Annotated in this window: 48 protein-coding genes and 1 tRNA gene; 18 read left to right on the forward strand and 31 right to left on the reverse strand. The window is 65.9% G+C overall.

What is annotated here, in order from left to right; translation table 11 throughout:
* Positions 1–806 (forward strand): zinc-binding dehydrogenase (locus tag ACFXN1_RS28685; protein WP_379463708.1); only part of this gene is annotated, 806 nt, incomplete at its 5' end.
* A gap of 6 nt (positions 807–812) precedes the next feature.
* Here ACFXN1_RS28685 and ACFXN1_RS28690 read toward each other — a convergent pair.
* Positions 813–1,559, reverse strand: a complete 747-nt coding sequence (locus ACFXN1_RS28690; RefSeq protein ID WP_379446053.1) for an SDR family NAD(P)-dependent oxidoreductase — start codon at positions 1,557–1,559, stop codon at positions 813–815.
* Between the two features lie 202 nt (positions 1,560–1,761).
* Between ACFXN1_RS28690 and ACFXN1_RS28695 the strand changes: the two genes are divergently transcribed.
* The 8 genes from ACFXN1_RS28695 to ACFXN1_RS28730 all read left to right on the forward strand — a co-directional run bounded on the left by ACFXN1_RS28695 (position 1,762) and on the right by ACFXN1_RS28730 (position 9,383).
* Positions 1,762–3,057 carry a beta-ketoacyl-[acyl-carrier-protein] synthase family protein gene (locus ACFXN1_RS28695; protein WP_379446054.1) on the forward strand — a complete coding sequence of 432 codons (1,296 nt, stop codon included), beginning with the start codon at positions 1,762–1,764 and terminating at the stop codon, positions 3,055–3,057.
* On the forward strand, positions 3,054–4,280 hold the full coding sequence (locus ACFXN1_RS28700) for a ketosynthase chain-length factor (RefSeq protein ID WP_379446055.1): 1,227 nt from the start codon (positions 3,054–3,056) through the stop codon (positions 4,278–4,280). The genes ACFXN1_RS28695 and ACFXN1_RS28700 overlap by 4 nt, the downstream gene beginning before the upstream one ends.
* A gap of 46 nt (positions 4,281–4,326) precedes the next feature.
* Positions 4,327–4,638, forward strand: coding sequence for an acyl carrier protein (locus ACFXN1_RS28705; RefSeq protein ID WP_364615415.1), 312 nt, complete (start codon positions 4,327–4,329; stop codon positions 4,636–4,638).
* Positions 4,635–5,408, forward strand: a complete 774-nt coding sequence (locus ACFXN1_RS28710; RefSeq protein ID WP_379446056.1) for an SDR family NAD(P)-dependent oxidoreductase — start codon at positions 4,635–4,637, stop codon at positions 5,406–5,408. Before ACFXN1_RS28705 ends, ACFXN1_RS28710 begins: the two co-directional genes overlap by 4 nt.
* Before the next feature lie 28 nt (positions 5,409–5,436).
* Positions 5,437–6,390 (forward strand): aromatase/cyclase, encoded by a 954-nt coding sequence (locus ACFXN1_RS28715; RefSeq protein WP_379446057.1) that lies wholly within the window; start codon positions 5,437–5,439, stop codon positions 6,388–6,390.
* Positions 6,377–6,823, forward strand: coding sequence for a nuclear transport factor 2 family protein (locus tag ACFXN1_RS28720; protein ID WP_379446059.1), 447 nt, complete (start codon positions 6,377–6,379; stop codon positions 6,821–6,823). Before ACFXN1_RS28715 ends, ACFXN1_RS28720 begins: the two co-directional genes overlap by 14 nt.
* Before the next feature lie 5 nt (positions 6,824–6,828).
* Positions 6,829–7,548 carry a hypothetical protein gene (locus ACFXN1_RS28725; RefSeq protein WP_379463714.1) on the forward strand — a complete coding sequence of 240 codons (720 nt, stop codon included), beginning with the start codon at positions 6,829–6,831 and terminating at the stop codon, positions 7,546–7,548.
* Between the two features lie 431 nt (positions 7,549–7,979).
* Positions 7,980–9,383 (forward strand): alpha/beta hydrolase domain-containing protein, encoded by a 1,404-nt coding sequence (locus tag ACFXN1_RS28730; RefSeq protein ID WP_379446652.1) that lies wholly within the window; start codon positions 7,980–7,982, stop codon positions 9,381–9,383.
* A gap of 374 nt (positions 9,384–9,757) precedes the next feature.
* Here the strand turns inward: ACFXN1_RS28730 and ACFXN1_RS28735 are convergent, their stop codons facing one another.
* The 7 genes from ACFXN1_RS28735 to ACFXN1_RS28765 all read right to left on the reverse strand — a co-directional run bounded on the left by ACFXN1_RS28735 (position 9,758) and on the right by ACFXN1_RS28765 (position 17,936).
* Positions 9,758–10,540 carry an SDR family NAD(P)-dependent oxidoreductase gene (locus ACFXN1_RS28735; RefSeq protein ID WP_379446653.1) on the reverse strand — a complete coding sequence of 261 codons (783 nt, stop codon included), beginning with the start codon at positions 10,538–10,540 and terminating at the stop codon, positions 9,758–9,760.
* 288 nt (positions 10,541–10,828) lie between these two features.
* On the reverse strand, positions 10,829–12,202 hold the full coding sequence (locus ACFXN1_RS28740) for a cytochrome P450 (RefSeq protein ID WP_379443027.1): 1,374 nt from the start codon (positions 12,200–12,202) through the stop codon (positions 10,829–10,831).
* 63 nt (positions 12,203–12,265) lie between these two features.
* Positions 12,266–13,741: an MFS transporter gene (locus tag ACFXN1_RS28745; protein WP_379443025.1), complete on the reverse strand. Its 1,476-nt coding sequence runs from the start codon at positions 13,739–13,741 to the stop codon at positions 12,266–12,268.
* A gap of 62 nt (positions 13,742–13,803) precedes the next feature.
* A complete protein-coding gene (locus ACFXN1_RS28750) occupies positions 13,804–14,889 on the reverse strand; it encodes a cytochrome P450 (RefSeq protein ID WP_379443024.1) in 1,086 nt (361 codons plus the stop codon).
* 2 nt (positions 14,890–14,891) lie between these two features.
* Positions 14,892–15,368 carry a nitroreductase/quinone reductase family protein gene (locus ACFXN1_RS28755; RefSeq protein WP_379443023.1) on the reverse strand — a complete coding sequence of 159 codons (477 nt, stop codon included), beginning with the start codon at positions 15,366–15,368 and terminating at the stop codon, positions 14,892–14,894.
* 11 nt (positions 15,369–15,379) lie between these two features.
* The gene (locus tag ACFXN1_RS28760; RefSeq protein WP_379443021.1) at positions 15,380–16,507 is read right to left on the reverse strand and encodes a cytochrome P450; all 1,128 of its coding nucleotides are present in this window, start codon (positions 16,505–16,507) and stop codon (positions 15,380–15,382) included.
* Between the two features lie 100 nt (positions 16,508–16,607).
* Complete coding sequence (locus tag ACFXN1_RS28765; protein WP_379443020.1) at positions 16,608–17,936, reverse strand: MBL fold metallo-hydrolase; 1,329 nt, start codon at positions 17,934–17,936, stop codon at positions 16,608–16,610.
* A 224-nt stretch (positions 17,937–18,160) separates the two neighbouring features.
* Between ACFXN1_RS28765 and ACFXN1_RS28770 the strand changes: the two genes are divergently transcribed.
* The 3 genes from ACFXN1_RS28770 to ACFXN1_RS28780 are packed head-to-tail and all read left to right on the forward strand — an operon-like array spanning position 18,161 to position 21,373.
* A complete protein-coding gene (locus ACFXN1_RS28770; RefSeq protein WP_379443019.1) occupies positions 18,161–19,069 on the forward strand; it encodes a hypothetical protein in 909 nt (302 codons plus the stop codon).
* Between the two features lie 6 nt (positions 19,070–19,075).
* Positions 19,076–20,260, forward strand: coding sequence for an acyl-CoA dehydrogenase family protein (locus ACFXN1_RS28775; protein ID WP_379443017.1), 1,185 nt, complete (start codon positions 19,076–19,078; stop codon positions 20,258–20,260).
* 9 nt (positions 20,261–20,269) lie between these two features.
* Positions 20,270–21,373 carry an acyl-CoA dehydrogenase family protein gene (locus ACFXN1_RS28780; protein WP_379443016.1) on the forward strand — a complete coding sequence of 368 codons (1,104 nt, stop codon included), beginning with the start codon at positions 20,270–20,272 and terminating at the stop codon, positions 21,371–21,373.
* A gap of 297 nt (positions 21,374–21,670) precedes the next feature.
* Here the strand turns inward: ACFXN1_RS28780 and mdlC are convergent, their stop codons facing one another.
* The 7 genes from mdlC to ACFXN1_RS28815 all read right to left on the reverse strand — a co-directional run bounded on the left by mdlC (position 21,671) and on the right by ACFXN1_RS28815 (position 27,921).
* Positions 21,671–23,281: a benzoylformate decarboxylase gene (gene mdlC / locus ACFXN1_RS28785; RefSeq protein ID WP_379443015.1), complete on the reverse strand. Its 1,611-nt coding sequence runs from the start codon at positions 23,279–23,281 to the stop codon at positions 21,671–21,673.
* Positions 23,282–23,683: 402 nt separating this feature from the next.
* Positions 23,684–24,133, reverse strand: a complete 450-nt coding sequence (locus ACFXN1_RS28790) for an ester cyclase (protein WP_379443013.1) — start codon at positions 24,131–24,133, stop codon at positions 23,684–23,686.
* Positions 24,134–24,394: 261 nt separating this feature from the next.
* Positions 24,395–24,979 (reverse strand): DJ-1/PfpI family protein, encoded by a 585-nt coding sequence (locus tag ACFXN1_RS28795; protein WP_379443012.1) that lies wholly within the window; start codon positions 24,977–24,979, stop codon positions 24,395–24,397.
* A gap of 182 nt (positions 24,980–25,161) precedes the next feature.
* The gene (locus ACFXN1_RS28800) at positions 25,162–25,401 is read right to left on the reverse strand and encodes a hypothetical protein (protein WP_379443011.1); all 240 of its coding nucleotides are present in this window, start codon (positions 25,399–25,401) and stop codon (positions 25,162–25,164) included.
* 205 nt (positions 25,402–25,606) lie between these two features.
* Entirely contained in the window at positions 25,607–26,461 is an 855-nt protein-coding gene (locus ACFXN1_RS28805; RefSeq protein WP_379443009.1) for an alpha/beta fold hydrolase, read from the reverse strand.
* A gap of 146 nt (positions 26,462–26,607) precedes the next feature.
* On the reverse strand, positions 26,608–27,519 hold the full coding sequence (locus ACFXN1_RS28810) for an NAD(P)H-binding protein (protein ID WP_379443008.1): 912 nt from the start codon (positions 27,517–27,519) through the stop codon (positions 26,608–26,610).
* Between the two features lie 9 nt (positions 27,520–27,528).
* Positions 27,529–27,921, reverse strand: coding sequence for a hypothetical protein (locus ACFXN1_RS28815; protein ID WP_379443007.1), 393 nt, complete (start codon positions 27,919–27,921; stop codon positions 27,529–27,531).
* Between the two features lie 380 nt (positions 27,922–28,301).
* Here ACFXN1_RS28815 and ACFXN1_RS28820 point away from each other — a divergent pair, with 380 nt between their 5' ends.
* Positions 28,302–28,511, forward strand: coding sequence for a hypothetical protein (locus ACFXN1_RS28820; RefSeq protein WP_379443005.1), 210 nt, complete (start codon positions 28,302–28,304; stop codon positions 28,509–28,511).
* A 974-nt stretch (positions 28,512–29,485) separates the two neighbouring features.
* On the opposite strand, the gene ACFXN1_RS28825 is transcribed toward ACFXN1_RS28820, so the two are convergent.
* The 3 genes from ACFXN1_RS28825 to ACFXN1_RS28835 form a co-directional block, all read right to left on the reverse strand.
* Positions 29,486–31,612 carry a serine/threonine-protein kinase gene (locus ACFXN1_RS28825; RefSeq protein ID WP_379443004.1) on the reverse strand — a complete coding sequence of 709 codons (2,127 nt, stop codon included), beginning with the start codon at positions 31,610–31,612 and terminating at the stop codon, positions 29,486–29,488.
* 844 nt (positions 31,613–32,456) lie between these two features.
* Positions 32,457–32,768, reverse strand: a complete 312-nt coding sequence (locus ACFXN1_RS28830) for a DNA adenine methylase (RefSeq protein ID WP_379443003.1) — start codon at positions 32,766–32,768, stop codon at positions 32,457–32,459.
* A gap of 1 nt (position 32,769) precedes the next feature.
* On the reverse strand, positions 32,770–33,441 hold the full coding sequence (locus tag ACFXN1_RS28835) for a hypothetical protein (protein ID WP_379443001.1): 672 nt from the start codon (positions 33,439–33,441) through the stop codon (positions 32,770–32,772).
* A 1,029-nt stretch (positions 33,442–34,470) separates the two neighbouring features.
* Between ACFXN1_RS28835 and ACFXN1_RS28840 the strand changes: the two genes are divergently transcribed.
* Positions 34,471–34,656, forward strand: a complete 186-nt coding sequence (locus tag ACFXN1_RS28840) for a helix-turn-helix domain-containing protein (RefSeq protein WP_379443000.1) — start codon at positions 34,471–34,473, stop codon at positions 34,654–34,656.
* Between the two features lie 271 nt (positions 34,657–34,927).
* Here ACFXN1_RS28840 and ACFXN1_RS28845 read toward each other — a convergent pair whose 3' ends face one another.
* From ACFXN1_RS28845 to ACFXN1_RS28855, 3 genes are all read right to left on the reverse strand, one after another.
* Complete coding sequence (locus tag ACFXN1_RS28845) at positions 34,928–35,113, reverse strand: hypothetical protein (protein WP_379400039.1); 186 nt, start codon at positions 35,111–35,113, stop codon at positions 34,928–34,930.
* Between the two features lie 113 nt (positions 35,114–35,226).
* Positions 35,227–35,300, reverse strand: a tRNA-Ile gene (locus ACFXN1_RS28850).
* Positions 35,301–35,372: 72 nt separating this feature from the next.
* Complete coding sequence (locus ACFXN1_RS28855) at positions 35,373–35,750, reverse strand: DUF4234 domain-containing protein (protein ID WP_379442999.1); 378 nt, start codon at positions 35,748–35,750, stop codon at positions 35,373–35,375.
* A 132-nt stretch (positions 35,751–35,882) separates the two neighbouring features.
* Between ACFXN1_RS28855 and ACFXN1_RS28860 the strand changes: the two genes are divergently transcribed.
* The 3 genes from ACFXN1_RS28860 (at position 35,883) to ACFXN1_RS28870 (ending at position 38,100) form a co-directional block, all read left to right on the forward strand.
* Complete coding sequence (locus ACFXN1_RS28860; RefSeq protein ID WP_354838026.1) at positions 35,883–36,311, forward strand: nitroreductase family deazaflavin-dependent oxidoreductase; 429 nt, start codon at positions 35,883–35,885, stop codon at positions 36,309–36,311.
* Between the two features lie 191 nt (positions 36,312–36,502).
* Positions 36,503–37,549, forward strand: a complete 1,047-nt coding sequence (locus ACFXN1_RS28865; protein WP_379442997.1) for a TerC/Alx family metal homeostasis membrane protein — start codon at positions 36,503–36,505, stop codon at positions 37,547–37,549.
* 65 nt (positions 37,550–37,614) lie between these two features.
* A complete protein-coding gene (locus ACFXN1_RS28870) occupies positions 37,615–38,100 on the forward strand; it encodes a hypothetical protein (RefSeq protein ID WP_379442996.1) in 486 nt (161 codons plus the stop codon).
* A gap of 405 nt (positions 38,101–38,505) precedes the next feature.
* Here the strand turns inward: ACFXN1_RS28870 and ACFXN1_RS28875 are convergent, their stop codons facing one another.
* The 8 genes from ACFXN1_RS28875 to ACFXN1_RS28910 form a co-directional block, all read right to left on the reverse strand.
* The gene (locus ACFXN1_RS28875) at positions 38,506–40,275 is read right to left on the reverse strand and encodes an SDR family oxidoreductase (RefSeq protein ID WP_379443028.1); all 1,770 of its coding nucleotides are present in this window, start codon (positions 40,273–40,275) and stop codon (positions 38,506–38,508) included.
* Between the two features lie 23 nt (positions 40,276–40,298).
* A complete protein-coding gene (locus tag ACFXN1_RS28880) occupies positions 40,299–41,408 on the reverse strand; it encodes a PDR/VanB family oxidoreductase (protein WP_379442995.1) in 1,110 nt (369 codons plus the stop codon).
* The gene (locus ACFXN1_RS28885; protein ID WP_379442993.1) at positions 41,405–42,310 is read right to left on the reverse strand and encodes a metal-dependent hydrolase; all 906 of its coding nucleotides are present in this window, start codon (positions 42,308–42,310) and stop codon (positions 41,405–41,407) included. The genes ACFXN1_RS28880 and ACFXN1_RS28885 overlap by 4 nt, the downstream gene beginning before the upstream one ends.
* A gap of 97 nt (positions 42,311–42,407) precedes the next feature.
* Positions 42,408–44,363 (reverse strand): amino acid transporter, encoded by a 1,956-nt coding sequence (locus ACFXN1_RS28890; RefSeq protein ID WP_379442992.1) that lies wholly within the window; start codon positions 44,361–44,363, stop codon positions 42,408–42,410.
* Between the two features lie 124 nt (positions 44,364–44,487).
* Positions 44,488–45,279: an N-acetylmuramoyl-L-alanine amidase gene (locus tag ACFXN1_RS28895; RefSeq protein WP_379442991.1), complete on the reverse strand. Its 792-nt coding sequence runs from the start codon at positions 45,277–45,279 to the stop codon at positions 44,488–44,490.
* A gap of 37 nt (positions 45,280–45,316) precedes the next feature.
* Positions 45,317–45,736: a MarR family transcriptional regulator gene (locus ACFXN1_RS28900; RefSeq protein ID WP_354838014.1), complete on the reverse strand. Its 420-nt coding sequence runs from the start codon at positions 45,734–45,736 to the stop codon at positions 45,317–45,319.
* Entirely contained in the window at positions 45,726–47,102 is a 1,377-nt protein-coding gene (locus ACFXN1_RS28905; RefSeq protein ID WP_379404148.1) for an MFS transporter, read from the reverse strand. The genes ACFXN1_RS28900 and ACFXN1_RS28905 overlap by 11 nt, the downstream gene beginning before the upstream one ends.
* A gap of 91 nt (positions 47,103–47,193) precedes the next feature.
* Entirely contained in the window at positions 47,194–48,192 is a 999-nt protein-coding gene (locus ACFXN1_RS28910) for a phosphotransferase family protein (protein ID WP_379442990.1), read from the reverse strand.
* 291 nt (positions 48,193–48,483) lie between these two features.
* On the opposite strand from ACFXN1_RS28910, the gene ACFXN1_RS28915 reads away from it, so the two are divergent.
* A complete protein-coding gene (locus tag ACFXN1_RS28915; protein ID WP_379442989.1) occupies positions 48,484–49,032 on the forward strand; it encodes a ferritin in 549 nt (182 codons plus the stop codon).
* 130 nt (positions 49,033–49,162) lie between these two features.
* Here ACFXN1_RS28915 and ACFXN1_RS28920 read toward each other — a convergent pair whose 3' ends face one another.
* Positions 49,163–50,182 (reverse strand): ABC transporter ATP-binding protein, encoded by a 1,020-nt coding sequence (locus tag ACFXN1_RS28920; RefSeq protein WP_379463709.1) that lies wholly within the window; start codon positions 50,180–50,182, stop codon positions 49,163–49,165.
* Positions 50,179–51,738 carry an ABC transporter permease gene (locus ACFXN1_RS28925; RefSeq protein ID WP_379463710.1) on the reverse strand — a complete coding sequence of 520 codons (1,560 nt, stop codon included), beginning with the start codon at positions 51,736–51,738 and terminating at the stop codon, positions 50,179–50,181. Before ACFXN1_RS28925 ends, ACFXN1_RS28920 begins: the two co-directional genes overlap by 4 nt.
* Between the last annotated feature and the right edge of the window lie 69 nt (positions 51,739–51,807).

Consider the following 51,807-nt stretch of genomic DNA (forward strand, 5'->3'; position numbering starts at 1 on the left):
GGGGTGAGCTGACCCGGGCGGAGCGACTTCCGGCGGGATCCCGGCTCGGCTGGGACATTCTCGGCACGATCGAGGACGCCGACGCGGACGGGACGGCGCACTCGCGGGCCGTCGTCGCGCTCGCGCGCGGCGACGGGTGGGCCGATCGGGTCGCCGTGCCGCGCCGCGACGTCGCGGTCATCGACGACCCCGGCGCGGCCGTCGATCTCGCCGCGCTGCCCGTGGCCGGGTTGACGGCGCTCGCGGCCATCCGGCGGGCCGGGCCGATCATCGGCAGGACCGTGCTGGTCACCGGAACGAGTGGCGGCGTCGGCGGGGTGCTGGCGCAACTCGCGCACGCTGCCGGGGCCGAGGTGCTGTCGGTCCGGCACCGGTTCACCGGCACTGGGCTCGAAATCACCGGCGCCGGGCTCGATGTCGTCTCATCGGAAGGCCAACCGACCGCACCGCGACCGGTCGACGTCGTGTTCGACAGTGTCGGCGGACCGACGCTGCAGGCGGCGTTCGAGCTGCTGAAACCGCGAGGCGTGCTGGTGAGTTTCGGCAATACCGTCCGCGCGCCGCTCGAGCTGCCGGTCGATTGGGGACATCGGCGGCCCGGGGTGAGTCTGAGCTACGTGAACCTGTTCGACGAGCTCGACGCCGGGACCGGGGCCGCCGACGATCTGCGCTGGCTCGGACAGCGCTGGGCCGCAGGGGATTTGAACCTCGCCGTGAACCGAACCGGGCCGCTGGACACGCTCGACGACACGCTGTCCGCACTCCGGGAGCGGACCTTTCACGGCAAGGCGGTCCTGCACTGGTAGCAGGCGTCAGAACGCGAGGCCGCCGTTAACCTCGAGCACATGGCCGTTGACGTAGTCCGAGTCCGGACCCGCAAGGAACCGGGCCACACCGGCGATCTCCTCGGCCCGCCCCGGCCTACCCGCCGCGATGGTCGGTAGGTACCGGTCCCACACCGGTGGATTCGCGATGAGATCGCGGCCCATCCCCTCGTCGATGAAACCGGGAGACAGGGCGTTCACCGAGATGGATTGCGGTGCAAGCTCTATCGCCGCGACACGGACCAGGGTCTCGATGGCCGCCTTGCTGATCGAGTACGCGCCCGCGCCCGGCGCGATCCGCTGCGCCAGGGCCGACGACAGGGCGATGAACCGGGCGGACCCGGAGTCGGCCAGATAGGGCACCGCTGCCTGCAGGGTGAGAAACGTTCCGACAACATTGGTTTCGAGCACCGTGGTGAAATTCGCCGGCGGCGTGACCGCCAAGGGGCCGGGGCGGCTCACGCCGGCGTTCGCGAACACCACATCGACACCACCGAGCCTGCTGCCGGCCTCGGCGAAGGCCGCCGCCAGCTGCACGGCGTCGGTGACATCCGCAGTCACGGCGCTTCCGGCGGGGTGCTCCTGAATCCACTGTGTCGCAGTCGATTTCCTGCCGACGATCACTACGTGCGCGCCGTGGCGGAGCAGATCCTCGGCCACCACGCGGCCCAGCCCGCGGCCACCTCCCGTGATCACGATGCGGCGTTCGGCCAGACCATTCGGCGGCACAGTCATTACTTCTCCTTCAGGTGACAGTCGTCGCTCGACTGTGCCCACACCCGCCCGACAACCGCCTACAGGATCGCTGGAGCAGCCGATTCCAGTGGTCCTCCAGCATTCGTCGGCGTCGCCTCCAGCAGCCGATGCGAGTGTCGACGCCACTGACACGAAGTCGTGGCGATCGCCAGCAGTTGTTCCGAACTCGAAAGGATGGAACATGGCATACGTTGGGGCGCAAGCAAAGACAACAAAGGCGCACGGACCGCGCCGGGTCGCGATCACGGGAATCGGCGTACTGGCTCCCGGAGCGGTCGGCACCGGCCAGTTCTGGGACCTGCTCTCCGCGGGCCGCACCGCCACCCGCCGGATCAGCTCGTTCGACACCGGCGGCTACCGGTCCCGGATCGCGGGCGAGATCGACTTCCGGCCCTACGACCACGGATTGAGCCGGCGCGAGGAGCGGGCCTGGGATCGGGTCACCCAGTTCGCGGTCACCACCGCCCGGGAAGCCTTGCAGGACAGTGGATTCGATCCCGGCACCGTGGACCCCGCGCGGATCGGCATCAGCATCGGCAGTGCGGTCGGATGCACGACGGGCCTGGAACGCGAGTACTCCCTGGTCAGCGATCAGGGCCGGGAATGGCTGGTGGACCCGGCCTGGGCGGTGGCGCAGCTCTTCGACTACCTGGTGCCCAGTTCCATTGCCGCGGAGCTGGCTTGGACGATCGGCGCCGAAGGACCCACCTCGGTGGTCTCCACCGGTTGCACGTCCGGGCTGGACGCGGTCGGCCACGGCGCCGATCTGATCCGCGAGGGAGCCGCCGATATCGTCGTGACCGGCGCCAGCGAGGCCCCGATCTCACCGATCACGGTGGCCTGCTTCGATGCCATCAAGGCCACCAGCCCCAACAACGACGACCCGGAACACGCGTCGCGTCCGTTCGACCGGGATCGGGACGGCTTCGTCCTCGGCGAGGGTTCCGCGACCCTGATCCTCGAGGACTGGGACCGGGCCCGCGCCCGAGGCGCGCACATCTACGCAGAGTTCGCCGGATTCGCCACGCGCGGCAATGCCTTTCACATGACCGGCCTGCGGCCCGACGGAGTGGAGATGGCCGAGGCCATCGGCGCCGCGCTGAACCAGGCCCGGGTGGACCCCACCGCGGTCGACTACGTGAACGCCCACGGCTCCGGAACCAAACAGAACGATCTGCACGAGACCGCCGCGGTGAAAAGGGCGCTGGCCGACCATGCCCGGCGCGTTCCCATGAGCTCCATCAAGTCCATGATCGGGCACTCGCTCGGCGCTGTCGGCTCCCTCGAGCTGGCCGCCTCGGCGCTGGCGATCGACACCGACGTCATCCCGCCGACCGCCAACCTGCACAACCCGGGCCCCGGCTGCGATCTGGACTACGTGCCGCTGACCGCGCGCGGCCAGCGCACCGACACCGTGCTGAGCGTCGGCAGCGGATTCGGCGGATTCCAGAGTGCCGCAGTGCTGGTCGCGCCATGACCGGACTCGCTGCCATGGTGGATCCCGCCGTCACCGGCATCGGCGTCCACGCGCCGACCGGAGTCACCGTGGCGGATTACTGGCGCAACACCCTCGCGGGGCGCTCGGCGATCGACCGGATCACCCGCTTCGATCCCAGTCCGTACACCGCCACCCTGGCCGGGGAGATTCGCGACTTCGACCCCTCACCGCTGTCCGGCCGCCTGCTTCCGCAAACCGACATCTCCACCCGGCACGCCCTGGTGTCCTCGGACGCCGCGCTGCGCGACGCCGGCATCACCCCGGACGACCGGGACGACTTCGAACTCGGAGTGGTCACCGCCAGCACCAGCGGCGGCTTCGAGTTCGGGCAGAAGGAGCTGCAGAAACTATGGGCCCAGGGCAGTCGCCATGTCAGCGGGTATCAATCTTTCGCCTGGTTCTACGCCGTGAACACGGGGCAGCTCGCGATCAGGCACGGCGCGCGCGGACCCTCGAGTGTCGTGGTGGCCGACCAGGCGGGCAGCCTCGACGCGGTCGGTAAGGCGCGCCGGCTGGTGCGTGCGGGCACCTCGCTGGTGCTCACCGGCGGTTTCGATTCCGTGCTCTCGCCGTGGGGCTGGCTGGCCACGCTCGCTGCGGGCAATGTCAGCACGAGCACCGACCCGAAACGGGCCTACCAGCCATTCGCCGACACCGCCGAGGGTTTCGTACCCGGCGAAGGCGGCGCCTTGACCGTCCTCGAACATCCGGACCGGGCACGCGACCGCGGTGCGCGCGTCTACGCCTACATCAGCGGGTATGCCAGCGGATTCGATCCGCGGCCCGGCTCACCGCGGCCACCGGCGCTGGCCCGGATCGTCCGGGCCGCGCTCGCCGACGCCCACGTTGCGCCCGGCGAGATCGGGGTGGTGTTCGCCGACGCGGCCGGAGTCCGCGAACAGGACGATCACGAAATCGCCGCGCTCGACGCGGTATTCGGCGCGCACAGGGTCCCGGTGACCGCACCCAAGACCGGGACCGGACGACTGTTCGCGGGCGGCGGGGCGCTCGACATCGCCGCGGCCGCCCTCACGCTGGACAGCCGCACCATCCCGCCCACCCCCGGCCTCGAGCACTATCCCTGCTCCACCCGCCTGGACCTGGTCCGGGAGCCGCGTGAGCTGACCACACCGGTCGCGCTCGTGCTCGCCCGCGGTGGGCGCGGGTTCACCTCAGCGGTGGTCCTGCGCGGCGTCCGATGAAAACCCCACTCCCCCAACAGCACCCGACCGAGAAGGGAGGCACATGGTGTCTGCCAACCCAGCCGTGACCACCGATCAGCTGCGCGAGGTACTGCAGCGGGTCGCCGGCGAAGACGAGACCATCGACCTGAGCGGAGACATCACCGATCGCTCATTCGAGGACCTGGGATACGACTCCCTCGCGGTCCTGGAACTGTCCAATCAGATCGAAATCCGTTACGGGATCAAGCTTCTCGACAGTTCGGTGGTCGACGCCGTGACCGTTCGAGATTTTCTCGAGCTGGTCAACACCACCCTCGCGGAGGGCGCCGGCCAGGACGCCGGTGCCTCCGATCCATCCTCAGGAGCACTCGCATGAGCAAGCACGCCATTGTCACCGGGGCCACCAGCGGAATCGGCCTCGAGATCGCCCGCACGCTGGGCCTGGCCGGATATCAGGTCTTCATCAACGCCCGCGATGGGGAAAGGGTCAAGAGCACGGTCGAGGAGCTGAGCGCCGAAGGCATCATCATCGACGGCATCGCCGCCGATGTCCGATCGACCGACGACGTGCGGGCCTTCGTCGCGGCGGCGGTCGCGCGGTTCGGACCGGTCACGGTGCTGGTCAACAACGCGGGCCGCAACGGCGGCGGCGTCACCCGGGACATCGACGACTCGCTGTGGCAGGACGTGCTCGACATCAACCTGACCGGAACCTTCCGGGTGACGCGAGAAGTGTTGTCGCACGGCGGAATTCTCGACGCCCAGGACGGCCGCATCATCAATATCGCCTCGACCGGCGGCAAGCAGGGCGTGGTGCTCGGCGCGCCCTATTCGGCGTCGAAACACGGCGTCATCGGATTCACCAAAGCGCTCGGACTGGAACTGGCCAAGACCGGGGTGACGGTGAACGCCGTCTGCCCCGGATACGTCGAAACCCCACTGGCAGAACGGGTCCGGCGCGGCTACGCCGAGGTGTGGAACACCACCGAGGCCGCTGTGCTCGAGAAGTTCGAGGCCAAGATCCCGTTGGGGCGGTATTCGACTCCGCTGGAGGTCGCGGGACTGGTCGGCTATCTCACCACGCCCGCCGCCGCGCCGATCACCGCGCAGGCCATCAATGTCTGTGGCGGACTGGGCAACTACTGAGCCACCGAGAGATTGGGAGGTGGCTCGGATGAGCCTCCATCACACCGAACACACCATCACGATCGCGGCGCCGGCCCAGGCGGTGCACGACGCGCTGCGCTCGGTCGTCAACTGGCCCAACATCTTTCCTCCGACCATCCACGCCGAGACCCTCGAGCACAACGCCTCCGGCGACCACATCCGGCTGTGGGCCACCGCGAACGAGTCGCTGAAGACCTGGACCTCGCGCCGCACCTTCCACCCCGAACAGCGCCGGATCACTTTCCGGCAGGTGGTCTCCGCTCCCCCGGTCGCCTCCATGAGCGGGGAATGGGTGGTGCAGGAGATCGACGCCGACAACAGCCGAGTGCTGTTGCGGCACAGCTTCTCTCCCAACGACAGCGCGGGAGCCCGGGAGTGGATCGAGGCCGCGGTCGACACCAACTCGACCCGGGAGCTCGAATCGCTCAAGTCCGCGGCCGAGGCGCTGGCCCGGCGACCCGAGGCCACCGTCACGTTCGCGGACTCGCTGTGGATCGACGCCGAACCGGCGCGGGTCCGGGAATTCATCGACCGCGCCGACCTCTGGGCGGAGCGACTCGCCCACGTCGACGCCGTCACCCTCACCGAACCGGTACCCGGACACCAGTTTCTGAGCCTGGACACCCGGACACCGGACGGGGACGTCCACACCACCGCCTCGTGGCGCGTGGTCCTCGACTCCGGCGACATCGTCTACAAGCAGACTCGGCTGCCCGCGCTGCTCTCCCTGCACCGTGGTCGCTGGAGTTTCACACCGCGCGGCGGGGGGACGCTCGCGACCTCCGAGCACACCGTCGCCCTCATCACCGAGGCGATCCCCTCGATCCTCGGCACGGGCAAGACCCTCGCCGATGCCACGGCCTTCATTCGAAACGCCCTGGGCCGCAATTCCCTGTCCACCCTCGAGAACGCGAAGAAATGGGCCGAATCCACCGAACGGGGCTCCGATGTCCGACGCTGACCGCACCCGCCAGCTCTATGTCGACCTCCAGCAGTTCTATGCCGCGCACCTGCGCCTGCTCGACGACGGGCGCGTCGACGAATGGGCGGCCGAGTTCGAACCCGACGGGCTGTTGATCCATCCGCAGCGGGCCGCCACCCACACCGGGCGGGCCGAGATCGCCGACGGGCTGCGCCGCACCTCGGAACGACTCCGCGCCGCGGGCCTCGTGCGCCGCCACTGGCTGGGCAACCTGACCATCGAAAACGACGGCGCGGCAACAGGAACCATCCGCACCCGCTTCTACTCCCTGGTCGTCGAAACCGGCCCCGGGCAGTCCCCGCGGCTGCACCTGAGCACCGATATCCGCGATCACCTCGTTCCGCACGGCGCCTCGTGGCTGGTCCGCGAACGCAGCATCACCCACGACCCCATCCTCACCACCCCGAGTTGAAAGTCATCCTCTTGCACAAGAACATTGGCCTCGCCCTGCTCACGGCCACCGCCCTGACCGCCCTACCCGCCACCGCACACGCCGACTCCGGCGCCGCACCAGCGGACTCCGGCACCACCGGCCGAGTCGACTACACCGCCGTCCGCACCGACAGCGCGCTGACCATCACCACCGACGCCGGCTCCCTGGTGGACGACCACGGCACCTTCAAGATCAAAGCCGCCGACGGCACCACCCTTGCCGGCACCGAATTATCCTTCCGCGTAGACGATTTCGTCTTCCCCATCACCGCCGACATCACAAACCGCACCGCCGTCCTCACCCCCCGCTTCGACCTCGACCACGCGGTCTACCAACCCGTCGCCCTCCCCTACGAGAACCAGGCGCCCTGGAAAAACGAATACGACCGCGAACAAGCCGCCTGGGCCCGCCTCGGCACCACCCTCGTCACCGGCGCCGCCATCGGCACCCTGGTAGGAGGCCTGGGCGGTGCCGCCGTCGGCTGCCTCCTGGGCGGCGCAGCAGGCGCCGCCGCCGCCTCCGCCACCATCGTCGGCCTCTTCGGCCCCTTCCTCCCCGCCGCCGCCGTCGGCTGCATCGGCGGCATCGCCGCCATCGCCCCCCTCGGCACCGTAGCCGGCCTACTCCTCGTCACCGCCCCGGTAGCCATACTCGCCGCCGCCCAATACTTCACCACGGTCAATTCCCCCTTCCAGGGGCATTGATCCGACCTGGCGATTTGCCACATGGAACGGCCGCTTACCTGCCCATTTCGGTCGACGTGAATCACGTCCTGCACAGGTAGGCGGTGACCAATCCAATGCGGCAACAGCACAGATGCTCCTTGGTTCCCGCGACGAGCGGATGGCGACCGGCGAGTTCGCCTGGGGGACACCGACCCCGTCCGGATCGACAATCCGGACGGGGTCTTCGCCGTCCATCCGCAGGGATGGGGTCGATGCTCGCCATGGCCGGTTGATCTTCCGCTCCACCGCGCTGGCCGGTTCGGTCATCGCGGTCAGGCATGACAGTGCGTTCAGCCGGATCGGATGTGCGCTGCAACTCGGACTCCCGAAGTGTCGCTCGGGCAGGAGGGCCTGACCTCGGCGCATGTCCGGCAATTGTCGAAAAACCAAGCACTTGTTAGGGTTTCGAGATGGAACTCTCTGGTCCGGTGGCTGGTCCGTTCAGCCTGATCTCGACGTTCTTCTCACTGCCCGATGTCGGTTACGTCGCCGAGGAGTACTTCCTGTCCGGCACGGCCGCGTCCTACCGCCTGACCGGCTCGGCCGGTAATGACGGGGAGTGGGCGACCGAGCCGGGCAGGCTCGCACCGTTCACGACCAGACTCGTGGTGTACCGGCCGATCGAAGGCTACCGCGGAACCGCTGTCGTGGAGTGGCTCAACGCGTCCTCCGGTGCAGATACGCCGCCGATCTGGCTGCTGGCACACCGGCATCTCATCCGTGCCCGGATGGCCTGGATCGGGGTTTCCACGCAGTACGCGCCGATTCACGGCGGCGGCGGCATGGCAGAGAGGGACGACTCCTGGAACTCGGTCCGGAGGCCGCCGCTGAAGCAGTCGGATCCGGTGCGGTACGCCGATCTGTCGCATCCTGGCGACGCCTATTGCTACGACATTTACCGGCAGGCGGGAGAACTGGTTCGCAGGCTGGTGCCAGGGACCCAGCAGGTGCTCGCGGCCGGGCAGTCGCAATCCGCGGCCATGCTCGTGACGTATGTGAATGCCATTGCGCCGCACGGCTCGCCCTACGACGCGTACCTCATCGACGGGCGGCCCGGCCGCCCGGCCACGCTGACCGGCCGGGTGGGAGCCGTTGCACTGAACGGCGGTACGCGAGTGCGCGCGGATTCGACCGCGCCGGTGCTCGCGCTCCAGACCGAGACCGATGTGGTCGGCTTCATGCGTTCGATCGACTCCCGCCAGCCCGACTCCGACTATTTCCGGCTCTGGGAGCTGGCCGGCGCCGCGCACGTGGACTCCTACAGCGTGGGAGCATCTTTCACCGACTCGGGCACCTTGACGGCAGCGGAACTGGCCGAGCGGATGGCGCCTCGCCGCAATCCACTGGGCGTCGACTTCCCCGAGCCGATCAATTCCGGGCCACAGCATCACTACGTCCTGCAGCGAGCAATCGCCGCGCTGTCAGAGTGGGCCGATGGCGGACCTGCTCCCGCGCGGGCCGATCGGCTCCGCGTGTCTGCCGGGGAACTGGTGCTGGACGTACATGGCAACGCGCTGGGCGGCGTCCGCACACCGTGGCTGGACGTACCGTTGGCGGTGCTGTCCGGGCTCGGACAGGAGGGCGGCGGCCCGGCGATCATGTTCGGCTGCACGCGACCACTCCCAGGCCCCACTCCGGACAACTACCTCGAGGCATTTCGAGCGGCAACCGGCGGGGCGGTGGCGGCAGGTTTCCTGCTGGCCGAGGACGTACCGGAAATCCTTGCCATGGCAGTCGCAAATCAAGCGCTGAGCAACCAAGGCCGCATCCCGCCAGCCACTACCGACCAAGTTGGTCAGGGCGCGAGAACTTGAGGCGTCGGTGATTTCGAACGTGATGCTCGCGTCGTCTCTCTGGTTGACGTCGAAGTTGCCACGCCGACCTTCGGCGTGGCGGACACGCGGTTCAAGTCGGTAGCCTCGCTGCATTGCCTGAATGCCGTGGCATTGCAACGGCTTTCAGGTGGATGTGTACCCGGAGAAGGACATGACCACTACGGACACGCCCTTCCACCGGAGCAAATACATCGCCGGTGCGTGCCGGACACTATAGATCACCGAGGCTCGGGTATCGATCCGATCGGGCCTCGTCTGCAATCGCACACCTGTCCAGCAGCAGGAGTGTTGCGGCAAGTTGTTGAAACCAAGCGGAACCAAAGGGTCAACACGCAAGAAGGGGGTGATTGGTCTCAGGTGTGGGTGGCACCGTCGATGCGGATCTCTGTGCCGCTGATGAAGCGGCCGTCATCGGAGACCAGCATGGCGATGACACCGGCGACATTCTCTGGACCTGCCAACTCTTTCGGATTGTCCTGCGGGACAACGGCAGCCAGGCGGCCGAAAAGCGACCAGTCGGAGTCCTTCGGGAGGTAGCCGGGGGTGGCGTCGGTGATGCCGGACTTGATGCCGCCGGGCGCGACACTCACCGCGCGCAGACCCTTCTTGCCGTATTCGAGAGCCAGAGTGTGGGTGAGGCTCTGGATGCCGCCCTTGCTGGCGGAGTACGCGGCCATATACGGGTGCGCGAAGCTCGCCGAGGTGGAGCTGAAGTTGACGATCGTGCTGCAGGAGTTGGCGAGCAGGGCCGGCAGGGCCTCGCGGATCACCAGGAACGTGCCGGTCAGGTTCACGTTCAGGATCTGGTTCCACAGCTCCAGCGACGTCTCATGGGTATGGCCGGCGCGAAGGATGCCCGCGGCATTGACGAGAGCGTCCAGGCCACCGAGGAATTCGACAGCGCTCTCGACCCCCGCGATGACCTCGGTCTCGTTGGCGACGTTCATCTCGAGCGTGGTGAACCTGGCATCGACGCCCGCTTCGGCGGCTTGCTTGCGAGTCAGCGCCAGCCCTTCGGCACTGAGGCTGGCGCCGACGACGACCGCGCCCTCGGACAACAGGCGAAGGACTGTGGCCTGGCCGATACCGGATCCGGCACCGGTCACCAAGATGCGGCGCTGCTCGAGACGGTTCATGGGGACCTCTTCTTCGTCCTACAGACTGTTTTTGGCACAAAATGCCGCAAATAGCATATTGTGCAAGGAGATTCTCGAGGTGGGTGAAGCGCACCCAGCCCACCTGTTCGCCGAAAAAGGCTACGCCGCAACGACATTCGACCCGATCCACGCGGCCGCGTGGATCGGGTCGCGGACCTTCTGCCGGCACTTCGCCACCCGACAGCGGCGTACCGCCGGCGCACACCGCCGAGGACCTGGAACCCCGGCGGCAGTCCGCGCTCATTGCGCTACAACCAGCTCCGTCGATCAGCGATTCTTGATCTGCACGGGCAACCCATCCACCATCGAGGTGATGATGCGCATCCGATGCCGGGGTTCCCAGCCCGCGCGGAGTTGGAATGTGTACCGCTGCAATATCGCTGCCAACGCTGCAACGGCTTCGATGTTGGCGATACGGAAGCCGATGCATTTTCGCGGACCGAGGTTGAACGGGAGGTAGGCGCTCTTGTTGATCTTGTCCGTGAGGAAGCGGGTCGGATCGAACTTGTCCGGTTCGTTCCAGAATCGGGGATCGCGATGGATTCCGTACGGGGAGAACAACACTCGCGTGCCTTTGGGAACGAAGTATCCGCCAATTTCGTCGTCCTCGATCGCGGTGCGGACGTTGGCCATCGCCGACTGGATGCGCTGCCCCTCATCGAAGCATGCCTTGAGGTACGAGAAACGCTCCACGCTTGCGTATTCGATCGGCGCGCCGGCCAGCGAGTCGACCTCCTCGACCGCGCGCGCGAGCGCCGGCGGGTGGCGAAGCAGCAGAGCGAGAGTCCATGCTGTGGCTTCGGTCGTCGTTTCGAATCCGGCGAAAATCATGCCACTCACCTCTGAGAGGAGCTTGGCGTGTTGCAGATGCGGGCATTCCTCGGCGCTGATCTCCAACATCGCGTCCAGGAGATCCGGCTCTGCGCTGGGACCATCCGCTCGCCGCTGCGCGATATACCGCTCGAGATCGGAGTGCACGGCGGCGAGTCCGGCTTGTCCCCGTCGCTGGAAAGGGCGCGGCAGAAAGGCCGGGAGATCGTGCATCATCGCGCGATTGGCGGCGTAGCGGCTGTAATCCCGTGCAGACCGAATGTAGCTGTCCAATTCATCGGTCGCCATGGTCACCCCGAATACCGCGCGCATCAACCCGTCCATGACGACGGTGCCGAGTTCATGCTCGAGATCGACCCACTCCGCGGTATCGACGTACTTCGCCCACGCATCGACGCGGGCGGTGACCCCCGCGATCAGCTTGGGGGCGACTCGCTCCAACGCCTGCCCCGTGAAGTGTGGGTTGAGCGGTCTGCGGACCCGTTTCCATTCCTCGCCCTCCAGGAACGCCAACGGCAGCGGTTGACCGTCCATGAGTTCCTCGTAGGACTCGCCTTTGACGTAACGATGGTGGTGCCGGACCAGGATGTGGTCGATGTGATCCGGGTGGCTGACCAATGTCATCGGTGGCGCGTCGCGCCCCGGTACCGGCAAGGTGACCACGTCGCCGTAGCGGCGCGCCACTTCGGGCATGATCGTGTACGTCTCCCGACGCATGGCCACACCCAATTTCAACAGAGTGCCCAAACTTGGTCCCGGCGGCCGATTTTGGGCCGTGGGCCGCTGGGCGACCGATGAACCTCTACTCATCCCTGTCCTCAATTCACGATGATCAAGATCTTGTGTTCAGTTCCGACGCTTGTAAGACACGCACTAGTCGGCCACGCTGACTCCGGCCTTCTTGCCGCCAGCCGGAGTTGGCGCGGCAGAGGGCAGATCGGCGGAGACGAAGAACGCCGCAGCGATGGCGCAGACCACCAGCAGACCGACAGAAAGGTAGAGCGAATCGGACAGTGCCGAACTGTAGGGTGCTTTGACGAAGTCGGGGAGATGGCCGCCCGCGCCGGACGAGCCACCGCCGGGCAGCGCATGTGCCGCCATGCGCGCGGCGAGCAGTGCGGCAATGCATGCGCTGCCGAGTGCCGAACCGATCTGGCGGGTGGTGGCGTAGATGCCCGCCGCCGCCCCCATCTGCTCCAGCGGCAGGCTCCGCATCGTGGCCGCGGGCAGCGGCGCCCAGATGAAAGCGCTGCCGACACCGCAGACCACCGATGTCACGACCAACATCGGGATGGACCCGTGCGGGTTCGCGAGGGCGAGGAACCACCACACCCCGGCCGCGTACGCTACGAAGCCGAACATCAACAGATACCGCGGCGGCACCTTGTCCGACAGCCTGCCGACCACCGGCGACAGCAAGGCGGACAGCAGTGCCAGCGGCGAGCCGACCAACGCGGCCTTGGTCGGGGACAGCTCGCGAACAACTTGCAGGTAGAAGAACGACGGCACCATCTGCGCGGTGGTTGCCGCGGTCAGCCCGCTGGTGGCGATATTGCCGAGCGAGAAATTGCGGTTCCGGAACACGCTCAGCGGTATCAGCGGCTCGATCTTGTTGCGGCCCTGGTTCACCAGGAACAGCGCGAGCACGGCCAGGCCGCCGAGGATCAGGCCCCAGACCCAGCCTGCCCAATGGTGATCGTTGCCCTCCTGGATGCCGATCACCAACGCGGTCATGCCGATCGCGACCATCACCATGCCCGGGATGTCGAAACGGTGCTTGCTGGTCGGAAGCACCGGAATCAGCCGCGCGCCCAACACCAACGCGATCACCCCGATCGGCAGGTTGACATAGAAGATCCACTGCCAACCACCGCTGTCCACGAGCGCACCGCCGAAGACCGGGCCGACCAGCGCCGCCACGCCGGCGACACCGCCCCACACTCCCATGGCCGCACCGCGCTTGTCCCACGGGAAGATTCGGCCGATCACCGCCATCGTCTGCGGCGCGATCAAGGCCGCGCCCAGGCCCTGGACCGCCCGGGCGGCGATCAGCGAATCGATGCCGCCCGCGAGGCCGCACCACAGCGAGGCCAGCGTGAAGACCGAAAGTCCCGCCAGATACAGATATTTTGGCCCGAACCGATCGCCGAGCCGGCCGGTGATGAGCAGCGGCACCGCGAAGGTGAGCAGGTACGCGCTGGTCACCCAGATGACCTTGGACAAGTCGGTGTGCAAGCCGGACATGATCGCCGGATTCGCCACCGCGACGATGGTCATGTCCAGCAGGATCATGAAGTAGCCCACGCACAGCGCACCCAGCGCCGCCCACGGGTTGCGTTCGGTTGACACAATTGACCTTTCTTTGTTCTGTTCTTTGTTCCGAGCAGTGCTGAGCGGTGCGGTGCGGCGGGCTACCAGGTCACGGGCAGCTCGACCAATTCGGCGGCCAGCATGTTCTCCTGGCGGCGCAATTCGGCAGCCGGAACCGCGAGCCGCATATTGGGGAACCGAGATATCAACTGGGAGAACACTTCCTGAAGCTCGATCCGCGCCAGCGGTGCACCGATGCAGTAGCGCAGGCCGTGTCCGAACGTCAGGTGCGCGGACGACCGGCGGGTCAAGTCGAATCGTTCCGGCTCCGGAAACGCCTCCGGGTCGAGGTTGGCGGCGCTGACATCCATGAGCACGAGATCGCCCTGACACACCGTGGCACCGTCGACTTCCATGTCAGTGCGCGCGTAGCGGGGCAGCTCGGGGCTGGCCTGGCACGGTACCCGCAACAGTTCCTCGATCGCGCTCGGCACCAGAGCGGGTTCGGCGACGAGCCGATGCCATCGATCCGGGGTGTCGAGGAGCGTCAACATCCCGTTGCTGATGGCGTTGACCGTCGTCTCGTGGCCGGCGAACAGCAGTGCCATCGCCAGCGCGGCGGCCTCCGCGGCATGCACTCCCGGAGTCGTCGCCAGCCGGGAGATGACATCGTCGCAGGGGTCCGCGCGCTTCGTGGCGACGAGTTCACACGAGTACGTGAACAGTGCGGACTGCCCCTGCTGGGCCCGTTCGTTGTCGCGAATGTCCCACGCCTGCTGTGTCCACACCCGGAACCGCTCACGATCTTCCAAAGGCACGCCCAGCAATTCACACAGGACGAGGATCGGCAATGGCACCGACACCGCGGCGTGCAGATCCAACGGCAACGCCTGATCTGCGAGCGTATCCAGCAACTCGCTTGTGAGCGCACTGATGCGGGGACGCAGTGTACGCATGGCCCTGGCGGAGAATTGCGGCTGCAACAGCGATCGCATCCGGGCGTGATCGGCGATCTCGGTCTCGAAATTGCCTACCGGCCCGAACAGCGCGACATCGCTGACCCGGGCCGCGGTCTCCGGCGTCGGATGGGCTCGGCCCAGCCGCTCATCGCAGAGCAGGCTGCGCACTTCGGCGTGACCGGTGGCGATCCATGCAGGATCGCCCATGGTGGTCTGTGCCTTGTACATGTCTACCCTTGCTGAATTTCCGGCAATCGAATAATCGGGATGCGGCGCTCACAGCGCTCCTGATAGACCCGGTAGAAATCGCGATCCGCCGTCACCGCCTCCCAGATCCGCGTGTACTCGGCCCCGTCGACGACTTCCGGAACGGATCGGTATTCGCTATCACGCAGGCGCACAAGGACATTCGGGTTGACGCTGGTATCGGCAAGGTTCAAATACCATGCCGGATGCTGGGGCGAGCCGACGAGTGAAGCGATGACGACCCGGCATCCATCGTGGTCTCGCCAGAACGGCAAGGCGGCCTTGCGTATCTCTCCGGTCTTGCGACCGACGGTGTGCAGGAGCAGGAAGTCCATCGCGGAGCTGACCCACACTTCCTCCGCGGTGGAGGTCTCCATGGCCGCGACATGCTGGCGGCTGATGGCTACCAATTCGTCGCGGGTGGGTTCGGCGAATGGAATGTTTCGTTGACTGGTACGCATGACAATTCCTCTTAGGCCAGGGAAACCGGGAGCTCGGCGAGTTGCCAAACGGCCGAGCCGGCAGGCCAGCTGATACTTTCTGGCGCTACGGTGAGCCGCAGGTCGGGGTATTCGCGGACCAGGAGGCCCAGCCCCACTTCCAGTTCCACCTTCGCCACCTGGGAGCCCAGGCAGTAGCTGGTCCCGTATCCGAAGGTCAGATGCTGCTTCTGGGAGCGCCCGAATACGATCTGATCAGGGTCTTCGAAGACGAGACCGTCACGGTTCGCGGCTCCTGTCGAGGGCATCACGTAATCGCCGGCCGCCATGTCCATCCCGCCGAGGCTGATGGGCTCCCGGACCAGCCAGGGAATAGCCTCGCCGCCGCCGAGTGAAATCGTTCGGAGCAGCTCGTCGACCGCGCCCGGAATACGATCCGGATTCTCCTTCAAGGCGCTCCACAGATCGGGACGGATCAAGAGCTGGAACACCATCTTGCTCAACATGTGGGCGGTGGACTCGAATCCGGCGATAATCAGGCCGAACACGATCGTGACAACGTCCAGGTAGCTCAATCCGTCATGGCGGATGAAGTCCGAGACCACATCGTCCCCGAGGTTCTCGCCGCGCGCGGTGACCAATTCCATGACATATCGGCCCATGTCTTTCACGGCGGACTCGGCATTCGCTTCCGCATTCGGAACGAAGTCGTCGGCCAGGAGAGCGCTGACCCATCCAATCAAGTTCGCGTCGTCCTCGGTGGGAATGCGCAGCAGCTCCCCGAGGACTCGAATGGAGTAGGGCTTCGCCACGTCCGCCACGTAGTCGATGCCGGCCCCTTCCCGCAGCGGGGAAAGCCGTTCGGTCATGATCGATTCAGCGCTGGAACGGATCGATCCCATTCGCTTGTTCAATTCCGCGGTGACGATCCTGCGCACCTTGAGGTGCATAGCGTCGTCCATCGTCGCGAGTCCTCCCGCGAAGAGCGGGCTCGCGGTGATTCGCGGCGCGTTTCCGGAACGGCTGAAAATCTTGCTGGAGTAGACGGTCCGGACGTCGTCGTATCCCGTCACCAGCCAGCATTGGCCGCCGTGCGGATATTCGAGCCGCACGGGCTGGTCCTGTTTGAGCGCGTCATCCAGTACCGGGTCCAAACCCAATGATCGCGCCCCGTCCGTGGGATAGCGATGAATTGGGCACCCGACAGCCAATCGATCCATGGTGAATCCCCCATTTATTTATGATGCGTGCGAAAGACCCTCAGCCTTTGGCTACGAATTTCATCGGCTGATCGCTCGCCCCTAGCGATTTTGCATTGCCGTGGTTGACCAGATAGGTCAGGTGCGCAGAGCACTCCGACAGGGCCAACGGCCAGGAAATGGGCGGAATATCCGCCCATTTGACGGCCCAGGTCATTGCCACCGCGATATCCCAGAGGGTCCGCGGCTCACCATCGGACAGAACCTGCCGCACGTCGTCGAGCCGCCGCCGGTGGTGCACGGCCAGTTCTTCTATTCTGCGTGGCCAGTCGATATCGACGACCTCGTGGGCCGGATAGATCGAGAAGCCGTCACCCGCCAGGGTTCGAAGCTTCTCCAGTGATTCCAGATAGCGGTTCAGTAGATCGTGCTCGTCGACCGGGAACACGAATTCCCCGACATGCGGGCTGGTCTTGGACAGCACATGGTCGCCGGTGAACACCGCCCGCTGCCGCTCGAGGATCGCGCCCATGTGGCCACCGGTGTGGCCCGGCAGCCACAGTGCGGTGAGACCGCCGGCCGCAGGCGTGATGACATCACCGTCACCGAGCTTGCGGTCCACCTCGGCCGACATGTACGCCATCGAGAAACTTCCCCCGCCTTGCCGGTAGGACTCCAGCGCCAGCGTCGGCGCTCCGGCCGCCGCGAGATTGTTCAATTCCCACGACAAATGGGCTTCCGCCGATTCCTGGCTGCGTAGCTGATCCATGAGATCGGCGTCGATCTCGTGCATCGCGATCCACGCATCGGATTCGGCTTTCACCCGGCCCGCGAGGCCCGAATGATCGGGATGGTGGTGAGTCAGAACTATGCCCTCTGTCTCACGAATTTCCCGGCCCAGCGTGGCCAGGCCGTCGGAGAGGGCCTGCCAGGCGGTGTCGTCATCCCACCCGGCATCGATGAGAATATGTCCCCGCGTGCCTTCCAGTACATATACGCGAGTCGAAATTACGGGCAGCGACATTACTGGGACTTCGATAACTCCGATGAGCCCCGGGAGGTCGGTCAGCGTGTTCCTCGCGGATATTTCTTTGTCGCGCTGTTGATCTGACGTCATTTCCCCAACCTTCTTCCGACCGCCCCGAATCTCATGGCACCCGACGAGTGGGTGATGCATCCACGTCCCGCAAGCAGTCTTACATGACAACCGATCACGGTCAAGCGTTTGCTTGGTTCGCCAATAGTGTTGCAGGACAATGTTGTTGACACAGATTCTGCGATTTCGCAAGCCGACAGGATTGACATAGATTTTGCGATTTCGCAAGCAGGGAGACGCGTCCGGCGCCGTGATCTTCGCCCCATCGGCGCGTCCGCCGGGGCCGCGCGCCACCAGCCGGCCGACTTCCTATTACGCACTGTCGCAGCTACTTTGGCCCGACCGCACGCGTTGCGGGGATATCGGACATGCCTTACCGTGGGACCGTGCCCGGCGACACGGGCAGTTTCCTTCCGGGTGGGCATCACCCGTGGGGCGGGGATTCCTTCAACACATGAGTCGACTGCACGCCATTTGTCGACCTTCGGGGACTTCATTTAATTCAAGGGGAATGTTGCATGACCATCGCGTACTTGCTCGGGGGACAAATTCCGTTGGATACGGCATTCGTCACCGAATTCTGCGTTCGATTCCCTGCCGTCCGTGAGGTATTCGAGCAGGCAGCACACTGGACCGAATTGGACACGTCGAACCTGATCGCGGGCGAGTTCGACGGAGAGGGCGAACTCATCCAGAGCTTCGGTGCCGTACGCCAGGCCGCGTTGATCATCGGCATGCACGACGTGCTGGCTGAAAGCGGCATCCGGCCAGATGCCATCGGCGGGCTCAGCCTCGGCGGTTTGGTGAGCGCCTGTCTCGCAGGCGGACTCGATCGACAGCAACTGTTCGAGATGCTGCACTACCAACGCCTCATTCCCGAGGTGCCGGCCGACTCGCCACCGCAGGGGATGGCGGTGGCCGCCCTGGCGGAGGGTGACGAGATCGAGAAGTACATCGGCCCCGTCCGGCCCGGGATCTACCTGGCCGCGGACTACGACGTCGTGCCCGGCGGCGACAAACGGGTTCTCGTGCTCTCCGGATATCGAGCGGAGTTGACCGCTCTCGCGGCCGAGCAACCGCGTCGGATCCGCATGCTCGAGGAGTACGTCGGCGCCTTCCACAGCCCGCTCGTGCAGCACGTGGCGGACTTCATGGCGAAGCATGTGTCCGGGATGACCTTCTACGATCCGAAGATCACCCTCTGCTCACCCCACCAGACCGGCGTCATCCAGACCGCCGACGAGGTTCGCGAGTTCTTCCTCACCAACTATCTCAACCCGGTCGGCGTCCGCTTTCTCCTGGACGAAGTCAACCGATTCGGCGCGGAGTCGGCCATCGGGCTGGGACCCGGGATGCCCCAGCGCCTCGTCGCCGAGCCACTCATATTGACCTCTGTCCTCACCGCGGACGACCTCGCCAACTTCTGAGGACCTATGGACATCAATTTCACTGCGGCACAACAACAGTTGCGAGCCGGACTCCGAGAGTACTTCGCCACCCTGATGACCGACGAGCGGCGCGAGGCGATCGCGGGCGGCCCGCGGGGCGAATACGGTCCCGGCGACGCCTTCAAGGAGATCGTCCGCCAGCTGGGCCGGGACGGATACCTCGTGATGGGATGGCCGAAGGAATTCGGCGGCCAAGGCCTTTCGATGATCGACCAGATGATCTTCACCGAGGAAGCTGCCGTCGCCGGAGTGCCGATACCGTTCCTGACGGTCAACACGGTCGGCCCCACGATCATGCGTTTCGGCACCGAAGAGCAGAAAGCCTTCTTCCTGCCGAAGATCGCCGCGGGCGAATTGCACTTCTCCATCGGCTATTCCGAGCCCGAGGCCGGCACCGACCTCGCCTCGCTGCGGACTCGGGCGGTGCCCGACGGCGACGACTACATCATCAACGGCCAGAAGATGTGGACCTCGCTGGTCGAGTACGCCGACTACATCTGGCTCGCGACGCGCACCGACCCCGATGTCGCGAAGCACAAGGGTCTGAGCGTGTTCATCGTGCCGACCACGGCCGGTGGCTTCTCCTGGACCAAGGTGCACACGATGGCGGGCGCGGGCACCAGCGCCACTTACTACTCCGACGTCCGTGTTCCCGCAACGTCGATCGTGGGCGGGCTCAACCGGGGCTGGAACCTGATCACCAACCAGCTCAACCACGAGCGGGTGGCCCTCTCGATCGCCGCACCGATGCAAGAGGCACTGCGTCAGGTTCACGTATGGGCGCAGGACACCGAACTCGCCGACGGCTCACGGGTCATCGACCAGGAGTGGGTGCGGCTGCACCTGGCGCGGGTGCACGCCAATACCGAATATCAGAAGCTCCGCAGCTGGAAAATGGCCTCCGACGCCGATACCGGCGAACTGGCCCCCGCCGAAGCCTCCGCCACCAAGGTATTCGGAACCGAATTCGCCACCGAGGGGTACCGGCTGTTGATGGAAGTGCTGGGCGCGGATTCGATCGTGCGGTTCGATTCGGCCGGCACCCTGCTGCGCGGGCGCGTCGAGCTGTACCACCGTGCGTCGCTGATCAATACCTTCGGCGGCGGCACCAATGAGGTTCAGCGCGACATCATCGCCGCGACCGCTCTCGGCCTGCCGGTCACTCGTTGAGGACATCACATGGATTTCACGCTCACCGAGGCACAGCAAGACCTTGCCGGGCTCGCCAAGCAGATTCTCGGCGACTGGTCGGACAAGAACGACAACAGCGTACGATCCGCTTCCGGACTCCGCGACGCGCCCGGTTTCGACGCGGACCTGTGGCGCACGCTGGCCGGTGCCGGTCTGCTCGACGCGGCACTGCCGAAGTCTGTGGGCGGCAGCGGATTCGACGTACTCGAGCAGGCGTCGGTGCTGATCGAGATCGGCCGGACCCTCGCGCCCGCACCGTACTCGAGCAGCATCGCCGTCGGCGCCTCCGCGATTGCCGAGTTCGGTGACGACAGCCTGATCGGGCGCTACATCACGCCGGTGCTGCGCGGCGACGCGACCATCGCCGTCTCGGTCGGCGACGGCTCCACCAGCCGAGCCTCCTTGCGCTGCACCGAAACCGACGCCGGCTGGACGGTGAGCGGCAGCCGAACCGTCGTCACCGCAGGCGCTTTCGCCACCACTTTCCTGCTCGAGGCCACCACCGCCAACGGCCCGGCATTGGTGCTGATCGACCGTGCTGCCGCCGGACTCACCACGACCGCGCAGCGTCTCGTCGATACCGACGACGCCGCGTTGCTGGAGCTGGACAATGTTGCCACCATCGTGCTGAGCCGGGCGGAAGGTGTCGAGTGGGCGCGCCGCCGTGCGACCTTGGCGTGGTGCGCGTGGCAGCTCGGGGTATTGGAGAAGGCATTGGCGCTGACCGCCGAATACGCCCGCACTCGTACGCAATTCGACAAGCCGATCGGCTCCTTCCAGGCGGTGCGGACACGGCTTGCCGACGCCTACATCGACGTCGAGGCCGTGCGGTTGACACTCTGGCAGGCCGCCGCCCGCGAGGCCGCAGGTCTGCCCGCCGAGCAAGAGATCGCTACCGCGAAATTCTGGACGGCAGAGGCCGGCCATCGGGTGGCGCACACCGCAGTTCATATTCACGGCGGTGTGGGCATCGACACCGACGGGCCGATGAACCGGTACTTCGTCGCGGCCAAACGCGCCGAGTTCAGTCTCGGCGGCGCCACTGCCCAGCTCCGCGTCCTGGGCAATCTTCTAGGGCGCCGGGCGGCCTGAGCGCAGTCGTGGGATCAGGCTGGATGCGGGCCGCGTCGCTTGTCAGTAGTCAATTTGAGGGATCATAATGCGCCGCCCCTGACATTCACCCAGGTCGTAGCTGTATTCGCTGTGATCCACTACTTCTCCACCATCAACCAACCCTTCACCCCACCGGCCACCAAGTAACCCGAACCCCAAGGAGCCGCAGGTCCCCCTGCGGCTCCTTCGATCGCGCCAACTTGCGCTGGTGGGCAGCGAGCATGGGGTCTGATGACCGGACGGTCGAGCCTGAGCGGAATCGGAATTGCCGATCGCTCAGAGTGCGGCCTTCTCGGGTTGGGTGGTCACCACGATGACCGTGGTGGTGCCGGACTCCAGCGCGAGCCGGAACTCCTTCTCGAGGTCTCCGGCGGAGGTGACGTCGACGGAATGGCAGCCCAATCCTCTTGCCACGGAGGCGATATCGAGACCGGGGAGGTCGAGTCCAGGGACACCCGGTGTCTGTTCCAGAGCGGCAAAGGATTTGAGGATGGAGTACTCGTGGTTGCGCATCACGACGTACACGATCGGCACATTGTGTTGTACTGCTGTCCACAGCGATTGGACCGAGTACTGGAACGAGCCGTCCCCGATCAGACCGATCACCGGGCGCGTGACGCCACGGTCGCGGTCGCCCAGTGCGACACCGACCGCAGCCGGTGCGGCCCAGCCGATACCACCACTGGCAGTGGCGAACATCGAGTCCGGCTCCACGGCGGGCAGCCAGTTGGCATGCTGCGCCATGGTCGAGGTGGACTCGTTGACGAAGACGGCGTGTTCGGGACGTACTTCGCTGAGCGCCGCGTAGACCTCGGCGGGCGTGAGCGTGCCGTTCGACGTTTCCGGCAGCCTCCGGTCACGCGGCATGGGCTTGGGCACCTCACGGCCTGCGCCGTCGCCCACCAGTTCGGTGAGAAGCTCGATCGACAGCCGGGCATCGCCCAGGAGGCTGTCCCCGACACGGGCGGCCGCGGCAATCCCCGGATCGTCGGTGATCTGCAGCAACTCGGTTCCGGCAGGCAGGATGTCGCCGGGTACGTAGGGGTAGTAGCGGAAGACCTCGGCCCCGATCACCACGACGAGATCGTGTCCGGCCAGCCGTTCGCCGATGGCCTTGACCGACATACCGACCGACCCCTGGAACAACGGGTGGTCCTCCGGGAAGGAAGCGCGATCCGGGAGCGGAGGACTGTACACCGCAGCCCGCAACTTCTCCGCCAGCGCGATGCCGGCGTCCCACCCGCGGGCCCGGTCCACGTCGGGCCCGAGGATCAGGGCCGGCCGCCGACTCACCGTGATGCGCTCGGCGAAGCGCCGCAGACGCTCCGGGTCGGGCGCGTAGGTCGTGCTGACGTCCCGCAGTACCGCGGGCCCATGCAGTGGCTGGTTCCAGTCGTCGAGCGGAATGGACAAGAACACAGGTCCGGCAGGAGGCTGCACGGCCATCGCATAGGCACGCATGAGCGCTTCGGGCACGGCCTCGGCGCGTGCGGGCTCATAGGACCACTTCACCCACGGCCTCGGCATCGCCACCGCGTCGCGGTTACTCAGGTACGGGTCGCCGATCAACAACTCGCGGTGCTGCTGACCGGCCACGACGATCAGCGGCGTGTGTCCGTGATAGGCCGCGACCAGGTTGCCGATGCTGTTGCCCAGCCCCGCCGAAGAGTGCAGGTTCACCAACGCAGGACGCCGCGTGGTCTGGGCGAAGCCGTCCGCCATAGCGATGACAGACGCTTCCTGCAGCCCCAAGACGTACGTGAAATCATCCGGGAAGTTCTTGAGAAATGTCTCCTCGGTCGAACCCGGATTACCGAAGATCGTTGTCAGGCGCAGCGACCTCAGCAAATCGTATGTGACGCTCTGTACGGACGATTTCGCGGTCATGATGATCGATCAGCCCCTTTCTCCAGTGGGCACGGCAATCGAGCGTGCTATCCATGCGGGCGCGGGATCAGCGGACGAAGAATTTCGCCCAGGGATCGTCGGCTCGTGCGGTCCAGTAGTTGCTGAACAGGAACTGTGCTGCCGCGATGTCTTCTGGCGCCGGCTCTTCAGTTCTCGGGGGAAGCTCACGCTTCGGTGCCGGTCGCGCGAGCCCCTTGATCACTTGCTCGAAACCGGCCGGGGTATAGCCGTTGAGTACGCGGCAGACATCGCTCGTGACGTTGAACGTCTCTTCCGCTGCTCGAGAGGGCGGGAAGTTGCGCCTCGAAGAACGAGGGTGTGGTGGGGGTCATCGGCCTGCCTTCCAGGAGGTGGAGTCAAACCAAATGGACGCGAGCGAAGTCAGCTATCTGCGGTACCGGCTTCGTCGGTGGGGCCCGTCAGCAGTGCCTCGCCTTGCTCGATTTGCCTCATCAACGCGTCGATATCGGTGTAGTCCCAGACCTCGGCGAACTTGCCGTCTTCGAGGTGATAAAGAGTGAACTCTGAAATAGTCACCCGACGACCGGTCGCCTCAATTCCCTGGAAAGTCCCCCGATGGGTACCGGTTACCGTGAAGTGCACCGCGATATAGTTGCCGTCGACGACGAGGTGCCGTATCTCCCAATGCCAGTCGGGAAATCCGGAGACAAGAGGTGAGAATTGCGCCGTAACAGCGGCTGGATCCATAGGAACGTCATCGACTTTGATGGTCGATGTATAAAATGACGCCATACTATCGAAATCGTGCTCATTGCAGTACCCGAGATAAGACAGGTACAGGGATCGGTGTTCGTTGTCCTGGGTCACCATATGTTCGCCGCCTCACGTGGTCGACTCACTTACCCTCGCAAGCATCCTAGCCTCGATCATTCTTGCGGGTGTGGCTAGCTGTCCCGTGTCAGCGGGCGACTGCGAGGTTCCACGGGATTCTACCGAATCATGTTCCCTACCAGCAGTTTTCACAACCACGGTTCAATCAGAACCTTTGACAAATACGCATCAATACCGTTCCGAGCCCGAATTGAATCCCCACCAGGATGGGGAGGGGTCAACGGGTGGATCGAAATTGGGTCATCGGGTCCAGATCGGCCCGCGTGCCTCGTATTCCAGGATCTCCTCGACGCGAGTCGCGGTTTCGGCGCTCAGCTCGCGGCGCACCAGCCAGAGGGCCAGGTCGATCCCCGAGGTTATGCCGCCCGCTGTCACCAGATCGCCGTCGTCGACGACGCGCGCCTTCGTAAGGACGCCACCTTGTTGTTTCAGTGTGTCGAGAGCACCGTGATGGGTTGTACAGGGGCGGCCGTTGACCAGCCCGGCTGCGCCCAAAAGCAATGCGCCGGTGCACAATGAGCTGATCGTCAGTCCGGCGCGGGGCGCGGCTGCCAGGGCTTCGGGTAGGACGCCACGATTGATCTCGGCCCAGACGCCTGGCGCGTCGCGGTGTGTGTAGCCGCCGCCGGGTACGACGAGCACATCGGCGTTCTGGGGTGCCCACGGTTCGGTGACTTGCACGACGGTGCCGTAGGAAGCGCGGATCGTTCCGGGTTGACCGGTAGTCACGTACCGCAGGTCCACGCCGCGCTCGGCGAGCATGGCGGCGAGCGAGAACACCTCGAAGGGTCCGATGAAATCCTGTTCTTCGACACCGTCGAACATGACGATATGGACGCGGAGAGGCCCGGCTGGGCCTTGTCCGTCCGCCTTCGCTTCTGGTGCACCGCCCCTGGCAAGGTGGTTGCGAACGTGGCGGCACCGCCGGCGGCCATCAGCGCTCGCAATACGACTCGTCGTTCCAATTGTCCTGTCCTCCAGTCCTGCTCATCCCCGAGGGGCAGTTTTCAGTGCGTGCGATCCGAGGCCGGGGCGGGTTGGCGCGTCGGTGTGCCGATCATGCGGGCGGTCGTGGCGATGACCAGTAGCAAGGCGAGAACGACGGCGGCGGTGCGGATGTCGTGGTGGGTGTCAAAGCGGTGCAGCATGGTCAGGTAGTCGGCGGGCGGAGTGTTCGGGTTCCACGAGCGAATCTTGTTGTTGATAGGGATGTTTCCGAACTGCGCGTGTATCCCCGTGCGCCCCACGGCATTTTCGGCGCCTACCGCACCGCGCTGGAAGCCGATCTGCTCGCCTTCCTCAACAGCTGACCCAACCCCCGCCCTGGTAGGGGCGATGTTTCACAGTCGCGAGACCTGGTTATGACCGATAGCCCAGCACGAGATCCTCGGCGAGGCGGCGGGTCTCGAGGATTCGATACTCGGCCGCCAGGCCGGCCATCACCGCTGCCGCTCAAACGGTGAGGAACGACCGGATGGCTTGGGCTATGTCATGGGCGTGGGTTTCGAGGGCGAAGTGGCCGGTGTCGTAGAAGTGGATCTGGGCCTCGGGGAGGTCGCGTCGGAAAGCCTCGGCACCGGCAGAGAGGAAGAAGGGATCGTTCTTGCCCCACACTGCGAGGAGTCGGGGTGTATGGGTGCGGAAGTAGGACTGGAATTCGGGGTAGCGGGCGACGTTGTCGCGGTAGTCGAGGAACAGGTCCAGTTGCACGTCGTCCGCGCCGGGGCGGGCCAGGTAGTGGTTGTCGAGGGCGATGCCGTCGGGGGAAACCAGGGCATCGTCGGATACGCCGTGGGTGTACTGCCAGCGGGTGGTTTCCGGTGCGAGGAACTGCCGCAGCGCTTGGCGATTGGCGTCCGAGGGGTTCTCCCAATAGGCGCGGATCGGGTTCCAGCCCTCACTCAACCCTTCGGCGTAGGCGTTGCCGTTCTGGGAGACGATGGCGGTGATGCGGTCGGGATGTTCGACGGCGAGCCGGAATCCGGTCGGGGCGCCGTAGTCGAAGACGTAGAGCGCGTACCGGTCGAAGCCCACCACTTCGGTGAACCGGTCGATCACCTCGGCGATATGGTCGAAGGTGTAGGCGAACTGCTCGCGTGGCGGCATGTCCGAACCGCCGAAGCCCGGCAGGTCGGGGGCGATGAGGTGCAAGTCGTCAGCGAGCAAGGGGATCAGGTCGCGGAACATATGGCTGGACGTCGGAAAGCCGTGCAGTAGAAGAAGTTTGGGCCTTCCCGGCGTGCCCGCCTCGCGGTAGGACACGCGGAATCCGTCGACGTCGGCCTGCAAATATCGGATCGCGGACATGACTGGGTGACTCACTTTCTGCGGGGATGCGGAAATCGAGGTGTTGCGCCGATCACCGCGCCCGCATAGGCATGGCCCACAAGAACTTTCGGTCCGGCGGTCGAGTTCAGCGTTTTGTCCAGGGCGGCCACACCGTCTGGCGTCCTTTATGAGAACAGTTCCGAGTGTTCGGCTATGTACTGCCCAACCGTGGATGGCGGCTGTCCCGTGATCTTCTCGACGTCGTCGGTGGCTCGGTCGTAGCGGTTGGCACGGTGTAGCAGTGCCAGTGTGGTCAGATGCTGCTCGACGTGCGCGGGCAGACCTCGGGGCGCGAGAACCTCCTGGACCCAGGTTTCGTGGGGGATGTCGGTGCCGCGAATCTGCCGGTGAAGTCCCAGGGTGTACTCGGCGGCCAGGCCATCGATGTCCAAACGCGCCGGGCCGGTCAATTCGTAGACGTCGCCGATGCGATGGATGGGATCCACGAGCACTGCCGTAATCGTGCGGGCCACGTCGCTGGTAGCTATCGGTGATGTTCGACCCGTTCCGAAGGGGAGGGCCAACAGGTTTTGCTCTCGCAGCGACGGTGCCGCGAGTCCGGTGAATATCGGATTGTCCAGAAACACCGTCGGCCTGATGTGCACGACCGGGACACCCGACCAGTTCAAGACGTGCTCGGCGAGGTAATGCAGTCGATGTTGACGAGACTCTCCCACACTGGTCAGCGTCATTTGAGAAACAGTCATCTGGGACATGTTCACGACCACCTCGAGGTGGCCGTACTCCAACGCGGCGTCGCAGACGACTACCGTTGCCTGCAGGTAGTCCGGAGAGACACCCATCGAAAAGAACATGCGATCGATGCCGGCCATCGCATCGACCACATCTCGTGGATCGGTCAAATCTCCGACTACGACATCAGCGCCGAGTGCACGTAACGGCTCAGCTCGGGCGTCGTCGCGGTGCACCAACGCGCGAACGCGATCCCCACGTTCCCGCAATTGCTCGATCACCTGCCGGCTCACGCCACCGGTGCCACCACCCGCCCCGGTGATCAGATACAAGGGCGCATTCATGTTCGCTCCTCAGGGTGTGTTTTCCCAGTGCTTGGCAAGGGGTGTGTCGGCGAACCTCTCGAGCATCAAGCGGGACAACAGCAGCACCGAGCTGCGTGGACGGTGGTTCACCACGAGGCGCTGGGCCTTTCCGGCGGCGTTGAAGGTGACCAGGACGATGACATGAATCGGCACGCCGCGTACCGATGAGGTGTAGTCCTCGAGGAAACTGTTCTCGCCACAGGGGCCGGCGTAGTGAAAGTCTTGGAACTCGTATATTTCGCGGGCGGCGACCACGACTTCATGGACGGCCTCTGCGCCTTCTATGACGCCGTCCCACGCGGCGCCTTCCCCGGTTACGTCGTCGGCCAGGTTACCCAGCCACGCTGGATAGTACGGCTTCCCCATATACGTCGATGTCATGCCGCGCCTCCCGTGAAATCCGGCAGCGAGCCGGCTCGCCAACGCGCGCCCACGATGTGTGACCTATGACCATGCAACCCTATAGCCCGGCAGCCCGGGTTATAGGGAATCCATGTGGACAATGCGGTAGACGCGGACACCCTCCCCGCCAGACCGGAAGCGCCCGTGCCGCAACCAGATCCGGCGCCACGGCGGGCCCGCCTCAGGCCGAAGGCACCCGTCGTACACCCTGCGCTCCCGCAACGACGACACCAGCACCGAGCTGCGTGGACGGTGGTTCACCACGAGGCGCTGGCAGATACCAGACACGCCGGCCATTCGAACTCATGTGCGAATGAGGTTCAGTTTCTGCCTTCTCGTCCCGGGACCCTGGCAGGCGAATGCACTCGCATGCCCGCCGCCGCGTCCTGCTGTCGATGGCCCTTACCGGCGGACTCATGCTGCTCGGCCCCAGCGTCTTGGGGATGTCGGGCTCGCTGCCGCTAGCCGCATCACCGGTGGCATCCTTTCCACCACGACGGATTCGCGACTACGTCGGCACCCTCATCCCGGCGCTGCCCGCATTCCACGAAGCGGGCACATCCCGATAAGTCTGCATCAGGCTGTCGAGCGCACTCATCGGCATTGCAGGGACATTCGGTAGTCGACAAGACCGGACATTCGGGAGCGTTGACAGCAGCGAGTTTCGTCCGCTTTCGGCGAGAGGAACGATCGTGCGGGGTTCGGCGTGACCATCAAATCGGTCACAGCAGGAGTGGCCCTGTTGACCGAAATCCGATCGGCCAGCCGGTAAGGGCGGGTGCGGGTTTTCACCCTGGGGTGGGTGTTGCGCGATCCGTTCACAGACGAGAATTGACCCTGTCCACGTCGTGAGCGATACCGCGCCCAGGGAAGTGATGCAGATGCCTCTTGCTGTTCAGTTTCTGTCTTCTCGTCCCGGGACCCCTGGCAGGCGAATGCACTCGCATGCCCGCCGCCGCGTCCTGCTGTCGATGGCCCTTACCGGCGGACTCATGCTGCTCGGCCCCAGCGTCTTGGGGATGTCGGGCTCGCTGCCGCTAGCCGCATCACCGGTGGCATCCGTGTCGTCGTTCGATGCCGCCTCGCAAAGCCACTGGCATCCGCCGATGCCTCGGTGCCCTAGATTCGACTGCTAACTCAGTTCCCCACCGGGCGGCGGGTTCTCCAGTACACGGAGGGGCGGAGGCTCCTGCCAGATCTATCCGCGGTGTTCCAGCCCCGGACCAGGGCGAACTGGCTGCGGCGCCCCGGGCAGCCCACACTGTGACACGAGCGCAGCGGCTGCGAGGCCAGACGCGGTTGCCCGGGGAGCAACCGAAGCCCAAGGATCCATGGCCTGACCCACAGCCCCTGCCTCGGCCGGTGCCGGTGCTGGTGCTGGTGCGGATCGCAAACGGAATGCAACCACCGCCCGGACTTAGCGAGTTCGCACGTCGCATCGGCATTGAAGACCAGTCGACTTCGTCAGTCCGCATGACGCGAGTTATCGACGTATCGACGTGCGGTCGACGCTGGTTCGCCGACTCCGCGGAGACATCGGCGCCTACAGCGGGTTCTTTTTGAACCAATCGATCAAACCCTGATCCGTCTTGGGACGGTTCGAGGGGGAATCGGGACCGACTGCTTTGACTCGAATGGCGATGTCGCTGCTCTGATCCAACGCAACGAGCGTCGGCACAGGATCGGTGGTGCAGGTGAACCGGCCGACGGTCGCGCCATTTCGAATCGACGGTTGCTCGGGAACCGTTGCACCGCCGCACGCGCGCCCGCCGGACTTCCTCATGACACCATCGAAAAACTGGGTCGCGATCGGATGGTTGGGAAATTGGAAAAACGTTGCTGTCGGCGCACCAGACTCGTTGCCCAAGCATACGACGACGGCGGTCGCATCGCTCTCGGGTGACTCGTGTCGACAGTATCGTGGGTTGTAAGTTTTGGGCAGTTTGGTGAGCAGATCGCGGTCGGCCGGAGTGGTGTAGTCCGGGTCCTTCGGTTTGGTCCGGAATTGCGAATTTCCCTCTCCCATGTCTTTCAGTGTCCAGAACAAGCTGGCGTTACCGCCCACCGACTCGGTGAAGTAGAAAACCGCCATGCTCATGGCCGCGTCGTCGGTTTGGATCACCCCCGAGGTCGGTGGTGTCGTAGTGGCATCCATGAAGCAGGTCGTCCGCCCGACCTCCCTGCCGTCTCTCGTCGCGGGGCCATCCGGGCCGGACGGATAGCCCGGACAGCTGCTGGTCTGTACCGGTAAGCCGTGATAGGCCTTGCCTAGCGCGTCGGCGTTGGGAAACAGGTGGAACTCCGCTCTGGGCACGCGGATTTCGGGAATCTCGTCGCAGGCGAGACGGGCTTTCTCCCCCAGAATCGCCTCTGGGTTCGAGTGATGACAGATGCTGCGGTTGTACGGGCCTTGCACGTTCGTCAGCAGGGTGATGTCGTCGTCGGTGAATTCGGATTTCGCCGTCCCCGGGGCCGGTGGTGTCGGCTTGTGGAGTCGCGGCCAGGCTCCGACGGCCACGACGGCCACGGCGGCCACGGCAGCGGCGATCCAGAGGCCGCGTGGCCGGCGCCTGGGCCCCGGGACGGATCTCGCCTCGGGTGTGGAGGTCGCCCGGGGTGCGGGATGCGCCGCCACGGTGGGATCGTATTCGAATACGGCAAGGGGACTATCGTCTTCGGCGTCGCCGGTAGACGGTGCAAGTGCGGCGTGCGCGGCGGCGGCCAGTTCGCCGGCGCTGGCGTAGCGTTCATCGGCCGACTTCGCCATACCGCGCGCGACGACAGCGTCGATCGCGACCGGGATTCCCGGTGCGTAGCTGCTCGTTCGGGGTGGAAGTTCGATCATGTGGGCCCGCATGATGGCGGCGTCGCCGCCGTCGGTCGCGTAAGGGCGGGTGCCGGTCAGGCATTCGTGCAACACGCACGCCAGGGCATACACGTCGACAGCCGGCGTGGCCGGGCCGGATCGGAAACGTTCGGGTGCCATGTAGCTGAACGACCCGATCGCCGATCCGGTCTGGGTCAGGCGTTCGTCGGTGTTCGTGTTGGCCAGGCCGAAGTCGGCCAGGTAGGCGAACCCGTCGTGGGTGAGCAGGATATTGTCCGGCTTGACGTCACGATGGACCAGACCGTCGTGGTGTGCCGCGTCGAGTCCGGCTGCGATCTGGCAGATCACCGAGACAGCTTGCTCGGGCGGCAGCGGGCCGCGGGTTCTCAGCACGGCGCGGAGGCTTTCGCCGTGCACCAGTCGCATGTCGATGTAGAGCAGCCCGTCGATCTCGCCGTAGTCGTGGATCGGGATGACGTGGGGCTCCTGCAGCAGCGCGGCGATGTGGGATTCGCGCCGGAACCGGGCCCGATAAACCGGGTCGTCGGCCAGCTGTTCGGGCAGCACTTTCACCGCGACCACCCGGCCCTTGGAGGTGTCGAGTGCCTCGAATACCCGGCCCATCCCGCCGGAACCGATCAGCCGCCGCAGGCTATATTTCCCGAACGTCGACCCTGGCATCAGTGGCGGCCGTAGGTTGTTCACGACTGCCTTGCCTGCGTTGTGGGCAACCTGCGCAGGTTGATCAGAATCGAGAATCGGCGCTTGAACATTGTCGACCTGCCAGGTGGACGACGACGCGGCCTCGGCCCCTTCGGCGAAAGTGCGACCCCACTGCCACACAATCTATGCCCCCCTAAATTCTAGTCCAACGGTATGGGCCGGCGTGCTACGACTGCTCGGGGATCGACCGGCTCTCGCGCCGACACATCCAGCGAATGCTGGTGACTCACTGCGAATGGGGGCACCGTCTCGTTCCACAGACTCGCCTGGAGGATTTTGGTTCGCTGCATGCTGCGCGCAGCGTGCGGCACGCGGCCGGTGCTGCGATCGCTCCGGCGTACGGGCAACCGAAGCACGCCCGCAAGAACTCGCGTCCGAGCGGATACGGCAACGGCTCCGTCCGATCGGCCTGAGGACGGCACGGTGGCCGGACCCCCACTGCCCGTGTGTCGGAGTCGAGTGCACGGTAGTTCACCGCCTCCGCGACCAGTTCGCGGCCCACCTCGCGGAAAAAGGTGTAGCGCGGTAGGCATCGGCTTCGCGAACATCCGCGACAAAGGTGGACGGCATTCGTGAACTCCTGGAAAGCTGGTTCGTGTATCGGCGCGGCGCGCGATGGGTGAGGTCTGCCGCTTCGTTGGTAGCGCCTTTACAAGAATCTTCGGCGTCGGCGCTCGTCCCGAATAGCCACCATAGGTGGCGATCGTTTTCACCCCTGGGCAACATCTCACGCCCTGGGTGCCGACACAGCACTGCTGGTCGGCGCCGATTCCACCGCGGTTGTACAACGGGACGGTTTGCTGCGCGACGCGATTCCGCGCCCCCGGTTCCTTGTCAACGCAGGCCCGTCCGCCATGAATGAGACCGATATGAATGGCTGCATAACCCGGCTGCCAACATGAGTTGGCGTAGGTCGACATTATGATGTTGTGTTCGAGAGGCGGCCAACCTGTTCAGTCCTCCCTTAGCCCCCGGGCCGCTCCAGCTCGTCCAGCCCGGACAGGTCCCCGTGCGAGGCCTCTTTCTCGGCGCGCGAGTGCGGGGTCAGCGCACACACCCGGGCCAGATCCGCCGGCCGGTCGCGCAGCACGCGCCAGAAGGTCATCAGGTCGCCGTCGATGTCGTTGACTGTCTCCATCCGCGTTGCGGGCTTGGCCAGCAGCACTGCCAGCGATCCGGCGAACGGTTCGACGTAATGCCTGTGCTCGGGCAGCATTTCCGCGACCTTCGCCGCGATCGTCGTTTTGCCCCCGTAATAGGCCATCGGTGGCTTCATCTCACTCCTCGGCCTCGGCGGCGAACGGTTCGCGGCACACTCCGCACAGGATCGGGCCCGCGTCGATGGTCTTCTGCGCCGCCCGAACTCGCCGCGCCGACGTGCAGGTGCACACCAGTGCGCGCCCGTTGCGCGGGGTCTTGCCGGACTTGTCGCCGTCCCGGCCCTCGCCGTCGCCATCAGCGGGATCGTGCTCGTCGCGGCGGTAGGCCACGATCACAGCGTCGAGTGTGCGGATCTGCCGCTTGTAGGTGTCGGCGGTGGCGTCGGACACGGTCGTGACCGTCCAGCCACGATCACGAGTGCGTTCGACGGTGAGCCCGAACTCGCGCACAATATCCCGGAACTTCCCGTTGTGGTAGGCACCGGCGCGGCTGGTGTCGTCGATCCCGCGCGCAACCGCCGCACCGTGTGCGGCTTCGTGCAGCAACGTCCCCAGCACATAACGCGCGCCCATCGCCAAACCCTCACCACCGACGAACAACTCGGGCATCACCTGCTGGCCGACCTTCCACCGGTCGCGGCCGAAATGCCCCAGCTTCAGCACCCCACGCCGACCCATCGATCCCGACGCCATGGCCACCACCACATCGGGGATATCGGCATGACGTGCGCGCAGATCCGCCCACACCGACTCGATAGCTACGACAAGAGGACTCGAAATGGCATTCATGCCACACCTCCGAGAATTGATTTCTATGCATCAAAAATGTTGTTGCACAGGCATCAAAGAAGTTCCGCGCTGAATCCCTTGTTGTGGTCAATATTCGAACCGAGCCCAGGCGTCGACGTGACATCCACGCTCACGCCCCCGCTTGTGGTTTCGTCGCCGGACGCGCCCCCGCTACCAGCGCACCGTGCCATGCCAACCCGCCTCTTGTGGTCCTCTCTTTGTGGTCCCCCTTGTGGCCCCTCTTCCTTGTGGTCTCCCCCTCTTCTGGTTCTTCTCTTCTCCTCCCAACTGTTTGGTGGTCGTTTGCCGCCACCAAACCCACTGGTAGAACCGATTTCGTATCGCACTTTCACCGCACAACTTGTGTGCATTCATTGCGCATTCGTTCCGCATTCATTCCGCATCGAAAATCGCTGCACGGCTGGGCAACCCGACGACAAGAGGCCGCGGACTCCCCCGACCCGGAGCCCCTCGACTGCGCCGGAACATGGTGGCGATGATGACGGTGAGAACCGTGTGGACTGATCATCTTCTGGCTCACCGGACGTTCGGCGGCCTCACCGTCGATGCGATAGGAGGACATTCCCCATGTCCAGACACCCGACGCACAGAGGGTCTTTCTATGCCGAATTGGTGCATCTTGGCCTCGTTTGCGGACCGTCATCGCATCTACAGTGACGCCTGACCAAATGGAGCTTCAGTATCGGCACCACCTCCTTCACGCTGAAGGTGGATCCCAGACCACATAGCTGCCGGCCCGGGTTGGGCGGTGCGGCGACCCCCACACCGACAGGAGTGCCGGCGGGGCGCAGCCTTCTGATCCGCAGTCCGATGAAACGGCCCTGAACAAGGAAAATGCTGGCATGTCAACGTGTTCCGGGTTGTCATCGTTTCCGTCATCAGGTCGCTGGTCTGTGCGCACCTGCACCCGAGTCAGCGCCGCGGCTCGATCACCGACACCGAATCGCCGTCCATGTTGGCGGCGTAGACGGTGTGGGTGCCGGGGTCGACCGCCACACCCTCGCCATATTGACCCGGCCTGATGAATCGGTGTCCTCGATCGCCCGGCTGCTCGGGGTCTCACGGTCCACGATCTACAAGTACGTCCCCGAGATCGGTACGGGCCGATGCCAACTCGGTGCTGGGGAGGATCCGCCGCTGACGGAAGTGGGCGAGTACGACGAGCTGCTGCCGTCCCGCGCACTCAAGGCGTAGGGCTACCCGGGGCTGGCAGTAGACCGAGAGGCCGTGTAGCAACTCAATTCTCCTGATTGCTGGACCGACGCCGCTTGCGCAGATGGAAGGCCGCCTGCCGACAGGCCGAGCTGCAGTACTTTCGCGGGCGTCCTGTCTGCATGCAGGGTCCTGTTCGACCGGCGAACAAGAGTGTCGGCGCGTCAGCGGGTGCGGGCGCGCGGGATCTTCTAGCGTCGGGTCAGCAAGGGGATGCGGCAGCGTGGGCAGCGGACAACAGGCTGAATAAGGTTCAGCCGAATGCAAACCGGGCGTACCGCTCAACGTCGAATATTCCAAGATTCCTCTTGGAGGACCATGCCCCGCTGTTGCTGGCGCGGCGGCCAGACATGAAGTAGTCGATCCGGACCAGATAGCCGTCGATCGTGTTCTTGCTGCGGTTCCTTCGCTGCAGTTCCGTGGCGAAGTCGTCCTTCAATTCTCGGCCCCCATGCGAGCCGATTCTACGTGCAGAATACAAGGCTGGAGGTGCTTTGTACTGGAGCGGCTCGACAGAACGAGGCGGAGTATCCGCAGGTGAAAGGGGGTTTGTGGGGCGGGCGGGGCTCGAACCCGCGACCAATGGATTATGAGTCCACGGCTCTAACCGACTGAGCTACCGCCCCCGACCGCTTCAGATCACTACGGGCTCCGCGAGATGCTACCGCCTCGGGAGGGTCGATGCCCAGTTGGACTCGCTATTCGGCGTAGCGGTCGGCGATCTTGTTGAGTTCGAGCTGGTAGTAGAGGATGCCGAGGCCGAGGATCAGGTTCAGGACGAAGCCGAGGACGGGGTTGCAGGTGCCTTCGAGGCCGGCGGCTTCCTGGGATTGGCGGATTCGGGTGCCGGTGCGCCAGAAGCTGACGATGGCGGCGATGCCGGTCCAGGAGAGGAAGAGCATGACCAGGAGGGGGCCCGCGACCGGGGCCTCGGGGTCGCGGCGGAGTTCGGCCATCTCCTTGTGGATCTTGTAGTACCAGACGAAGAAGTAGATGCCGAGGGTGATGAGCGGCCAGACCAGCCACACCAGCACCGGGTTGCGGGGCTTTATCGGCGTGGCGAGAGCGATGGTCATGCGATGAATCCTTTTGTCGTCGTGCAGTTTTCGTAATCCCGGGCGAACCGGCTCGGGAAACGTATCCACAAGATCGTGACCGGATCGTGAAGCGTTAATCTGGGGCAGTCCACGACCGCAGGGAGGATCACGATGGCGAGTCTGTTCGCGAACGTGCTGAAGGCACATCAGTGGATCTATGAGAACAGCAACGGCCTGGTCGGCCACAAGCTGCTGTTCGGCAACCCGACGCTGCTGCTGCGCACGGTCGGCCGCAAGACCGGCCAGGAGCGCACCAATGCGCTCACCTACGCGCAGGACGGCAAGGACTACCTGGTCACCGCGTCCAATGGCGGGTCGCCCAGGCCGCCGGGCTGGCTGGCCAATGTGAAGGCCAAGGCGGACTGTGACATTCAGATCGGCACCAAGCGGATTCCGGTCACCGCACAGGCCACCTATCCGGACGATCCGGAGTACGCGCGCCGCTTCCAGCTCGTCGACAAGGTGAACCAGGGCCGCTACACCCAGTACCAGACGATGACCTCGCGGCCGATCGCCGTGGTGGTGCTCACACCGCGCTGACACCAGCGCCGGGTGGACCTCGTGGGTAAGGGTCGACTATCCTTCCTGACCTGAGGGGAGTACTTCCCAAGAATCACTCCGGTCAGTACGGGCCGCGCCGACGCGTCCCCCGGATGGTTGCCTGCGACTGTGGCATTCGAAGACGCAGGTGAAGGAGACCTCGGCTGGTTTACCCTGCCCGAGGAGGTCCCATGAGTCCTACCCTGTCCGTTCTCGCGAGTTCCACCACCATCAACAGCGTCGGGACGCCCTGGCTGTGGGGCGGGACGATCGCCGCGGTGCTGGCGCTGCTGATCCTCGACTTCGCGCTCACCCGCCGCCCGCACGAGGTGTCCATGCGCGAGGCCATCGCCTGGACTGTCTTCTACATCGCCCTGCCCATCGCGTTCGGCGTGTTCCTGTGGTTCAACAACGGCGGCACCCCGTCCGTGGAGTTCTTCACCGGCTACCTGCTGGAGAAGTCGTTGTCGGTGGACAACCTGTTCATCTTCATGCTGCTGCTGTCCGCCTTCGCGGTCCCGGCGGCGCTGGCGCAGCGGGTGCTGCTGTACGGCATCGCGGGCGCGCTGGTGCTGCGCGGCATCTTCATCGCGCTCGGTGCGGCCGCCCTGGCCACCCTGGACTGGGCGTTCCTGCTGTTCGGCATGATCCTGCTGGTGACCGCGGTGAAGCTGCTGGCCGACGCGGCCGGTGGGCACGAGCAGGAACTCGATATCGCCACCATGAAGTCGGTGCGCCTGCTGCGCCGCATCTGGCCGGTCACCGACGACTACCGCAGCACCAAGATGGTGGTCCGCGAGGCGGATCCCGCCCAGCCCGGTAGATTCCGCCGCGCCCTCACCCCGCTGGCGCTGGTGGTCGGCGCGGTCATGGCCACCGATATCGTCTTCGCCGTCGACTCGGTGCCCGCGGTGTACGGCGTCACCGGCGACCCGTTCCTGGTGTTCGCCACCAACGCCTTCGCGCTACTCGGTTTGCGCGCACTGTATTTCGTCCTGCACGCCGCGCTCTCCCGCCTGGTGCACCTGGCCTACGGCCTGGCCGCCATCCTGGCCTTCATCGGCGTGAAGCTGGTCCTGCACTGGGCGCACGGCATCTGGAGCGGTGTCCCCCAGATCCCCACGGCCGCCTCGCTACTGGTGATCGTGGTGGTGCTGGCGACGGTGACCTTCACCAGCCTCCGCGCCACCCGCGGCGACAAGGGACACGCTGAGGAGACCGCGGTCGACGTGCAGTGAGCCGCGCGGCAGGGACCGGCGAATATCGCTCGCGAACCGCGCCGGTATCGACGTAGCGTGAAACCATGCTGCTGCACCGTTCCCGGCCGCCTCGGCTCGAGCAGGTCAATCGCGCCGTGGATGCGCTGGAACTTCCGGAGGCGGTGTTCAAGACCTGTCCGTGGCAGCCGCGCGAGCTGGTGGAAACCGGTCTGCGGCAATGGTTGCGCTGCTGCGGGGCGGCGATGCGGGACGATCGGGTGATCGGCATGCCCTCGCATGCGGTGGACGAGGCGTGGCACGGGCTCATCCTGTGCACGAAGCGGTATGCGCGGTTGTGCGACAGCGCGTATGGCCGGTTTCTGCATCACTTCCCCGACGGCGAGGGCACGGGTTCGGGTGACCCTATGACGGAGCAGTTGGGACGCACGGTGGTCGCCTGGTCGTTCGTGGCGCGACCAGGCGAGAAATGCGTGCTGTGGGACCTGGATACCGTTGTGGGAGTGGACCGTCCGTGGGGCATCCCCGCGGAGCGGGTCCACTCCATCGAGGCCGCGCTACGGGCGGGCTAACCGCCTCCGCAGCCACCGCCCCCACAGCCACCGCCGCCGCAGCTACTGCCGCCACCGCACCCGCTGTGCCCGCCGCCGCAGCCATGGCCGTGGCCGTGACCACCGCCACTGTCGGACCACCCGCCGCCCCCATCGCCGCCGGCCGCCCCGTATCCCCAACTCTTGCTGCGACTTCCACGACGGCGATCGGGCTCTTTCCCGTTCGCGACAGAAATCGCCACGGCAATCAGCGCGATCACGATGCCAACACAGATAATTCCGCCAACCATCGTCGGCCTCCTCCCCCACCTCGCGGCCCCTACCGCGAGATATAGCCGAAAGCTACGCCAGGAAGAATCGGTCCGACAAACCCATTTTCTGGGGGGCTCACCACCGGTGTGAGCCCCCACCGAAATGGGTACCTGACTACGTCAGTTTCACGCGGGCCGCGAAGAAGCGGGCCACCGCCGGGGCGAAACGGTTGAAGCGGTACTGCAGCCAGGCTTCCGGGGTCACCGGGACGACGTCGCGGCCCTGCTCGACGGCCTTGACGATCTGGGCGGCGACCTTCTCCGGGCCGTAGCGGCGGGCAGCGTAGAGCTTGTCGTAGCGCTGCTGCTTGGCGGCCTCCTCCTCGGCGGAGACACCCGAGAAGCGGGTGGTGGCAACGATATTGGTGTGGACGATGCCGGGGCAGATGGTGTGCACGCCGATGCCCTGTCCAGCCAGTTCGGCCCGCAGGCAGTCGGAGAACATGAAGACCGCCGACTTGGAGGTGGAGTAGGCGGCGAAGCCGCGCTGGGGGGTGTAGGCGGCCATCGAGGAGAGGTTGACGATGTGGCCGCCGAGGCCGCGGTCGGCCATGGCCTTGCCGAAGGCGCGGCAGCCGTTGATGACACCGTGCAGGTTGATGTTCAGCACGCGGTCGAATTCGGCCGCGGGGGTTTCGAAGAAGTCGCCCGCCGCGCCGACACCGGCATTGTTGATCAGGATGTCCGGCACACCGTGGGCGGCGATGACCGCCGCCGCGTGCTCGGTGACAGCCGCCTCCGAGGACACGTCCAGCTGGTAGGCGTGCGCCGTACCGCCTTCGTGCGCAATGAGTTCCGCGGTCTCCTTGGCCGAGTCCAGGTTGATGTCGGAGAGCACGACTTCCGAGCCCTTGCGGGCGAAGGCGAGCGCGGTCTCGCGCCCGATGCCGCTGCCGCCGCCGGTGATCACCAGCAGCTGGTGCTCGAACGGCCGCTGCTCCCCACCGACTTCGGCACGACGCAAAGTGCGCGGCGCATCCCCCGTCCGCAGCGAGTCGATGAGCTCGACGGTGGAGGTGGCGAGCAGTTCCGGGTGCGAGAACGGCAGCCAGTGCCCGCCGCCGACCTCGCGCCGGTACAGGTTGGGCGCCCAGTCCTTGGTGTCGTCGTAGCCGGCGGGCCGCACTGCGACATCGCGGCGCGCGATGATCAGCTGCACCGGCACCTCGGTGCGGCGCTCGCGCGGATCGCCCAGGCGCTGCAGGATATTGGCGCGGTAGATGCGCATGCCGTCGAAGAAGTCGCGCCGGAACTCGGGTCCGAGCTTGATGTTGGCGGGCGAGGTCTCGTTCATCAGCCCGACGAAGCGCGACCACATCTTCTCGGTGCCCAGCGGCTTGAGCACCACCCGCGGCACACCCGGGGTCATGAACAGCCCGGTGTAGGCCGACGACAGCAGCTGCGTGAACGGCCCCCACACCTTGCCGCGCGACAGGCTCGACCGCACCCACGCGCCCAGGTGGTCCAGGTTGGGCCCGGACACCGAGGTGAAGGAGGCGACCCGTCGGGCGGCCTGCGGCTCGCAGACGGCCTCCCACATCTCCACCGAACCCCAGTCGTGGGCCAGGATGTGCACGGGCGCATCGGGACTCACCGCGTCGGCGACGGCGAAGAAGTCGGCCGCGAAGTGCTCGAGCCGGTAGTCCTCGGTGCGGTCGGTGCGGGTGGAGCGACCGTGCCCGCGGGTGTCGTAGGTGACCACGTGGAAGCGGTCGGCCAGCAGCGGCACCACCCGGTCCCACAGATGGTTGTCGTCGGGCCAGCCATGCACCAGCACAATGGTTTCCGCGGAGGGCTCACCGTATTCGTAGACGGCGATGTCGAATTCACCGCTGCGCACCAGGCGTTCGGCGGCGGGGATGACGGTGGGTTGATCGGTCACGATCTTCTCCTCGTTGAGAGACGGCGCTAGATGTCCAGCACCAAACGGTCCCCGCCGCAACGGGATACACAGATGAGCATGTCGCCGGCCGCGCGCTCGGCGTCGGTGAGCACGGTGTCGCGATGGTCGACCTCGCCGGAGCGCACCCGCACCACACAGGTGCGGCAGAAGCCCTGCCGGCACGAATACGACGAGTCCGGACGGGCCTTCAGCACTTCCTCGAGCACGGACTTGTCGGCGGGCACGTCGAGGACCTCACCGGTGCGGGCCAGCTCCACCTGAAAGGCCGTGCCGTTCACCACGGGCGGCGGCGAGAAACGCTCGGAATACAGTTCCACGCCGGGCATTTCGCGCACGGCGTCGGCGATGAGCTGGGTCATCACGACCGGCCCGCAGCAGTAGACGGAGGTGTCGGGACCGACACCCGGCAGCAGCTCCGCGGCCGTGGGAATGCCGTGCTCGTCATCGGTGCGCACGGTCACCCGCGAGCCGAACGACTCCACCTCCGACAGGAACGGAATGGCGTCGCGGGACCGCCCGGCGTACACCATGCTCCACTCCACGCCCAGCCGGTCGGCCATCCGGATCATCGGCAGGATCGGCGTGATGCCGATGCCGCCCGCCACGAAATGCACTCGCGCGGCGGAGGATCCGTACCCGGGCAGCACGAACGGGAAGGCATTGCGTGGCCCCCGCACGGTGACCGGGGTGCCGACCGCCAGCTCCTCGTGCACCTCGAGCGAGCCACCGTTGCCGTCCGGAATGCGCCGCACCGCAACGCGATACGCGTGCCGGTCGGCGGGGTCGCCGCACAGCGAGTACTGCCGCACCTTCCCCGAGGGCAATTCCAGATCCAGGTGCGCGCCCGGCCGCCACTCCGGCAGCTTGCGTCCGTCCGGCGCGGTCATCAGCAGGCTGATCACATCGGTGTCGTGCGCCTCCACCCGGCGCTCCACCACGACCAGCGGAATCCGCCAGTCGTCCACCCGCACGTCCGGCTCACGCCGGTTCACGAATATGGTCCAGCGCAAACGGCTCTCGGCGACGAAATCCAGCACCCGCGTGGTGCGATCGGCACGACCCTTACCGAACAGATCCTGCGGCGGCGCAACCGGGACGGGACGAACCGCGCTCACGAGGCCAGCGCCCGGGCGGCCGGGGACTGCGCCAGGTAGGCCACGGCCTGCGCGGTCGAGCCGACGGTCTCCGGGGTGTAGCCGGGCTTGAAGGTGGACAGCGCACTGATCAGCAGCGACGGAATCCCCGGAATCGACCCCCGCCGCATGCCCGCGAAGATCCGCCCGATCAACATCGGGTAGCGGTGGTTGGGCAGCGACGGATCGGCGTGCACCAGGAACTTGGTGCCGCGCAGGATGAGTGCGATGAAGATCGGGAACACCAGCAACATGAGCGCACCGCGGCGCACGTAGCCGATCTCGAAGTACTCGGCCACATCGTGGGCGACCATGCGGTGCTCGACCTCTTCGGCCCCGTGCCAGCGGAACAGGTCCAGCATCTGCGGATCGGTGTCGAACTGTTCGAGATCGGCGTTGATGATCCAGTCGCCGAGGAAGGCGAAGAAGTGCTCCAGCGCGGCGATGACGCCGAGACGCTCGACCAGTTGCTGCTGCCGCGCCGCCTCACTGGCCGCCGCCTTCGGGCCCAGCGTCTTGCGGAACAGGAATTCCGTCTGCCGCACATAGGGTTCGATTTCGATCCCGTGCGAGGACAGCACCTCCTCGAGCGCCCCGTTGTGGCTCTCGGCGTGCATGGACTCCTGCCCGATGAAGCCGATCATGGCCTCGCGCAGCTTCTCGTCCTTGACCAGTTCGAGGGCTTCGCCGAAGGTCACCAGGAACATGCGCTCGCCTTCGGGCAGCAGCATGCTCAGGGCATTGAGGACGTGAGAGGCGATCGGTTCCTGCTTCATCCAGACCGGTTCGGTCCGGGACCAATCGAACTGCACATTCCGGGCGTGCAGGGCTACCTCTCCGGGTTCGGTCACCGGTCGGCGGCCCAGCTTCGGAAGTAGCTTCATCGGTACTCCTGGTCTCATATCGCGTTTGCTGCGTGAGCGTAGCAATATTCTACCTATGTATGAAACCAGGAGTTACACCTAGATTTTTCGGCGCAGGTCAGCTATCGACGTGCACGTGCGGCCGCTGCGACCGCCGCGGGATCGCCCGGCGCAGGATCTCGCGGGTCACCGGCGCCACCTCGCCCTCACCGAAGAACATGAAGCGCACCAGGTTGACCAGCGGATTGCCCTCGGTCCATTCGAAGTACACGTGCGGGCACTCGCCGGTGCGGTCGCGGATCGCGATCAGGATGGACGCGATGCAGTTCGGCACGGCCGCGGCTTCGACGGTGAGGATGTGGTAGTCGTCCACGTCCACCTCGGTCACGTGCAGCGTGGTGCTGAACTCCGACGGGTCCTTCACGATGACCTCGAGGAAAAGGATGGGCTCCGACTCCGGGATGTGGCTCTCGCGCCGCTGATCGGCCTCCTTCTCCGCGTACTCCTCGGGCGAGCGGCCATCGGTGATGTCGTGGGTGACGATGCGGATCTCGCCGCGCTCGGCCAGCTGGTCGATCATCTGGCAGGCCTTCTCGTCGAAGATCACCTCGACGGCCCGCAGCTCGAAAGCCCGGCGGATGCGCGAGGCGAAGGACACCACCATGATCGCCACCACGAACAGGATGGCCAGATGCAGACCGGCCGGCTTCTCGATGATGTTGTCGATGGTGGTGTAGACGAAGATGAGCGACACCACGCCGAAGCCCAGCACGCGCGAGTACTGCTGCTTGTGCCAGGCAGAAATGGTCACCGCCACGGCCGCGGAGGTGATCAGCACCAACACACCGGTCGCGTACGCCGCGCCCTGCGCGTCGACACTGGCGTCGAAATACCAGGTGATACCGAAGGAGACCAGCGCGAAAACCAGGACCAGCGGCCGAATCTGGCGCGCCCATTCGGGAGCCATACCGAAGCGCGGCAGGTAACGCGGCACCAGGTTGAGCAGGCCCGCCATGGCCGACGCACCCGCGAACCACAGGATGGCGATGGTGCTGATGTCGTAGACCGTGCCGAACGCATTGCCGAGGTACTCGTGTGCCAGGTAGGCCAGCGCGCGGCCGTTGGCCTGCCCGCCCTCCTCGAACTCCTTCTCCGGAATCAGGATGGTGGTGATGAAGCTGGTGACGATGAGGAACCCGCTCATGATGAGCGCGGCGGTGGTCAGCAGCTTGCGGGTGCCGTTGATCCGGGTGCGCGGGTATTCCTTGGAGTCGGCCGGATCGCCCTTGATCTGCGGCATGACCGCGACACCGGTCTCGAAGCCGGACAGACCCAGCGCCAGCTTGGGGAAAACCAGGAGCGCCACGCCGATCATGGCGAAGATATTGCCGTGCTTGGCGGTGAGCAGATGCGACCAGTCGGTCACCAGGTGCGGCGACTGCAGCACCTTGACGATGCCGACCGCGGCGACCACCAGATTCAGCGCCAGATACGCGCCGACGAGACCGACCGCAATGCCGATGGCCTCACTGAAGCCCTTGAGGAACACCGCCGCCAGCAGTGCCAGCAGGACCAGGGTGATGGTCATGTTCTGGTCCTGCAGGAACCCGGGCACGGACGGGTTCTCGACGATGTGGGCCGCACCGTCGGCGGCCGACAGCGTCATGGTGATGGTGAAGTCGGTGGCCGCGAAGCCCAGCAGCACCAGGATGAAGATCTTGCCCCACCAGTTCGGCAGGAAGTTGGCGAACATGGCGATCGAACCGCCGCCGTTGTGGCTCTCCTTGGCCACCCGGCGATACACCGGGAGCGCGCCGAGCAGCGTGAGCGCGACCAGCACGATGGTCGCCAGCGGGGACAGCACGCCGGCGGCCAGGGCCGCGATGCCGGGCTGGTAACCGAGCGTCGAGAAGTAGTCGACACCCGTCAGGCACATGACCTTCCACCAGGAATGCTGATGCTCCTTGGGAGCCTTCTTGGCCATCGGCCCTTGAATCTGCGAGTGATGCTCACCCGCGTCCTCCAGTAGCCAGTTCGCAAAGCGCGAGCGCGGCTGTGCCTCGGTCGTGGTCAAGGAGTCCTCCCCGGAACTCAACGGTCCGGTTTCCCGAAATCGGTCGGTAAATGACGTGACGAATGTACTCACGGCAAATCGGGCGCAGACAGTGCCCGCGCCTCGAGCCGTTCAGTCCTGTGTGCTAGCTCAGATAGGCCGCGATGGCGGTGGCGATGGCCTGCGCGAATCGCGTGCGGCCATCCGGTGATTCGATGACCGCGGCGTCGCCGGGATCTCGCATGTTCCCGCACTCGACGAGGGCGGTCGGGCGCTCGGAGAAATTCAGCCCGGCCAGATCGGCCCGCGGGTCCAGCCCGTCCGAGCCGACGTAGGTGGAGGTGGTGAAGCCCGCGCCGACCATGGTGTCGCGCAGCGTGGTGGCCAGCTGCACCGACGGCCCGGACTGGGCGTCGTTCAGCGCGGGCGAGGAGTAGGCGACGTGGAAGCCGTGGGCGCCCGCGGGCGCGCCGTCGGCATGGATGGAGACCACGGCCGCCGCGCCGACCCGATTGCCGAGGGTGCCGCGGTCGTTCACGCACGGGCCGACGCCGGTGTCGCTGTCGCGGCTCATGATCACCTGGTAGCCGCGGGCGCTGAGCAGGTCGCGGACGCGCTGGGCCACATCCCAATTGAATTCGTGCTCGGTGTAGCCGTCATCACCGCTGGTGCCGGTGGTGTTGCAGGGCTTCATGCCGCCGCGGCCGTCGGGCACCTGGGCATTGATCTCGTCGGTGTGGGCCGCGCCGCCGCCGTTGTGGCCGGGATCGAGGACCACGGTCTGGCCGGCGATCGGAAACAGCGGGCGGACAGGAGCTTCCGGTGCCGGGCGCGCGAGCGACCCCGAAACCGGTGCGGCGGCGAGGCTCTGACCGGTGCCCGCGATCAGCAGGGCGCCACAGAGGGCCGCGAGGGACTTCCAGGTTCGGTGTCGCACGGGACAAACGATAACGGTTGAATCACGAACGGGTAAGTCAGTGTTCGAGTTTGCGCAGAAGTCCGTGGAGTGTGCGCAGGTCGGCTGGGGTCAGGGCGGCCAATTCGGCGGGCGCCGGGTCCGGCGTGGCGAGGGCCTCGGCCACCACCTCCTGGCCCGCGCGGGTGAGCGAGATGAGCTTGCAGCGCCGATTGGTCGGGTCGATCTCGCGAATCACCAGGCCGCGCTCCTCGAGATCATTGACCACGACCGTGGTGGCGGGGGCGTCCATGGTGGCCGCCCGCGCCAGCTCCTTGGCGGTGAGCGGGCCGGGCAGCAGCCGGCGCAGGATGCGAATCCGGCTGAACGGCATGCCGGTTCGCTCCACCACCGCGCGCTTCCAGGTGTCGCGGGTGTCCATCACCAGGTGGGTGAGCTGCCGCCAGACCTCGTCGGTCGTGGGCGTGTCATCCGGCATGAGCGGGGACCTTCTGTTCGAGCAGGGGGGCGACGCGATCTCGCGAACGGTACGCCCAGTCGGTATTGGCGGCCACGCCCAGCGCGGTGACCGCGGCGGCGAAACCGGCGATGGTCCACCACAATCCCGCGCCCGTGAGCGCACCACACAGTGCCACACCGAGACTCACACCGACCTGGCGGCTGGTGGAAGCGACCGCGGCCGCCGCGCCCGCGCGATCGAGCGGCATGCCGCTCACCGCGGTGGTGGTGATGGGCGCGTTCACCATGCCGAAGCCGATGCCGAACAGCGCGAAGGTGATGACCAGCTGCCAGATCGGGGTGTCCGGGTGCAGCAGGGTGAGGCCGATCGCGGCCACCGCCATCAGGATGCCGGAGGCCAGCAGCGACGGGCGGGTGCCGTAGCGGCCCACCAGCCGCCCCGACAGCGGCGAGAAGAACAGCATGCCCAGTGCCATCGGCAGGTACAGCAGACCGGTGTGCACGGCCGAGAAGTGCCGCGTCCCTTGCAGATACAGCGACATGTCGAACAGGAACGCGCCCAGCGCGGCGAACGAGCAGACCGCGATGACGGTGGCCGAGGAGAACGGGAAGCTGCGGAAGAAGCGCAGATCGATGAACGGCGACGGGTGGCGCGCCTCGTGCCAGACGAATCCGGCCAGCGCCAGGGCGGACACCACGAAGACCGCGGGTTCGCGCTCGATCAGGCCGTACACGAGGGTGAACAGGACCACGATCGCCAGCGCCTGCCCGATCGGATCCATGCCGCGCGGCCTGGCCGACTTCGATTCCGGCACATAGACGGTGGTGAGCGCCAGCGCGACCGCCACGATGGGCAGGTTGATCCAGAACACCGACTGCCAGCCCAGGCTGTCGATGAGCACGCCGCCGACCATGGGCCCCAGCGCGGTCGAGATGCCGACCACGGCGCCCCACACGCCGACCGCCCGGGCCCGCTCGATCCGGCCGGTGAAGGTGGTCGTAATGATCGACATGGCAACGGGATTCAGCATGGAACCACCGACGGCCTGCACGAACCGCGCGCCGATCAGGACCTCGATGGTGGGCGCGAGGCTGCACAGCAGCGAGCCGACCGCGAAGGTGAGCAGCCCGATGCGGAACACCCGCTTGCGCCCGAAGCGGTCGGCGGCCGCGCCGGAGAGCATGAGCAGGCTGGCGAGGGTGAGCGTGTAGACGTCGACGATCCACTGCAGCCGCGACAGCGGCGCGCCCAGGTCGTCGCGGATGGCGGGGATGGCGACATTCACGATGGTCGCGTCCATGGACGAGATCAGCAAGCTCAAACAGCAGGTGATCAGGATGATCGTCTTCCGGCGCGAGCTCAGCTCGCCGACAGTTGTAAGCACACAACGATTGTGAAGACACAACTGTTCCGAGCACAAGTGGTCGCGCCGATGGCACAGATCACATGCGGCGACATGGGCTGCCCGGTGGCGGTCAGTGGCCGGTCGGGAATAGCCATCGCAAGGAGTCGAGGCTTTTGTCGAGGTATTCGGTATGTCCGGTTCGGAGTGCGTAGGCGAGGTCTTCGAAGACACTGCACCGGGCGTAGAACTGGGCACGGGCATGGGTGCCTTCGTCGGCGCGGGTTCGGGTTCGGTAGGTGTGCATTGCGATGGTCAAGGCGGTGGGGCCCAGGTCGCGGTAGAGGAGCCCGAAGTCGTAGGCGGGGTCGATCATCGCGGCGTCGCTCCAGTCGAGGATGCCAGTTACTCGGGCGGCGCGGGGATCGAACAGGATGTGCTCGATTCCCAGATCGTTGTGCGAGAAGACGATGTCGGCGCAGTCGGCTGGGGGCGGGGTCGAGAAGAAGGTCTCGGCCGCGCGGCGATGGATCGATGGTAGGGCCGTGGCGACGGCAGCGTAATTGTCCGCGGCCTCGGTCAGCCACAATTGCATTGGCTGAACATCGATCTCGACGAGGTCACCGATCTGGCCTTGTGTGGTGGTGTGCAAGGCGGACAGTACCTCGCCCATTACGGCGGCGACGGAATCGGTGTGAGTGGCCCCGATTCCGCTGGGTAGATCGATCATGGGCCGACCGGCGAGTTTGCGGTAGGCCAGACACCCCCGCTCGGGAGCGACGAAGATCGGATCGGGGACCGGCACCGGCGATATCGAGGCCACCACAGCCAGTAGCCGTGCTTCGCCGCTGACCAGCTCGGCCCGCCGATCCGGATCGCACTCTTTGCTGAATCGGATGATCAACTCGCCGTTGATCTCATAAGAAACGTTGTCCAGTCCTTGACCGAGACATACCGCTGAAACAACCCGAAAACCCGGAAGATGATGCCCAAGGAGGTCGGCCATCGCCTCCGCATCAGGGACTCGAGCGTCCATCACATCACCTCTTCGATCGACTTCACGACAGACCGGCGGCCACGAAATGCCCGTTGCCGTCAGCGAACCCGGCATCGAGGCGAGCGCAGCCTGCACGCACCCTACGGCGCGCCGGCCAGGTCAGCCGGCTCGATACCGCGTCGGTCATGGTTTCGTCATCGACGCTGACTCGGACCGGATTCCGGCTACGTGGCAATCGGAACGAGGCGAGCAATGCATGCACTGCATTCGGCTCACTAGCGTTGACTATTGCCAGGGCCGCTGAGCCCGGAGACAGGGACCGTGTGGTGAGCCGAAACGGTTTTGGGAATCCCTGGGTGCGCGCCGCAGTGTAATCATGCCGCACTTACACACCTCTCAGGTGTGACGGGTATTACAGTCATCGGCATGTCCATCCGAACCCAAACCAAGAGCAGCAAATTCCACGCGCTCCTGCAGGAGCAGATCCGTAACGAATTCAATGCCGAACATCAGTACCGCGCGGTCGCGGTGTGGTTCGACAATGCGGATCTGCCGGTGCTTGCGAAGTATTTCTACAAGCACGCCGTGGAGGAGCGCAATCACGCGATGATGCTCGTGCAGTATCTGATCGATCAGGACGTGAGCGTCGAGTTCGCGAACATCGATGCCGCGACATCGCATTTCGCGAACGCGAAGGAGCCGATCGCGCTGGCGCTGGCCCAGGAGCAATCGGTCACCGAGCAGATCGTCCAGCTCGCCAAGACTGCCCGCGAAGAGGGCGACTACCAGGGTGAGCAGTTCATGCAGTGGTTCCTCAAGGAGCAGGTCGAAGAGGTCGCGAGGATGAAGACGCTGGCCACGGTTGCGGAGCGGGCCAGCGCGAACATGTTCGACCTGGAGAATTTCGTGCAGCGGGAAATGAGCGGTCCGAAGGACGCTTCGGGTGCTCCGCATGCTGCGGGCGGCTCGTTGTAATTCTGTCGCCGCACGCTCGGTTGGATGTTCGGCTCGGCAGGCCCGGTCCCTCGCATGGGACCGGGCCTGCCGAGTACCAACGACGATGCGCTCGGCGGACTCGGTGTGGAGATCAGCGACCTCCTCGGGCTCAGGTGCGCAGCGGATGTGCCGCACCCGCAACGGTGACGTGAACGGTGGTGTCCGGCGGTGGCGGAGTCGAGTCGGCGGGGGTGTAGACGATGAGCGGGTCCGGCAGGGTGGTGCGGGGCTCGGGGGCGAGCTCGATGCGGTGGTCATGGCCGCGGAAGTGGGTGCGTACGACTCGGCAGGGTATCGAGCCGGGTGCGGGCTCGGGGTGCAGGCGCAGCTGGTGTGGGCGCACCAGGATGAGGCTGCCGTCCGGGCCGCCCTGGGGTAATCCGAAAACCGTTGTGCCGGTGGCGTCTACCGGGATGAGGTTGGCTTCGCCGAGCGTGCGGGCGACGTCGCTGTCGGCGGGACGGTGGAACAGTTCGTGTGGTTCGCCTGTCTGGGTGATGCGGCCGTCGCGCATGACGGCGATGAGGTCGGCGAAGGCGAGGGCTTCGTCGACGTCGTGGGTGACCAGGATGGCGGTGGCGTGGGCGCGGTGCAGCAGGTCGGCGACTTCGGCGCGGATGTCGGTTCGCAGCGCGGCGTCGAGAGCGGAGAAGGGTTCGTCGAGTAGCAGCAGGTCGGGGCGGGGTGCGAGAGCGCGGGCGAGTGCGACCCGTTGTTGCTGGCCGCCGGAGAGCTGATGGGGGTGGCGGTCGCCGAGGCCGGTGAGCCCCACCAGGTCCAGCATGTCGGCGACTCGGCCGCGCCGTTGTGCGCGCGGCAGCCCGAACCCGATATTGGCGGCGGCGCTCAGGTGCGGGAACAGCGCGCCGTGCTGTGGCACGTAGCCGATGCGCCGCTGCTCGGCGGGGACGTGGGTGCGTCCGTCGTCGAGGACGCGTCCGCCGACTGTGACGGTTCCGCTTGTCGCGCGGTGGAATCCGGCGATGGTGCGCAGCAGGGTGGATTTGCCGCACCCGGACGGGCCGAGCACGCAGGCCAGTGCGCCGTCGTCGACGGCGAGGTCGACCCCGTGCAGAACCTCGTGCCTGCCGTGCGCGGCAGTCAGGTTGGTGATCTTCACACCGGTCATCGGGGACCCTCCTGTACCGGTCGTAGGGTTCGTGCCGCCACCATCATCACGGCCGGGATCGACAGGGCGGTCATCACCACCGCGTACGGTGCGGCCGCGCCCCACGCCAATCCGGTGGTGTAGACCCAGAATTGGGTGGCGAGGGTCTGGGTTCCGGTGGGCCGCAACAGGAGTGTGGCGGTCAATTCGGTGGAAGCGGTGAGCGCCACCATGGCGAACGCGGCCCCGAGACCGGGGACGATCAGCGGCAGCGTGACTCGTCCCAGTACACCCCACCAGCGAGTGCCCAGGGAGCGAGCGACTTCCTCCACACCGGGCGGCACCTGGGCCAGCGAGGCCCGCACCGCGGTGAGCGCGAGCGGGAAGAACAGCACCACATACCCTGCGACGAGCATCGGCGGCTGCTGATACAGCGGCTGGGCGTAGCGGATGCCGAAGTAGACCACCGCGAGCGCGACAGCGATGCCGGGCAGGGCGCGGGTCAGGTAGGCCACCCGTTCGATGCAACGGGCGAGCCGGTTGTCGCGTCTCCAGGCGTACAGCGCCACTGGGATCGCCGCCAGCGTCGCGGTCGTGGCGGCCGCGAGCGCGTATCCGACGGTGGTGATCGTCTGCGCCCAGATCGACGCCGAGGGCAGCGTGCTGGAGTTGCCCTGCACCAGCCAATATCCGAGCGCGTACATCGGAACTCCCAGCGTCACAGCGACGATCGCGGTGAGCGCTGCCAGGGCGGGTATACGGGCGTGACCCAGCGTGACCGGTGCGCAGCGGCGGCCGCTCGCATTGTCCGCGACGATGCGGCCGCGGCTGCCGACGCGGGATTCGGCGGTCACCACCAGCAACGCGAGCGCGATGAGGACCAGGCTGAGCATGCTCGCGGACGCGGTGTCGAAGGCGGTGGCGTACTGGGTGTAGATGGCGGTGGCGAAGGTGGTGAACCGGACCATCGCGAACGCGCCGTACTCGCCGAGCAGATACAGCGCCACCAGCAGCGCGCCACCGGCGAGCGCCGGCCGGGCCAGCGGCACGGTCACCCGCCACAGCGTGGCGAGCCGCCCATGGCCGAGGCTGCGCGCGATCTCCTCGGCGGTGCCGTCCCCACGCCGCAGCACGGCGATCACCGGTAGGAAAACCAAAGGGTAGAGCGCGGATTCGACCAGCACTGCACCCCAGAAACCGTGCACCGACGGGAACAGCGACACCCAGCAGTAGCCGTGCACGAACTCCGGCACCGCCAGCGGCATCGTCAAAATGACTGTCCACCAGCGTTTTCCGGGCAGGTCGGTGCGTGAGACCAGCCACGCCGCACTGAACCCGACCACGGTGGTGATGGCGGTGACGGTGACGGTGAGCGCGAGGGTGTGCCACAGCAGGGTGGCCATGAGCGGCCGGCCCAGCAGCCGGTGCGCGGCGGGCCATCCGGAGTGATACGCCTGCAGGACCACGAACAGCAGCGGGCAGGTGACGATCAGGCTGATCAGCCCGGCGAGCAAGCCGAGTCCGGGCAGCGGGCGGCCCGCCCACCCCCCGAATCGGGATGGGGGGGGACCCCCCACTCCCTCCCCGCTCCCCACAAACAACCCACGCCCTTCCCCCGCCCCACACCCCCCCTCCCCTCCCCCACT

It is taken from the genome of Nocardia sp. NPDC059154 (genome assembly GCF_042755705.1).
Lineage (GTDB): Bacteria > Actinomycetota > Actinomycetes > Mycobacteriales > Mycobacteriaceae > Nocardia.

Coding starts and splice junctions, on each gene's coding strand:
- ACFXN1_RS28690 (WP_379446053.1), bottom strand. CDS start 1,559: ATGACTGTGCCGCCGAATGGTCTGGCCGAACGCCGCATCGTGATCACG.
- ACFXN1_RS28695 (WP_379446054.1), top strand. CDS start 1,762: ATGGCATACGTTGGGGCGCAAGCAAAGACAACAAAGGCGCACGGACCG.
- ACFXN1_RS28700 (WP_379446055.1), top strand. CDS start 3,054: ATGACCGGACTCGCTGCCATGGTGGATCCCGCCGTCACCGGCATCGGC.
- ACFXN1_RS28710 (WP_379446056.1), top strand. CDS start 4,635: ATGAGCAAGCACGCCATTGTCACCGGGGCCACCAGCGGAATCGGCCTC.
- ACFXN1_RS28715 (WP_379446057.1), top strand. CDS start 5,437: ATGAGCCTCCATCACACCGAACACACCATCACGATCGCGGCGCCGGCC.
- ACFXN1_RS28720 (WP_379446059.1), top strand. CDS start 6,377: ATGTCCGACGCTGACCGCACCCGCCAGCTCTATGTCGACCTCCAGCAG.
- ACFXN1_RS28730 (WP_379446652.1), top strand. CDS start 7,980: ATGGAACTCTCTGGTCCGGTGGCTGGTCCGTTCAGCCTGATCTCGACG.
- ACFXN1_RS28735 (WP_379446653.1), bottom strand. CDS start 10,540: ATGAACCGTCTCGAGCAGCGCCGCATCTTGGTGACCGGTGCCGGATCC.
- ACFXN1_RS28740 (WP_379443027.1), bottom strand. CDS start 12,202: ATGAGTAGAGGTTCATCGGTCGCCCAGCGGCCCACGGCCCAAAATCGG.
- ACFXN1_RS28750 (WP_379443024.1), bottom strand. CDS start 14,889: ATGTACAAGGCACAGACCACCATGGGCGATCCTGCATGGATCGCCACC.
- ACFXN1_RS28755 (WP_379443023.1), bottom strand. CDS start 15,368: ATGCGTACCAGTCAACGAAACATTCCATTCGCCGAACCCACCCGCGAC.
- ACFXN1_RS28770 (WP_379443019.1), top strand. CDS start 18,161: ATGACCATCGCGTACTTGCTCGGGGGACAAATTCCGTTGGATACGGCA.
- ACFXN1_RS28775 (WP_379443017.1), top strand. CDS start 19,076: ATGGACATCAATTTCACTGCGGCACAACAACAGTTGCGAGCCGGACTC.
- ACFXN1_RS28780 (WP_379443016.1), top strand. CDS start 20,270: ATGGATTTCACGCTCACCGAGGCACAGCAAGACCTTGCCGGGCTCGCC.
- mdlC (WP_379443015.1), bottom strand. CDS start 23,281: ATGACCGCGAAATCGTCCGTACAGAGCGTCACATACGATTTGCTGAGG.
- ACFXN1_RS28790 (WP_379443013.1), bottom strand. CDS start 24,133: ATGGTGACCCAGGACAACGAACACCGATCCCTGTACCTGTCTTATCTC.
- ACFXN1_RS28795 (WP_379443012.1), bottom strand. CDS start 24,979: ATGTTCGACGGTGTCGAAGAACAGGATTTCATCGGACCCTTCGAGGTG.
- ACFXN1_RS28805 (WP_379443009.1), bottom strand. CDS start 26,461: ATGTCCGCGATCCGATATTTGCAGGCCGACGTCGACGGATTCCGCGTG.
- ACFXN1_RS28810 (WP_379443008.1), bottom strand. CDS start 27,519: ATGAATGCGCCCTTGTATCTGATCACCGGGGCGGGTGGTGGCACCGGT.
- ACFXN1_RS28815 (WP_379443007.1), bottom strand. CDS start 27,921: ATGACATCGACGTATATGGGGAAGCCGTACTATCCAGCGTGGCTGGGT.
- ACFXN1_RS28820 (WP_379443005.1), top strand. CDS start 28,302: ATGCACTCGCATGCCCGCCGCCGCGTCCTGCTGTCGATGGCCCTTACC.
- ACFXN1_RS28830 (WP_379443003.1), bottom strand. CDS start 32,768: ATGAAGCCACCGATGGCCTATTACGGGGGCAAAACGACGATCGCGGCG.
- ACFXN1_RS28835 (WP_379443001.1), bottom strand. CDS start 33,441: ATGAATGCCATTTCGAGTCCTCTTGTCGTAGCTATCGAGTCGGTGTGG.
- ACFXN1_RS28855 (WP_379442999.1), bottom strand. CDS start 35,750: ATGACCATCGCTCTCGCCACGCCGATAAAGCCCCGCAACCCGGTGCTG.
- ACFXN1_RS28860 (WP_354838026.1), top strand. CDS start 35,883: ATGGCGAGTCTGTTCGCGAACGTGCTGAAGGCACATCAGTGGATCTAT.
- ACFXN1_RS28865 (WP_379442997.1), top strand. CDS start 36,503: ATGAGTCCTACCCTGTCCGTTCTCGCGAGTTCCACCACCATCAACAGC.
- ACFXN1_RS28870 (WP_379442996.1), top strand. CDS start 37,615: ATGCTGCTGCACCGTTCCCGGCCGCCTCGGCTCGAGCAGGTCAATCGC.
- ACFXN1_RS28885 (WP_379442993.1), bottom strand. CDS start 42,310: ATGAAGCTACTTCCGAAGCTGGGCCGCCGACCGGTGACCGAACCCGGA.
- ACFXN1_RS28900 (WP_354838014.1), bottom strand. CDS start 45,736: ATGCCGGATGACACGCCCACGACCGACGAGGTCTGGCGGCAGCTCACC.
- ACFXN1_RS28915 (WP_379442989.1), top strand. CDS start 48,484: ATGTCCATCCGAACCCAAACCAAGAGCAGCAAATTCCACGCGCTCCTG.
- ACFXN1_RS28920 (WP_379463709.1), bottom strand. CDS start 50,182: ATGACCGGTGTGAAGATCACCAACCTGACTGCCGCGCACGGCAGGCAC.